The organism is Rheinheimera sp. ATLC3 (genome assembly GCF_059429535.1).
In genome coordinates, this window is sequence record NZ_CM182103.1 from 1,441,787 (window position 1) to 1,499,295 (window position 57,509).

58 protein-coding genes (2 of these 58 running past the window's edge) are annotated in these 57,509 nt (G+C 49.8%); 16 read left to right on the forward strand and 42 right to left on the reverse strand.

The window, feature by feature from the left end; genetic code table 11:
* Window positions 1–360 carry the final stretch of an acetyl-CoA carboxylase biotin carboxylase subunit gene (accC, locus tag AC5SV9_RS06795; protein WP_417707042.1) on the forward strand. 984 nt of this gene lie to the left of the window's left edge, so only the last 360 of its 1,344 coding nucleotides appear in the window; its start codon lies off the left edge, out of view; the stop codon is at window positions 358–360.
* Between the two features lie 77 nt (window positions 361–437).
* Window positions 438–1,322 (forward strand): 50S ribosomal protein L11 methyltransferase, encoded by an 885-nt coding sequence (gene prmA / locus AC5SV9_RS06800; protein ID WP_475147410.1) that lies wholly within the window; start codon window positions 438–440, stop codon window positions 1,320–1,322.
* 15 nt (window positions 1,323–1,337) lie between these two features.
* On the opposite strand, the gene lepB is transcribed toward prmA, so the two are convergent.
* From lepB to AC5SV9_RS06840, 8 genes are all read right to left on the reverse strand, one after another.
* Window positions 1,338–1,988 (reverse strand): signal peptidase I, encoded by a 651-nt coding sequence (gene lepB / locus AC5SV9_RS06805; RefSeq protein ID WP_475147411.1) that lies wholly within the window; start codon window positions 1,986–1,988, stop codon window positions 1,338–1,340.
* Window positions 1,989–2,150: 162 nt separating this feature from the next.
* Window positions 2,151–2,729: an outer membrane beta-barrel protein gene (locus AC5SV9_RS06810; protein WP_475147413.1), complete on the reverse strand. Its 579-nt coding sequence runs from the start codon at window positions 2,727–2,729 to the stop codon at window positions 2,151–2,153.
* 251 nt (window positions 2,730–2,980) lie between these two features.
* Window positions 2,981–4,957, reverse strand: coding sequence for a response regulator (locus AC5SV9_RS06815; RefSeq protein ID WP_475147414.1), 1,977 nt, complete (start codon window positions 4,955–4,957; stop codon window positions 2,981–2,983).
* Window positions 4,950–5,411, reverse strand: coding sequence for a response regulator (locus tag AC5SV9_RS06820; RefSeq protein WP_134057632.1), 462 nt, complete (start codon window positions 5,409–5,411; stop codon window positions 4,950–4,952). The genes AC5SV9_RS06815 and AC5SV9_RS06820 overlap by 8 nt, the downstream gene beginning before the upstream one ends.
* Before the next feature lie 2 nt (window positions 5,412–5,413).
* Window positions 5,414–6,892: a sensor histidine kinase gene (locus AC5SV9_RS06825; protein ID WP_475147417.1), complete on the reverse strand. Its 1,479-nt coding sequence runs from the start codon at window positions 6,890–6,892 to the stop codon at window positions 5,414–5,416.
* Between the two features lie 23 nt (window positions 6,893–6,915).
* Window positions 6,916–7,125, reverse strand: a complete 210-nt coding sequence (locus tag AC5SV9_RS06830; protein WP_475147419.1) for a histidine kinase — start codon at window positions 7,123–7,125, stop codon at window positions 6,916–6,918.
* Between the two features lie 24 nt (window positions 7,126–7,149).
* A complete protein-coding gene (locus tag AC5SV9_RS06835; RefSeq protein WP_475147421.1) occupies window positions 7,150–8,484 on the reverse strand; it encodes a sigma-54-dependent transcriptional regulator in 1,335 nt (444 codons plus the stop codon).
* 188 nt (window positions 8,485–8,672) lie between these two features.
* Window positions 8,673–9,134: an SRPBCC family protein gene (locus AC5SV9_RS06840; protein ID WP_475147423.1), complete on the reverse strand. Its 462-nt coding sequence runs from the start codon at window positions 9,132–9,134 to the stop codon at window positions 8,673–8,675.
* A 107-nt stretch (window positions 9,135–9,241) separates the two neighbouring features.
* Here AC5SV9_RS06840 and AC5SV9_RS06845 point away from each other — a divergent pair, with 107 nt between their 5' ends.
* On the forward strand, window positions 9,242–9,892 hold the full coding sequence (locus tag AC5SV9_RS06845; protein WP_475147426.1) for a hypothetical protein: 651 nt from the start codon (window positions 9,242–9,244) through the stop codon (window positions 9,890–9,892).
* Here AC5SV9_RS06845 and AC5SV9_RS06850 read toward each other — a convergent pair.
* From AC5SV9_RS06850 to guaB, 6 genes are all read right to left on the reverse strand, one after another.
* Entirely contained in the window at window positions 9,889–10,269 is a 381-nt protein-coding gene (locus AC5SV9_RS06850; protein WP_475147427.1) for a VOC family protein, read from the reverse strand. The two genes, AC5SV9_RS06845 and AC5SV9_RS06850, sit on opposite strands and share 4 nt — an antisense overlap.
* Window positions 10,270–10,387: 118 nt before the next feature.
* Complete coding sequence (locus tag AC5SV9_RS06855) at window positions 10,388–10,861, reverse strand: hypothetical protein (RefSeq protein WP_475147428.1); 474 nt, start codon at window positions 10,859–10,861, stop codon at window positions 10,388–10,390.
* A 39-nt stretch (window positions 10,862–10,900) separates the two neighbouring features.
* The gene (locus AC5SV9_RS06860; protein WP_475147431.1) at window positions 10,901–11,347 is read right to left on the reverse strand and encodes a hypothetical protein; all 447 of its coding nucleotides are present in this window, start codon (window positions 11,345–11,347) and stop codon (window positions 10,901–10,903) included.
* A gap of 74 nt (window positions 11,348–11,421) precedes the next feature.
* A complete protein-coding gene (locus AC5SV9_RS06865; protein WP_475147433.1) occupies window positions 11,422–12,039 on the reverse strand; it encodes a hypothetical protein in 618 nt (205 codons plus the stop codon).
* A gap of 112 nt (window positions 12,040–12,151) precedes the next feature.
* Window positions 12,152–13,729 carry a glutamine-hydrolyzing GMP synthase gene (gene guaA / locus AC5SV9_RS06870; protein ID WP_475147435.1) on the reverse strand — a complete coding sequence of 526 codons (1,578 nt, stop codon included), beginning with the start codon at window positions 13,727–13,729 and terminating at the stop codon, window positions 12,152–12,154.
* Window positions 13,730–13,786: 57 nt separating this feature from the next.
* Window positions 13,787–15,256: an IMP dehydrogenase gene (gene guaB / locus AC5SV9_RS06875; RefSeq protein WP_134057646.1), complete on the reverse strand. Its 1,470-nt coding sequence runs from the start codon at window positions 15,254–15,256 to the stop codon at window positions 13,787–13,789.
* 138 nt (window positions 15,257–15,394) lie between these two features.
* Here guaB and xseA point away from each other — a divergent pair, with 138 nt between their 5' ends.
* Both xseA and AC5SV9_RS06885 read left to right on the forward strand, forming a co-directional pair.
* The gene (xseA, locus tag AC5SV9_RS06880; protein ID WP_475147436.1) at window positions 15,395–16,735 is read left to right on the forward strand and encodes an exodeoxyribonuclease VII large subunit; all 1,341 of its coding nucleotides are present in this window, start codon (window positions 15,395–15,397) and stop codon (window positions 16,733–16,735) included.
* A 79-nt stretch (window positions 16,736–16,814) separates the two neighbouring features.
* Window positions 16,815–17,129, forward strand: a complete 315-nt coding sequence (locus AC5SV9_RS06885; protein WP_475147438.1) for a hypothetical protein — start codon at window positions 16,815–16,817, stop codon at window positions 17,127–17,129.
* 82 nt (window positions 17,130–17,211) lie between these two features.
* Here AC5SV9_RS06885 and AC5SV9_RS06890 read toward each other — a convergent pair whose 3' ends face one another.
* Both AC5SV9_RS06890 and AC5SV9_RS06895 read right to left on the reverse strand, forming a co-directional pair.
* On the reverse strand, window positions 17,212–17,655 hold the full coding sequence (locus AC5SV9_RS06890; protein ID WP_475147439.1) for a hypothetical protein: 444 nt from the start codon (window positions 17,653–17,655) through the stop codon (window positions 17,212–17,214).
* Between the two features lie 264 nt (window positions 17,656–17,919).
* A complete protein-coding gene (locus AC5SV9_RS06895) occupies window positions 17,920–18,345 on the reverse strand; it encodes a GFA family protein (RefSeq protein WP_475147440.1) in 426 nt (141 codons plus the stop codon).
* Window positions 18,346–18,543: 198 nt separating this feature from the next.
* Between AC5SV9_RS06895 and AC5SV9_RS06900 the strand changes: the two genes are divergently transcribed.
* Window positions 18,544–19,113, forward strand: a complete 570-nt coding sequence (locus AC5SV9_RS06900) for a gamma-glutamylcyclotransferase (protein ID WP_475147443.1) — start codon at window positions 18,544–18,546, stop codon at window positions 19,111–19,113.
* Window positions 19,114–19,274: 161 nt separating this feature from the next.
* Window positions 19,275–20,063, forward strand: coding sequence for a ferredoxin--NADP reductase (locus tag AC5SV9_RS06905; protein WP_475147445.1), 789 nt, complete (start codon window positions 19,275–19,277; stop codon window positions 20,061–20,063).
* A 71-nt stretch (window positions 20,064–20,134) separates the two neighbouring features.
* Here the strand turns inward: AC5SV9_RS06905 and AC5SV9_RS06910 are convergent, their stop codons facing one another.
* The 21 genes from AC5SV9_RS06910 to trmJ all read right to left on the reverse strand — a co-directional run bounded on the left by AC5SV9_RS06910 (window position 20,135) and on the right by trmJ (window position 41,451).
* Complete coding sequence (locus AC5SV9_RS06910; protein ID WP_475147447.1) at window positions 20,135–22,390, reverse strand: Orn/Lys/Arg family decarboxylase; 2,256 nt, start codon at window positions 22,388–22,390, stop codon at window positions 20,135–20,137.
* Window positions 22,391–22,400: 10 nt separating this feature from the next.
* Window positions 22,401–23,879 (reverse strand): ribosome biogenesis GTPase Der, encoded by a 1,479-nt coding sequence (gene der, locus AC5SV9_RS06915; protein ID WP_134057656.1) that lies wholly within the window; start codon window positions 23,877–23,879, stop codon window positions 22,401–22,403.
* A 72-nt stretch (window positions 23,880–23,951) separates the two neighbouring features.
* On the reverse strand, window positions 23,952–25,133 hold the full coding sequence (gene bamB / locus AC5SV9_RS06920; protein WP_475147450.1) for an outer membrane protein assembly factor BamB: 1,182 nt from the start codon (window positions 25,131–25,133) through the stop codon (window positions 23,952–23,954).
* Window positions 25,134–25,143: 10 nt separating this feature from the next.
* Entirely contained in the window at window positions 25,144–25,779 is a 636-nt protein-coding gene (locus AC5SV9_RS06925; protein WP_475147452.1) for a YfgM family protein, read from the reverse strand.
* Window positions 25,780–25,809: 30 nt separating this feature from the next.
* A complete protein-coding gene (gene hisS, locus AC5SV9_RS06930) occupies window positions 25,810–27,084 on the reverse strand; it encodes a histidine--tRNA ligase (protein WP_475147454.1) in 1,275 nt (424 codons plus the stop codon).
* A gap of 81 nt (window positions 27,085–27,165) precedes the next feature.
* Window positions 27,166–28,269 carry a flavodoxin-dependent (E)-4-hydroxy-3-methylbut-2-enyl-diphosphate synthase gene (ispG, locus tag AC5SV9_RS06935; RefSeq protein ID WP_475147456.1) on the reverse strand — a complete coding sequence of 368 codons (1,104 nt, stop codon included), beginning with the start codon at window positions 28,267–28,269 and terminating at the stop codon, window positions 27,166–27,168.
* A 2-nt stretch (window positions 28,270–28,271) separates the two neighbouring features.
* Window positions 28,272–29,093, reverse strand: a complete 822-nt coding sequence (locus tag AC5SV9_RS06940; protein WP_475147459.1) for a RodZ domain-containing protein — start codon at window positions 29,091–29,093, stop codon at window positions 28,272–28,274.
* Window positions 29,090–31,015, reverse strand: a complete 1,926-nt coding sequence (gene pilW, locus AC5SV9_RS06945; protein WP_475147462.1) for a type IV pilus biogenesis/stability protein PilW — start codon at window positions 31,013–31,015, stop codon at window positions 29,090–29,092. The genes AC5SV9_RS06940 and pilW overlap by 4 nt, the downstream gene beginning before the upstream one ends.
* A 15-nt stretch (window positions 31,016–31,030) precedes the next feature.
* The gene (gene rlmN, locus AC5SV9_RS06950) at window positions 31,031–32,158 is read right to left on the reverse strand and encodes a dual-specificity RNA methyltransferase RlmN (RefSeq protein WP_475147463.1); all 1,128 of its coding nucleotides are present in this window, start codon (window positions 32,156–32,158) and stop codon (window positions 31,031–31,033) included.
* Between the two features lie 106 nt (window positions 32,159–32,264).
* Window positions 32,265–32,696: a nucleoside-diphosphate kinase gene (ndk, locus tag AC5SV9_RS06955; RefSeq protein WP_475147465.1), complete on the reverse strand. Its 432-nt coding sequence runs from the start codon at window positions 32,694–32,696 to the stop codon at window positions 32,265–32,267.
* A gap of 157 nt (window positions 32,697–32,853) precedes the next feature.
* Window positions 32,854–33,267, reverse strand: a complete 414-nt coding sequence (locus AC5SV9_RS06960) for a phosphate ABC transporter substrate-binding protein (RefSeq protein ID WP_475147467.1) — start codon at window positions 33,265–33,267, stop codon at window positions 32,854–32,856.
* 9 nt (window positions 33,268–33,276) lie between these two features.
* The gene (locus tag AC5SV9_RS06965) at window positions 33,277–34,431 is read right to left on the reverse strand and encodes a porin (protein ID WP_475147469.1); all 1,155 of its coding nucleotides are present in this window, start codon (window positions 34,429–34,431) and stop codon (window positions 33,277–33,279) included.
* A gap of 151 nt (window positions 34,432–34,582) precedes the next feature.
* Window positions 34,583–34,921 (reverse strand): ISC system 2Fe-2S type ferredoxin, encoded by a 339-nt coding sequence (fdx, locus tag AC5SV9_RS06970; RefSeq protein WP_134057676.1) that lies wholly within the window; start codon window positions 34,919–34,921, stop codon window positions 34,583–34,585.
* Window positions 34,922–34,924: 3 nt separating this feature from the next.
* On the reverse strand, window positions 34,925–36,775 hold the full coding sequence (gene hscA / locus AC5SV9_RS06975; protein WP_475147472.1) for a Fe-S protein assembly chaperone HscA: 1,851 nt from the start codon (window positions 36,773–36,775) through the stop codon (window positions 34,925–34,927).
* Between the two features lie 7 nt (window positions 36,776–36,782).
* Complete coding sequence (hscB, locus tag AC5SV9_RS06980; protein WP_134057680.1) at window positions 36,783–37,307, reverse strand: co-chaperone HscB; 525 nt, start codon at window positions 37,305–37,307, stop codon at window positions 36,783–36,785.
* A gap of 28 nt (window positions 37,308–37,335) precedes the next feature.
* A complete protein-coding gene (gene iscA / locus AC5SV9_RS06985; protein ID WP_134057682.1) occupies window positions 37,336–37,659 on the reverse strand; it encodes an iron-sulfur cluster assembly protein IscA in 324 nt (107 codons plus the stop codon).
* Window positions 37,660–37,664: 5 nt separating this feature from the next.
* A complete protein-coding gene (iscU, locus tag AC5SV9_RS06990) occupies window positions 37,665–38,048 on the reverse strand; it encodes a Fe-S cluster assembly scaffold IscU (protein WP_134057684.1) in 384 nt (127 codons plus the stop codon).
* Between the two features lie 30 nt (window positions 38,049–38,078).
* On the reverse strand, window positions 38,079–39,293 hold the full coding sequence (locus tag AC5SV9_RS06995) for an IscS subfamily cysteine desulfurase (RefSeq protein ID WP_226767433.1): 1,215 nt from the start codon (window positions 39,291–39,293) through the stop codon (window positions 38,079–38,081).
* 17 nt (window positions 39,294–39,310) lie between these two features.
* The gene (iscR, locus tag AC5SV9_RS07000) at window positions 39,311–39,793 is read right to left on the reverse strand and encodes a Fe-S cluster assembly transcriptional regulator IscR (RefSeq protein WP_475147475.1); all 483 of its coding nucleotides are present in this window, start codon (window positions 39,791–39,793) and stop codon (window positions 39,311–39,313) included.
* Between the two features lie 104 nt (window positions 39,794–39,897).
* Window positions 39,898–40,707, reverse strand: coding sequence for a serine O-acetyltransferase (gene cysE / locus AC5SV9_RS07005; protein ID WP_134057690.1), 810 nt, complete (start codon window positions 40,705–40,707; stop codon window positions 39,898–39,900).
* Between the two features lie 3 nt (window positions 40,708–40,710).
* Complete coding sequence (gene trmJ, locus AC5SV9_RS07010) at window positions 40,711–41,451, reverse strand: tRNA (cytosine(32)/uridine(32)-2'-O)-methyltransferase TrmJ (protein WP_475147476.1); 741 nt, start codon at window positions 41,449–41,451, stop codon at window positions 40,711–40,713.
* Between the two features lie 168 nt (window positions 41,452–41,619).
* On the opposite strand from trmJ, the gene AC5SV9_RS07015 reads away from it, so the two are divergent.
* The 7 genes from AC5SV9_RS07015 to purH all read left to right on the forward strand — a co-directional run bounded on the left by AC5SV9_RS07015 (window position 41,620) and on the right by purH (window position 50,393).
* The gene (locus AC5SV9_RS07015; protein ID WP_475147478.1) at window positions 41,620–42,447 is read left to right on the forward strand and encodes a class I SAM-dependent methyltransferase; all 828 of its coding nucleotides are present in this window, start codon (window positions 41,620–41,622) and stop codon (window positions 42,445–42,447) included.
* Between the two features lie 29 nt (window positions 42,448–42,476).
* Window positions 42,477–43,763, forward strand: coding sequence for a phosphoribosylamine--glycine ligase (gene purD, locus AC5SV9_RS07020; RefSeq protein WP_475147481.1), 1,287 nt, complete (start codon window positions 42,477–42,479; stop codon window positions 43,761–43,763).
* A 133-nt stretch (window positions 43,764–43,896) separates the two neighbouring features.
* Window positions 43,897–45,678: an ExeM/NucH family extracellular endonuclease gene (locus AC5SV9_RS07025; protein ID WP_475147482.1), complete on the forward strand. Its 1,782-nt coding sequence runs from the start codon at window positions 43,897–43,899 to the stop codon at window positions 45,676–45,678.
* Window positions 45,679–45,807: 129 nt separating this feature from the next.
* On the forward strand, window positions 45,808–46,704 hold the full coding sequence (locus AC5SV9_RS07030) for a phosphoribulokinase (RefSeq protein WP_134057700.1): 897 nt from the start codon (window positions 45,808–45,810) through the stop codon (window positions 46,702–46,704).
* 447 nt (window positions 46,705–47,151) lie between these two features.
* Window positions 47,152–48,123: a tRNA dihydrouridine synthase DusB gene (gene dusB / locus AC5SV9_RS07035; RefSeq protein WP_134057702.1), complete on the forward strand. Its 972-nt coding sequence runs from the start codon at window positions 47,152–47,154 to the stop codon at window positions 48,121–48,123.
* A 17-nt stretch (window positions 48,124–48,140) separates the two neighbouring features.
* On the forward strand, window positions 48,141–48,431 hold the full coding sequence (gene fis / locus AC5SV9_RS07040; RefSeq protein WP_092789540.1) for a DNA-binding transcriptional regulator Fis: 291 nt from the start codon (window positions 48,141–48,143) through the stop codon (window positions 48,429–48,431).
* 375 nt (window positions 48,432–48,806) lie between these two features.
* A complete protein-coding gene (gene purH / locus AC5SV9_RS07045) occupies window positions 48,807–50,393 on the forward strand; it encodes a bifunctional phosphoribosylaminoimidazolecarboxamide formyltransferase/IMP cyclohydrolase (RefSeq protein ID WP_475147485.1) in 1,587 nt (528 codons plus the stop codon).
* 60 nt (window positions 50,394–50,453) lie between these two features.
* On the opposite strand, the gene AC5SV9_RS07050 is transcribed toward purH, so the two are convergent.
* Window positions 50,454–50,858: a gamma-glutamylcyclotransferase family protein gene (locus AC5SV9_RS07050; protein WP_475147487.1), complete on the reverse strand. Its 405-nt coding sequence runs from the start codon at window positions 50,856–50,858 to the stop codon at window positions 50,454–50,456.
* 61 nt (window positions 50,859–50,919) lie between these two features.
* Window positions 50,920–51,402 (reverse strand): SixA phosphatase family protein, encoded by a 483-nt coding sequence (locus AC5SV9_RS07055; RefSeq protein WP_475147489.1) that lies wholly within the window; start codon window positions 51,400–51,402, stop codon window positions 50,920–50,922.
* 155 nt (window positions 51,403–51,557) lie between these two features.
* Here AC5SV9_RS07055 and AC5SV9_RS07060 point away from each other — a divergent pair, with 155 nt between their 5' ends.
* Window positions 51,558–52,361: a sulfite exporter TauE/SafE family protein gene (locus tag AC5SV9_RS07060; protein WP_475147490.1), complete on the forward strand. Its 804-nt coding sequence runs from the start codon at window positions 51,558–51,560 to the stop codon at window positions 52,359–52,361.
* 25 nt (window positions 52,362–52,386) lie between these two features.
* Window positions 52,387–53,181, forward strand: a complete 795-nt coding sequence (locus AC5SV9_RS07065; protein ID WP_475147493.1) for an acyl-CoA thioesterase — start codon at window positions 52,387–52,389, stop codon at window positions 53,179–53,181.
* A gap of 12 nt (window positions 53,182–53,193) precedes the next feature.
* Here AC5SV9_RS07065 and AC5SV9_RS07070 read toward each other — a convergent pair whose 3' ends face one another.
* The 3 genes from AC5SV9_RS07070 to AC5SV9_RS07080 all read right to left on the reverse strand — a co-directional run.
* Window positions 53,194–54,168, reverse strand: a complete 975-nt coding sequence (locus AC5SV9_RS07070; protein ID WP_475147494.1) for a GGDEF domain-containing protein — start codon at window positions 54,166–54,168, stop codon at window positions 53,194–53,196.
* A gap of 152 nt (window positions 54,169–54,320) precedes the next feature.
* The gene (locus AC5SV9_RS07075; RefSeq protein ID WP_475147497.1) at window positions 54,321–54,692 is read right to left on the reverse strand and encodes a DP-EP family protein; all 372 of its coding nucleotides are present in this window, start codon (window positions 54,690–54,692) and stop codon (window positions 54,321–54,323) included.
* Between the two features lie 11 nt (window positions 54,693–54,703).
* A protein-coding gene (locus tag AC5SV9_RS07080; RefSeq protein WP_475147499.1) for an nSTAND1 domain-containing NTPase crosses the window boundary here: on the reverse strand, window positions 54,704–57,509 show its 3' portion. The gene runs 455 nt beyond the window's last position; the window shows 2,806 of its 3,261 coding nt (coding positions 456–3,261); its start codon lies beyond the right edge, outside the window; it ends in the stop codon at window positions 54,704–54,706.

Sequence of the window (57,509 nt, forward strand, 5' to 3'; positions counted from 1 at the left end):
GTTATTCGCGGCCATGCCGTTGAGTGCCGTATTAATGCCGAAGATCCGAAGACCTTCATGCCGTCGCCGGGTAAAATTACCCGCTTCCACCCACCAGGTGGTAATGGTATTCGCTGGGACTCGCATATTTATGCCGATTACAGCGTACCGCCAAACTACGATTCAATGGTGGGTAAACTGATCACTTATGGTGAAACACGTGATATCGCCATTGCCCGTATGCGTAATGCACTGGACGAATTATTGGTTGAAGGTATTAAAACTAATATTCCGTTGCACAAAGACATCATGCGTGACGAAGGCTTCTGTAAAGGTGGGACGAATATCCATTATCTGGAAAAGAAACTGGGTATTAAGTAATCCTTCGTGTTTGCAGATTAAGGGCCGCTTTTGCGGCCTTTTTGCTATAATGCGCAAAATTTTGAGCGAGACTGATTATGCCCTGGATCCAACTGCGAGTGACCACTACTGAAGAAAAAGCCGAGCAGGTTAGCGATATGCTGATGGGCTGGGGTGCACAGGCTGTGAGCTTTCTCGACGCGCATGACACCCCTATTTATGAGCCAATGCCAGGTGAAGTAATTTACTGGACTAACACTGTGGTGGTAGGACTGTTTGATGCCGAACATCCAATGGATAAGGTGCTGAATCAGCTGAAGCAGGTATCGTTCTTTAAGGGCGAACCTGACTTCAAGCTGGAGCAGTTAGAAGATAAAGATTGGGAACGCGAGTGGATGGATAACTTCCATCCGATTAAGTTTGGCGAGCGGTTATGGGTTTGCCCAAGCTGGCGCGATATTCCAGACCCGGCAGCGGTAAATGTCATGCTGGACCCTGGCCTGGCGTTTGGTACCGGCACCCACCCGACCACGGCATTATGTATGCAGTGGTTAGATGCCACCATTCAACCGGAGCAAACGGTAGTCGATTTTGGCTGCGGCTCAGGCATTTTAGGTATTGCTGCGCTTAAGCTTGGCGCCAAAAGAGTAATAGGTGTGGATATCGATCCGCAGGCAATTGAAGCAAGCACAGCCAATGCCAAACGTAATAGTGTTGAAGGTCAGATTGAACTTTACCTGCCCAAAGATCAGCCAAAAGATTTCCAGGCCGATGTTGTAGTAGCCAATATTCTTGCCGGGCCGTTAGCTGAGCTGAAAGACGTTATCAGTGCTTATGTTAAACCCGGTGGTCTGTTAGCACTGTCTGGTATTTTAGAAAGTCAGGCACAGTCGGTCATGGCGGCTTACAGCGATGAGTTTAGTTTCGATCCCATCGCAGTGCAGGATGAATGGGTACGTTTAAGCGCGAGAAAGCACGGCTAAGCCGTGCTTTCTCTGTTATAACGCAGCCAGAAAGCGCTCGCTGCGTGGCAAAAAATAGTTGTCGTAATCGAGTGAGAACAACACTGTTCTGGCTCGGCCAACAATTTCACCGCGTGGCACAAAACCAATCACCCGTGAATCGGCGCTGTTATCGCGATTATCACCCAGCACCAGATAGTGGCCTTCTGGTACAGTAACAGCAGCAAAGCTATCGCGGCCGGTTGAAAATGGCGCTAATTTCACCTGATGCTTTATGCTGTCCAGTTGCTCAGTAAGAACTTTGCTATTGTCTACCGCTTCGTCTGCAGCAATATAGCTTAGCGGTTTTCCGTTAATACTCAGGACATTATTCTGCATGGCCACAACGTCTCCAGGCACCCCGACAACCCGCTTTACCAGACGATTATCGGCCACCTCAGAGACAAAAATGACGATATCACCGCGCTTAGGATCTGCGCGTTTAATTAATGAGGTGGTGGTAAATGGCAGCCGGATATCATAAGCCATCTTATTAACCAGTAAGCGATCACCTATCTGAATAGTAGGCTGCATGGAACCCGACGGCACATCGTTCCAGTCAGCAACCGCACTTCGAAAGACAAACATCAGGCTTAAAAATACAATAACACCGCGGTTGTCCCGCCACAATTTCGCTAATTTATTCATTCCGTTTACTCCGATCCGCCCTGGGCTAACAGCCGTAAGACCTGGTTCAGCGGGCAAAGTTCGCCTTTCGGTTCAGAGAATATTCACGCTTTTTTTGATGTATAAAGAGTAGAAACTGCCGGCAACAGGAAGTGCCGGCGTTATCGGGAATGAGACAACAAATCAGAACGTATACTGGATACCTAAGCTGGCGTAGTCGACTTTAGTGTCAAAGTTGTCAATTTCAGCCAGAATGCCTATTTCATCACGGTTAAACTCAACATCGAAACGGGTGTAATCCAGACGCAAATCTAAATTCTCTGTCAGTGCAAACGAAACACCAACGCCGTAGAAAATATCCGAACCGTCAACATCATCATTATCATCGGTTGCATTAATATCAGCTTTCCACCAGATATTACCGCCCTGCGCATACACAGTGAAACGGTCTGACACCGGTAAACCGGCTTTCAGCGCTAAGATGTAGCCGTCTAAATCCGTGTTAAATACGCTGTTACCATAGTTACCAAAATCGATATAGCCACCTTCTAACGAGATAGCCTGATTAAATTGGGCACCGGCAAAAATGCGGGTAGCATTGTCTTCGCGGTCAAAATCTTCATCGTCACCATCAACATTCAGTAAACCATAGCCAGCGCCGACATAAATGCCCATATGGTCAACTTCATCACCCGGAGCAGCATGAGCAGAGGAAAGGAAAAGCGCAGAAACCGTTAATGCAGCCAGATAAGATTTTTTCATTGTAGCCTCCATAAAATGCACAAAATAACTAACAGCCCGTTGGGCCAGAGTCAGTTACCTTATTACAAGCTTTATGCCAGTAAGGAGGATAAAATTAATTTCAATCTTTTCAATAAGTTACAATAAAAGCATGCAAGGTGCAGCTAATCTTAGGGCGTTAAAAAAGTGTAATACCAACATAGCAGTAGGAATTATTTACACTGCCCAAACTGAATGAACAGCTCAGTTCACTTCATTTAACTCACTAAAAATCAACGGCATGTGCTCACAATCTGATTCAGGGTTTGTTTGCTCAACGGCTTAACAATGCTTTGCTGTACTATAGCGCTGGACGATACAGCCGGTTCATAATCATGGCCACTGACAATAATGACAACATTTTCCGGATAACTGTGCTCTATACGTTCAACCAGTTGCAAGCCGTTGCAATCGGGTAGCCCCATATCCAGTAGAATGCGGTCAAAGTGATGATGCAATGCTAACAGCTGCATACACTCTTCCGCACTTTGCGCCAACGTTGCTGTTACCCCCAGGCTTTCGAGCAAAATTTGCATCAGCTGCGCAGCTTCTGCGTCGTCTTCCACCACCAGAAAATGCAGCTTTTTCTCTGCGGGTTGCACGTCAGGCTTTACCACTGTCGGCCCGGTTAAATAGGAGCGCAGTGTGCGATACAGATGATGTTTCGTTATCGGTTTGGACAGTACGTCGTTAAATCCTAGTCCTGCTAACTGCTGCCTGATGTCTTTCGCCATGGCTGCAGTCAGAGCAACAATTGGATACTGATACCCCAGCGAGCGGATCATTGACGTGGCTTCACGACCATCTATATCCGGCATATGCAAATCCATCAGGATCAGGCTGTAACTGCTGCCCGAATCAAGCTTGCGTTTCACCTTCTCAATGGCCTGTGAGCCGTTCTCAGCGAAATCTACACTGGCGCCAGCAGCTTTAACCCAATAACCCGCCAGTTTGCGTAAGTCTGCCAGGTCGTCAACAATCAGCACCTCGCCGCTTAGCATTATTTTATCCTGTCTGTTGTGACCATCATTTAGCCGTTGCTCCGGATTAAAATAGCAGCGTTGGGTATCGCTAATATCCCCCGGGTCAACACAAAAGGTAAAGACGCTGCCTTTTCGCTCTTCAGACACAACATCTATGCTACCGCCCATACGCTGGATCAGCTCTGCTGAAATAGCTAACCCCAGGCCAGCGCCGCCTTTTTTCCTTGTCAGGTAATCCTCAACTTGCATAAAGGGCGCAAAAATATCTTTCAGCTGCCCGGCAGGTATACCGACGCCGGTATCTGTGACGCGAAAATACAGCATTTCTTTACCGTCAGCTTTTTGCACCCACAAATCAACCGTAATACCGCCACTATCTGTAAACTTAATAGCGTTATAGATCAGATTTATCAGTACCTGACGTAAACGGGTGCCATCCACCGTAATGAGCACAGGCAGACTGGTCAACGAATTAACCGTTAACGTCAGACCATTATCAACTGCGGTTACTTTAAGCAGCGTATAGATATCGAGCAAAATATGGCGCAGGCTGGTTGGCTCAGGCCGCAATTCCAGCTTGTTGGCAGTAATTTTAGACAGATCTAATATGTCGTTCAGCAAACTGAGCAGATGCTTGCCGTTATTCAGAATAATATTTAATTCGGGCCGCGCTTCTTCTGCGGTATCCGATTCGAGCAGTAACTCGGTATAGCCCAGTATCGACGACAGCGGCGTTCTGAGCTCATGGCTTAAGTGAGCCAGGAAGCGGTCTTTTGACCTGTTATCAGCTTCAAGCTGCATCCGGTTCAGGCGTTCAAGCTCAAACTCGCGCCGGCTTAATGCATAGCGTATGGCTCTGGCAAAGCGGGCTTCGGTCAGCTCACTCTTCACCAGAAAATCAGCTGCGCCATATTCCAGTGCTTGTAAATCCAGCTGTTTATCCGGTTGCCCCGTTAGCATGATAATGGGTGTAGAAATACCAGCAGCAACGGCCTGCTGCAGTAATGACAAGCCGGTCTCTGCACCGAGCTGATAATCCAGCAGGCACACATCAAAGTAACCTTCGGTCAATTTCTGCAAGCCATCCGTGGAATTGGTAACCCAGGTCAGCTGACTGTCGAGCGATGTTAACTCATCAAGATGACTGCGGGTAATAATGTAGTCATCTTCATCATCCTCAACCAACAGAATTTTGGCCCGAACGACCGGCTTTAATAACTCAGTCATCGTCTTGTTCTGGCAACTCGACAAATTCAACCCAGTATTTGCCCAAAGTACGCATCAGCTCAACCAGGCCATCAAAGTTAACCGGCTTGGTAATGTAAGACGCCGCGCCCAGATTATAACCCCTTACCATATCTTCTTCTTGCTTGGAGGTCGTCAATATAACCACCGGAATACCACGCAAATTCTCATCATCTTTAATCGCACGCAGCGCTTCTCTGCCGTCCATACGCGGCATATTTAAATCAAGCAGAATTAAACTTGGCCGGGGGCATGGTGCGCCGATAGCGTATTTACCCTGCTTACGCAGATACTCCAGCAGTTCAACACCGTCTTCAACACAATACAGTGAGTTCAGCACCCGGCTTTCGCGCAGCGCATCCTGTGTTAACAAACGATCGTCTTCGTCATCATCCGCCATCAGGATAGTAATGGGGCGGGCTTTAGTCAGTGGCATATTTAGTCTCCTTTGCTGCCAAATGGTGTGGCATCGGCAGGCAAAATTAAAGTGAAGGTAGAGCCGGTACCTGGCTCACCTGATGCGTAAATTAACCCGCGATGGCGCTCAACAATGCGCCGGCACACTGCCAGGCCAATTCCGGTCCCCTTGTATTCTGAGCGTCCATGCAAGCGCTGAAACGGCGTAAAAATCTTTTCAGCATATTCCTCTGCAAAGCCAATACCGTTATCTTTGAATTCTATATGATACCAGTTGTCGCAGATGGCTTGTTGCATAATGTTTGGCTCGTGAATGCCCACAGTAATGTTAATAACCGGCGCGGTGTCCGGCTTGCGAAACTTAATCGCATTTGACAGCAAATTAAGAAACAGCTGATGCAGTTGGCTGTTATCCGCCTGAATAACAGGCAAAGTGTTGGTATTTACCTGAGCGCCGCTTTCCTGTATAGCGATTTCAAGATCGTCCAGCGCATCATTAACGACCTCATTCAGGTCCGTGTCGGCGAAGTCTCTGCCGCGGGTATTGATACGGGAGAAATCCAGCAGATCATTGATAAGCAATGACATTCTGTTGGCTGCATTGCGCATCCGTTTCAGATAGTCCAGCCCCTGCTCGCCTAAATCCTGGCTGAAAGACGACTCTAACCTGTCACCAAATGCCTGAATTTTGCGCAGTGGTTCCTGCAGGTCATGCGATGCAACAAAGGCAAAATCTTCAAGCTCTCTGTTACTTCTACTCAACTCCTCGGAATACAAGCGCAGCTCCTGAGTACGTTCCTCAACCTTGATTGCTAAATTCTCATTCTGCATTTCGAGTACGTCCAGGTACTTGCGCTCTTTCCTGACGTTTATAAAAGACAGAAACAGCATCAGCACAACCAGCACGCTACTCATGACACCTGACAATATAAAATTCAGTAATGCATCCTTACGGCCTTTTGACAGCCGTAAAAATAAGTTTTCACGATAGGATTTTTCGGTTTGCCCCACTACATCAAATAAATTTCGCAGCTCCATATAGATATTTTGGCCGCGGTCTGTTCTTAACAATTTCAGCGCAAGCGCTTCTTTATTTTGCCGCGCTAACTCTACCGTTTCTGTAAGCTCGGCTATTTTAGCTTCACTGAGACGGACGATCTCGTTGATGCGCAGCTGCTGCTCCGGCATCTCAGACTGTATAGTCTTAACATCAGCAACCTGTGCTCTTACCTGCAGCAATGCCTCCTGATAAGGCTCAAGATATAATTCGTCGTCTGTTAATAAATACCCCCGCTGACCAGATTCGGCAGACAACACTGACAAATGTAGATTGTTTAGCTTGGTAATAATGTCACCCGTGTTGGTCAGGCTGGTTTGAGTACTACTGAGTTCTTTAATCGAACTGACAGCAAGATAACCATTGAAAGCGATCAGACACATCATGACAGCCCCCAACAAAAACCAGCTGGCACGCGCGCTGTCAAATACACGTTTTGGCATCTATTAATTCCTTAGTTGGGATATCACGGTGAGGTGTCTACCAGGCTTTGCAGTAAAATACTGCAGTCCTGACAGGACTGCAGTATTTTATCCACCGCCTCTATCGCTTTCTCCGGTGGTAAATTATTTTCCAGCACCAGCTTGATGAGCTCAGCCTGCATTGAGATTCGGTTTAGCGGCTTACGGATATCATGGATCTGTTGTGCTATTCTTTCCGGTGTAATGTCAGCCATCCGTCTTACCTCCCGTTTGCAAACTTAGCTAAACTCGCCCAGGCCACCATACGCATTTAAGCGGTTATACAGAGTTTTAACACTAACACCCAGCATATCGGCCGCCAATGTCTTGTTACCATTTACTTTTTTGAGCGTCAGATAAATCAGTTCTTTTTCAACTTCCTCTATCGTTTTACCCGGCGTCAGCCCTGTCTGCTCCTTTTTAACCGCCGAAAAGGGTGATGCAAAAGAGGCTGGCAGCTCAATTTCTTTTTTCGCCGGATCGCTCATGATATAAGCGCGGTGAATGGTGTGGCGTAGCTCCCTGACGTTACCCGGCCAATCAAAGCTGGCCAGGCGCTGCAGCTGTGCGTCAGTTAAGCGATAGTCAGTATTATTTTCTTCATTTAAATTGGCTAAAAACGCTTTTGCCAGCAACGGAATATCTTCAGACCGTTCGCGCAGCGGCGGGATCTCTATCGGAAACACCGCCAAGCGAAAATAAATATCCTCACGCAGAATATTCTGTTCGGCAATGTTCTGCATGCTTCTGTTCGTCGCCGAAACTACCCGGCAATCGACAGCGATTTCTTTGCTACCGCCAACACGGATAATTTTCTTCGTTTCCAGTACCCGTAATAAATTCGGCTGCATATCCAGCGGCATTTCAGTTACTTCGTCCAGAAACAATGTGCCGCCCTGTGCCCGTTCAAACACACCCGCTTTTTGTGCAACAGCACCGGTAAAAGCGCCTTTTTCATGGCCGAACAGCTCACTGCTGATAAGCTCTTTTGACAAGCCACCACAGTTGGTCGCAACCAGTTGGCCTGCAACTTTACTGGCATTATGGATGGCAGACGCGACAACCTCTTTTCCTACGCCACTCTCCCCCATCAGCATCACATTGGCGTTTGACGCTGCGACACGTTCTATCATGGTATACAGCTGCCGCATCGGTTCAGACTCACCGATCAGACAATCAAAGTGCTTTTTAACTTCGCTTGCGGCAGCTTTTTTGACTTTAGCTTTGGCTGGGCTTAGCACCTGCTCCAGCGCTTCACGCTGAATAGGTTTAAGTAAATAATCGACTTTGGGCCCACATAGCTCAGCAATGATTGATTTAACCGATGGGTGGCCGGTAATAAAGGTCACTTTCGGCACCGGAAACAGCTGCTGTACTCTGTCCATCAAGTGGATACCGCTGCCATCAGGCAGCATGAAATCCAGCAGAATATGATCAAAATTGTTGTGTTGCAGCCATTCATTGGCTTCTTCCAGATTGGCCGCAACAGACACGGTATGCCCTAAAAAGTCGATGATGTGACTGGCAACGTCGGTAAATTCGCGGTCATCATCTACAAGTAATATTGATAACAAGGCTCAAATCTCATATCAGTCAATTAACCATCATTAGTATTGTACCAGATCTGGCTACAATATAACGTAATAACAGGCTTATACTAAGTGTTTAGCACGAGGCTGAATAGTGATTTATTAATTATTTGTTGAAATCTGTTTGCTGTCGGGCAGGTGAAAAAGTACAGCGTTATTTACTTCGTAAGACTTCAATTAAGCCTTTCGTTACGCTCGCATAAGGCTTTTAGTTTCTGCAATGCCAGAGGCCAGGTGTCCTGCATATATTGCTCGTACTCCGGTGCAATATCCTGCTCTACCCTAAGCTCTGTAACACCATCGGTGTCATGAAAGTAATAATTTTCAAAAGCTGGCGCCCAGCTGGTGACATTGTCACTACTAAAATCGTCTTTTCCGCTAACAATAAAACCCAGATGCTTTATCGACATAAGCTCCAGCGGTTTATGTTCAGCAATGATAGCCACCATACCATCGCCCGACGGCGATAAAAACCGTATGGTTTCGCCCTGCTGCCAGCTACCTTTAAAATATGATCCCTCACAAAATGCCGAGGTCCAACTGCGATATCCTGCATCCGAAAACATGCGCTGCCAGACGGTTTGTACCGGCGCGTTAATCACAATACTGAAGTTAAGCTGTTTTACATTACGCATAACATAACTGCTCTAAGTTGGGCAATAAACGGCTTAGTTTATGCTCCACCGCTACTGTTGTTTAACTGTGGCTTATACTGTAGCCATAAAAAGTGATGGAGCCAACTATGCTGACTAAACTCAGTTTTATCTGCCTGCTCTGTATCAGTTTTGCGGCCTCGGCAAAAGAACTGGTTTTCAGCCATTCCGGCCATCCGGCCAGTAAAACAGTGCTAATACCGCTGTTGCAGCAGGTTTATGGTGAACTAGGCTATCAGTTGACATTTCAGGAGGCTGAAGGTGCCAGAGCGTTGCAGTTACTTAACGATGGTTTGGTTGATGGCGACGTTGCCAGATTAGCACCCTTGCTGCGCAGTTTAGACAACACGCTGCCTGTCATACTGTTAGACACGGTGCAGGTTGTATTGTATTGCCAGCAAAGCCTGCCTTGTGATGACGCTGTACTGCAAAACCCCAAGCAACGCATTTTAGTACCAACCCAGGATGCAACTTTACAGCTACTTACCAACGACATTCAGGCTAAGCGCTATTTTAATAGCGACTGGAACAACATCATTGTGATGTTTAATGGCGGTAAAGTGGACTATCTGTTGTGGATAGAAAGTGATTTGCTGCAAGCTCCCGCGCTGATTAACGCCAACAAAACAGCAGCCACTATAGGCCCGTTCCAGTTGTATCATTTGTTGCATAAGCAGCATCAACCATTAGCAGAACAAGTCTCACGGGAGCTAAGTAAACGCCTGCAAAACACGAATTAAGTAAGGGCTTTTTCTTCCATCAGCCCCACCAGATTCGCATCCGGGTCACGCAGAAACCCCAGCCATAATTCATGGTCCGCCATTTTTGCCGCTAATTGCGGCGCGCGTTCGGCCGTAGCCCCTTTGGCAACTATTGCCTCGTAGGTTGCACTGATATCCGTAACGCTGAAATACAGTACCGAGTTCGCACCCACTACCCCAGCGCCCTGCGGCGTGCTGAGCATCAGCCGGGTAGCGCCTGCCTGTAAAAACGCCAGTTGCGGTGAGGGCTGAAATAAAAACGGCAAGCCTAAGATATCGCGATAAAAGCCAAGCGCCGTATTAACATCGCTAACTGTCAGTGCAATCTGGCCAATCTGGTTAGTAAAAGCAGTCATAAAAGTTTTCAACAGCGGTTGGTTAGCAGATTATAGAGAGTGCACAGTGGATTTACCCAATGCTAGTTAGTAATTGTTACTTAACTTTAGAAAACCTTTGGCGAAATATAGCCAATCTTCACGGACTTGGGCTTTCGGGAAGAAGAAATTCAGCATAACGTCTGAAACCTTCATCAATTTCATCTTCCCTACCAGGGTGCAGCTGACGAAAAGCAATAAGACTATTTCTAACAGCTAACCAGAAAGTTTGGTTGTTAACTACCGTTTCTCTCTGACTGCTGTTCACATTATCTATCCAGTAGGCTTCTTTTTCACCTGCATTTTTTAAAGCTGACAGGCTTTCTAAACTCTTACCCACAAAAGGAGAATAACTGTATTTATCTTCAAAAGTTAATAAGCTAACCCGGATAATTGACCAACCGGGCTCACCAGAGATATAAGGATGATTGTCATCTTCAAATAATTCATCAAGAAACCTGTAGACTAAGCAGTTAGCTTGATTACAGCCATCTGATAGCCCACAAATTGCAAAACCAACCACATCATATAGTGAATTGAGTTCATCCGCGTAATCTGCAACGCCAGGGATCATTCTGAACTCCTGTTTAGAATTGTTAATGAAGTGGCAGCACTAAAACGAAAGCTGTCTATCAAATCCGACATTCGAGCGAGTATAAATTTTTTCTACCTCACTCATAAAGTCCCGATTAACCTGGCTGTTAACATACTGCCAATCTTTCATCGCATATTTTGACACCAGCCCATCCAGGACATCAGAAGCACAAAAGTAGATGTAGATGGCAAGATCACTCTGATTCGGACCTATCTCCATGCAATGCCCACACAAAGTGTTGATATTTTCGTAATGGAAATCTCCGGGACAGGTGTCAACTTCAATTAAACCTGACTTTAGGTTTCTATATAAAAAGTCTATTGAGGCTGCCCACCATAATTTATTATCTTTGGCATACTGTCCGCCAGCATATCCTCCCATCACGTCCATGACATTGAAATTTTCCAAGCATGAGTAAATTAACTTACTTTGATACGCAATATACAAATCAGCGACTGTGGTCATAAAACCCTTCACAAGCCTCATTAAGTAAAGGCTTCCCTTTAAAAATTCGCAGCAACATTAATCAGCATGAAAATTCAGGCTTTAGGAAAAGCACTACCCTTGTTCGCTTTAGGCACTGTGCCGAAACTCCATTCGTACAACCCATGTGCAGTTTCCGCTTTTATCATTTCTATCAAGCTTTTCGGACCGCAGATTGTAGTGGTACCGTATGCTCCATGCTCTAACAAAATTAAAAAGTCCAACGATGCCGTAAAATAGACATCAGACCGCCAATCAGCCAAGCGTTGTTGTGCAAGAGCAGATAGTTCATCAAACATCCAATCCCCACTTTGCACTGCAATAAATATTTCAGGACTTGGAGAACATAGCTCCATCACCAGCACTTTACTGTTCTCGCCAGCTCTTATTCTGGCAGGGGATGTAACAAATACAGGATCTAAGGATTGCTCTTTGCACCAGTTTATTAGTAAATCAATTTCTGAATCTAAATATCCGTCATTATCTTCGGTATAAATAGATGTCCAGCCAAACTGAGAAAGCGCTGCTTCATCCACATGAACGTCATCTATAACGAGATGATTAATCTTCCTGACAAGATCAGTTTTAAATTCCCTTTCTATAAATGAGTTTCTGATTGCTTTCTCAGCTTCTCTGGCCTTGTTAATTCTTTCAAGCACTGCGGAGTTTTTCATTTGCCTCCAATAATTATTGTCATCACAAAAAGTACAGCATGCTGGCTTAAGTTAAAAATATAACAGCAAAAAAGGCGCCGGAGCGCCTTTTTTAATCAGGTTTGAATACCTGTTATTCCCATTCAATTGTCGCTGGTGGCTTGCCGCTGATATCGTATACCACACGGGATATGCCGTTGATCTCATTGATAATACGGTTAGATACCTTACCCAGCAGCTCGTATGGCAAATGCGCCCAGTGCGCAGTCATAAAGTCGATGGTTTCTACTGCACGCAGTGATACTACCCAGTCGTACTTACGGGCATCACCCATAACCCCTACTGATTTCACCGGCAGGAACACGGCAAACGCCTGACTGACTTTATGGTATAACTCGGCTTTGTGCAGCTCTTCAATGAAGATGGCGTCAGCGCGGCGCAGAATATCGCAGTATTCTTTTTTGATTTCGCCCAGTACCCGCACACCTAAACCTGGCCCCGGGAAGGGGTGACGGTACAGCATGTCGTACGGCAGACCAAGCTCTAAGCCGACTTTGCGTACTTCGTCTTTAAACAGTTCGCGTAGCGGCTCTACCAGGCCCAGTTTCATATGCTCCGGTAAACCACCGACGTTGTGATGCGATTTAATCACATGTGCTTTACCGGTGGCAGAGCCGGCAGACTCAATCACGTCAGGGTAAATGGTGCCCTGCGCCAGCCACTTGGCGTTAGCCAGCTTTTGCGCCTGTTCATCGAACACTTCAACGAACACACGGCCGATGATTTTGCGCTTGGCTTCCGGTTCATTCTCACCGGCAAGTGCTGATAAGAAACGCTCTTCAGCATCGACTTTGATAATGTTCAGGCCGAAATGGTCGCCAAACATATCCATAACCTGCTTGCCTTCGTTCAGGCGCAGCAAGCCGTTATCAACAAACACGCAGGTCAGGTTTTTGCCGATAGCACGGTGCAATAACATCGCGACCACTGAGCTATCCACGCCACCGGATAAGCCTAAAATAACCTGATCGTCACCAATTTGCTGTTTTAAGCGAATAACTGCATCTTCAATAATCGATGCTGGTGTCCACAGCTTGTCGCAACCGCAGATATCCACCACGAAGTGCTCCAGCATACGCAGGCCCTGACGGGTGTGGGTGACTTCCGGGTGGAATTGTACGCCATAGAACTGACGCGCTTCGTCTACCATGCCTGCATGCGGGCAGGTGCTGGTGCTGGCGCAGGTGATAAAGCCTTGCGGAATTTGCACTACTTTGTCGCCGTGGCTCATCCATACATCTAACAGTGCATTGCCGTTGCTGCCGACATGATCTTCAATTTTGGCAAACAGGTCGTTTTCAGCAACCACTTCCACCTGCGCATAACCAAACTCGCGTAGATCCGAGCCCTGCACCTTACCGCCCAGTTGCTCCGCCATCGTCTGCATGCCGTAGCAAATGCCTAATACCGGCACGCCGGCATTAAACACGTACTCTGGTGCGCGCGGTGAGTTATGCTCATGCACGCTTTCCGGGCCACCGGACAAAATGATACCGGTTGGGTTAAATTCACGAATTTGCGCTTCAGTGACATCCCAGGCCCAAAGCTCGCAGTACACGCCGATTTCGCGCACGCGGCGGGCAATCAGCTGGGTATATTGCGAACCAAAGTCGAGAATTAAGATGCGGTGGTGATGAATGTTTTTGTTCATAGCGACCTTTAAAAAGTAAAGCGGCTGGGGTGAGCCAGCCGATGAAACCGAAACTGTTTAGCCTAAACGGTAGTTAGGAGCTTCCTTGGTGATCTGCACGTCGTGCACATGCGACTCGCCCATACCGGCGGAAGTTACCCGCACAAACTCAGGCTTGGTACGTAAATCATCAATGGTCGGGCTACCGGTTAAGCCCATGGCGCTGCGCAGGCCACCCATTTGCTGGTGAATAATGTTTTCCATCGGGCCTTTGTACGCTACGCGGCCTTCAATACCTTCCGGTACCAGCTTCTCGGCATTGTTGCTGCCCTGGAAGTAACGATCTGACGAACCATTACGCTGCGCCATCGCGCCCAGTGACCCCATACCGCGGTAAGATTTATAGTAACGGCCCTGGTACAGCTCAACTTCGCCCGGCGCTTCTTCAGTGCCGGCAAACATTGACCCCACCATTACGCAGTTAGCACCAGCGACTAAGGCTTTGGCGATATCACCAGAGAAGCGGATACCACCGTCGGCAATAATGGTGACATCGGTACCTGCCACGCCCATTACCGCTTCTGAAATGGCAGTAATTTGTGGCACACCACAACCGGTTACGATACGGGTAGTACAGATAGAGCCTGGGCCAATACCCACTTTAACCGCGTTGGCACCGGCTTCAGCTAAGGCTTTGGCACCTTCAGCGGTGGCCACGTTACCGGCCACGATTTGTAAATCCGGGTACTGGGCACGGGTGTGTTTAACGCGGTCAATCACGCCTTGCGAGTGGCCATGCGAGGTGTCAATCAGCAGAATATCTACACCGGCTTCTACCAGTGCTGCAATGCGTTCGTCAGTGCCCGGGCCTACACCCACTGCAGCACCAACGCGCAAGCGGCCTAACTCGTCTTTACAGGCGTTAGGCTTGCTGGCAGCTTTGTAGTAATCACGTACCGTGATTAAGCCTTTCAGTTTAAATTCTTCATCTACTACCAGCACTTTTTCAATGCGGTGCTGGTGCATCTTTTTAAACGCTTCTTCACGCGGCGCAGTTTCCAGCACGGTGACTAAACGCTCACGTGGTGTCATCAGGCTGGAGACTTTTTCATTGTTATTTGCTTCGAAGCTCATATCGCGGCTGGTTAACATACCCACCAGATTATGGCTGGCATCCACCACCGGAAAACCCGAGAAACCATGTTGCTGTGCTAACGCCTGCACTTCGCGGATCGTCATATCCGGGCCAACCGTTACCGGATCAGACACCACACCGCTTTCGTACTTTTTCACTTTGCGAACGTTGGCTGCCTGCTCTTCAATGGTCATATTCTTATGAATAAAACCTAAGCCACCTTCCTGCGCCAGCGCAATGGCTAAGCGGGCTTCGGTTACTGTGTCCATAGACGCAGATACCATAGGAATATTCAGCGTGATGCTTTTAGTCAGTCGGGTGCGTAAATCGGCGGTGTGAGGTAGAACACTAGAGTGCGCCGGTACCAGTAACACGTCGTCAAAGGTAAGGGCTTCTTGTTTGATCCTGAGCATTGCAACAATCTCGCTGTGGCTGAAAAGATAGGGAATGTTGCGGCGCAATTTTAACGGTTTTGCACGCGTATCACAAAGCTTTTTTTGTTTTATGTTACGCTAGGCACAAAAGTAGCAGCAGCCAAAACTATACAACTTATGCAAAACCCTGATATTTACACCGTATCGCGTTTAAACAGTGAAGTGCGTTTAACCCTTGAACTACAGTTTAAAACGCTGTGGTTGCAAGGCGAAATATCTAACTTTGTTGCTGCAGCCAGTGGCCACTGGTACTTCTCATTAAAAGACAGCGCTGCCCAGGTAAAATGCGCCATGTTTAAAATGGCTAACCGTAACAGTACCTTTCGGCCACAAAATGGCCAGCAGGTGCTTATTCGCGCCCGTATCAGCGTGTACGAGCCGCGCGGTGAATATCAGTTACTGGCCGAATTTATCGAAAGTGCTGGTGCTGGCCTGCTAAAACAACAATTTGAGCAGTTAAAAGCCAAATTACAGGCAGAAGGCTTGTTTGATCCGGCGGGTAAAAAGCCGCTGCCTGCTCAGGTAAAGCGCGTTGGTGTGATAACGTCACCCACCGGCGCCGCTGTGCGCGATATTGTTACCGTATTAAAGCGCCGCGCACCGGGTATAGAAGTGATAATTTACCCCAGCCAGGTGCAGGGTGACAGCGCAGCTGCCCAGCTTAGGAATATGCTTAGCACAGCGATACGCCGCAATGAAGTTGATGTGCTGATTATTGGCCGAGGCGGCGGTTCGCTGGAAGACTTATGGTGCTTTAACGATGAACAGCTATGCCGTGCTGTAGCAGCCTGCCCCATTCCGATTGTCAGCGCCGTAGGTCATGAAATCGATTTTGCACTAACCGACTTTGTTGCCGATGTGCGCGCACCAACCCCCTCTGCTGCAGCGGAATTAGTGTCACCCGATCAGTCGCATTTACTGGAGCGTATCAGCCGCCTGCGCAGCGCACTTATTCAGGCGCAGCGTGCCCGTATGCAGCAGGTAGCACCAAAGCTTATAAATCTGAGTCAGCGTTTACTGGCCCTGCACCCGAAACGCCGTTTAGAGCAGCAACAGCAACGGCTTGATGAGCTGCAACTACGCTTAACCGCCAGCATCAAACGCAACGTATTAAGCGCGCAGCAGCAACAGCAGTATCTGGACAAAAGCCTACGCCAGCTCTCCCCTGGCAAGGTGCTTACCCAACAAAAGCAATATATTAGCCAGTTGGAGCAACGGCTGAAACAAGCGCAGCAACAGCAGTTAAAGCAACATAAACAACGCTTAGCTCAATTAGGTAGCCAGCTAAACACTGTAAGCCCGCTGGCCACTCTGGCACGTGGTTACAGTATTACTTTTGATGAGAAACAACAGGTGGTAACCGATAGCAGCCAGTTAAAAACCGGAGATAACGTAGTAGTTAAACTTGCTTCAGGCAGCTTTGATGCTGAAGTAACAAAGCTGAACGGTGCAGAGTAAGCACATCTCTATGTTTACATCTTGTAAAAATTAATGGAAAAACTTATTGTAGCGGCCTTAAATGCAATAGGAATGCAAAATGCCTTTAATACCTCGCAGCTGCCTTCTGGTTTTAGGTTTTACTGCTGTAACTTTTCTCAATGGTTGTACCGTGTTAGGTATCGTCGCTGACAACGCCATTTTTGACCATAAAGAGCGCCACCGGCCGTTAATGGAGCAGAATCAGATACAGGATAAAGATCTGCTGTTCGGTCAACTCGGGCTTGAAGCCGATATCGCTATCGTGAAAAAAGCCGTTGAAGTGATCACAGGCGAGCCAGAACAGCCAAAAATACGCTGCAAAATGAGCAGCGGCATCCGCTTTTGTTATGAAGAAGGTGCGGAAGGCTATTAACCGTAGCTGCGCCAGCACCTAAAAATTGAATAGCGACAGTGTGTTCATCTTCCGAGCTCTATACGTTGCTGCTTTTCATACCTTACTTCCAGTACTCAATAATTCTCGACACTTTATCGGCGCGAAATTCGAACACTGTTAGGTGATGAGATGTCACGCCGGCGTGAACCTCCTGCCGTTCAACCGCAACGGCGTTTAGCCCGACAATCATAGTGACAATTTTATAGCGCGCGTCAGTGCGGCTATACTTACCGTCTTTAATGTGCGCGGCGTAGTTTTTGTATAGATGCTGACGGCTATAGGTGCCGCCGTAAACTTCATGGATATATTCAAAGTCTTCGGTATAGCGGGCAAATAACTTATTCAAATCCGCTATCGTAGAATTTTGCAGTAGCACCTTATTTTGCAGCTCATTAACTTCAACCAGCAACTGTTTTAGCTGCGCTGGCGACAGATCTGCACTTTCATTTGCCCACCCCAGAGCAGGAGCAACAAACAACCAGCATAGCACTAAGTATTTTTTCATTCTGTTTATTCCTGTTAATAAGGTAGATAAGTTCTTGCTGGGACACAGTGTTATGCAACAGGTGAACGCTGCAATAAAAACCTGCCTGATTAGAAGGCAAGTTTTTAGCAAACAACGGGCAATTGGTACAAGTGGGTGGAGATGCGTGATAAGTGTTATTCGCACCTGAGCAGGCTGATTACGATGTACTTATTCTATTGGCTTAAAGCCAGTAAAAAGGCCTGAGATAGCAGCAGCCGACCAGCACTTTATAAGCCCTGACTGCTAAAACTTTGTTGGCAACCCGGAGAACTCCGGGCTTTGGGCAATAGCCTCTACCCAACGACAGCGGTCTTCACAGAAAATACGGTCATCCGGCATAACAGGTAAATCACCGTTCAGGCTTCCTGCCGGTATAACCAAAAATTTACCAGCCCGGTTTACATAAGGCACTGCCGAGCCGCATATACGGCAGAACTGCTTAGCCCAGCTTTTTGCCACAGGTAACTCAAAGCGCTGGATAACGTCCTGACCACTGTGCCAGCGAATAGAATCAGGCGCGGCGAAAAGATTCGCGGCATGCGCTGAACCGGTAGCATGGCGGCATCTGGAACAATAGCAGATATGAAACGATGAAATATCACCATTCACTTCATATGAAACGGCGCCGCATAAACATTGACCCGTTGCTGCTGTTAGTTTCTGTACCATAATTCTGCCTCGCTGGTTTTTGGCTGCTAGCTTTGTGAAAAGATCTGAAATTAACCCGCCCTTCACAGCAATGTATACGGCGTGACATTGCAACTGCTTTTGGGGTAGCTATCAAACTTTTTAGCTTAAGCCAGCAACTTTGTTAGTTTTTATCAGTATATTAGACTGTGCACATTGTAAGTACAGATAACCATCCTAATGTCGCACAACACTATTACCTTGAATAAACAGCGCCAACCGCTGGATCACTTAGAATCTGTCTGGTTATTTGGTTATGGCTCACTGATTTATAAGACCGATTTTCCGTTTTTACAAAGCAAACCCGCCTGCATTTATGGCTGGCAGCGCCGGTTCTGGCAAGGCTCGCATGATCATCGTGGAACGCCTGACGCACCAGGGCGGGTGCTCACGCTGGTTGAAGCACCCGCTGCGCGCTGTGTTGGCATGGCCTACGAAGTGACACCCGATACCTTTGAGCATTTGGACCATCGTGAGAAAAACGGTTACCTGCGTGTATTTACGCCCCTGCATTGGCTGCATGAAGACGGTGAAACAGAAGGCGTGGTGTATTTGGCAGGTGCAGATAACGACGCGTATCTGGGCCCTGCCAGCGATCATGACATTGCCGCCCATATTGCCAGAAGCCATGGCCCAAGCGGGCCGAATAGTGAATATGTACTGAAGCTGGCGCAGGCACTACGTGACATGAGCGAACATGACGAGCATGTGTTTGCTATCGAAAAGCAGTTATTAGCGCTGTTGTCATGACCAAACTGTACGCTGCGTTGCAGCACCAAGTATGAAACAAATGAATAATTGCAGTTCAGCTGCAATTATTGTCAGTAGACCGCACAGATAGGTAATGATAACTATTATCAGTTGACTTGCTGTGGCATAATCGCGCTCAGGCCCATTCAGTAAGGACTGTCATGCGTAATATTGTTAGTGCCACTGTCACCGCTGTTCACCACTGGAATGACACCCTCTTTAGCTTTAAAACAACGCGGGAGCCGTCGTTTCGCTTTGAAAGCGGCCAGTTTGTCATGATTGGGCTGGAAGTTGATGGCCGCCCACTGATGCGAGCCTACAGCATCGCCAGCCCCCACTACGATGAAGAGCTTGAGTTCTTCAGCATTAAAGTGCCTGACGGCGCGCTAACATCCAGACTGCAGAATATCAACGTTGGCGATTCAATTATGCTGACAGTAAGGCCGGCCGGCACCCTGGTACCCGGTTACCTTATCCCTGGTAAACATTTGTATTTATTAAGCACCGGCACCGGGCTTGCGCCCTTTATGAGCATTATTCGTGATCCTTTCATTTACGACAGTTTCGACAAAATTATTCTGGTACATGGTACGCGCTGGCGCTCAGAACTGGCTTATCAGCATGAAATTGAACAGGTGTTACCGGATAACCCTTACTTTGGCGAAGAAGTCCGCGCAAAGCTGATCTATTACCCGACAGTAACAAGAGAAGACTATATAAGAAACGGCGTGCCGCATCAGGGGCGAATTACCGATTTGCTCGACAGCGGCAAGCTATTGCAAGATATCGGTATGCCTGCACTTAACCCAGAGCATGACAGATTTATGCTATGCGGCAACGACGCCATGCTACAACAACTGATGGATATGCTCGACCAGCGCGGCTTTGTAAAAGCCAATTCACGCACTATGGGCCACTATGTGATAGAACAGGCCTTTATCGAAAAATAGACAGCTAAAAAAACCGGGCTGGCATTACACCAACCCGGTTTCTGTTTAACTAAAACGCTATAACGTCAGCGTTACTCTTTTACCACATCAATAAAGTACTTCACTTCGCCGTCTACCAGTTCACGCACTAAGCCGTGCACGTCGGTTTCAAAACCCGGGAAGGCGCTGTTAAAGGCACGGGTAAACTGCAGATAGTTGATGATGGTCTTATTGAAACGCTCGCCCGGCACCATCAAGGGTATACCCGGTGGGTACGGTGTCACCAGCATAGCCGTAACGCGACCTTCGATTTCATCAATCGATACCCGCTCAATCTCGCGGTGTGCCATCTTAGCCCAGGCATCGGCGGGTGTCATCGCTGTTTCAATATTCGACAGGTACATTTCAGTAGTCACTTTCGCCACATCATACTTGCGGTAGATATTGTGTATTTGCTGACACAGATCGCGCAGGCCGACTTTTTCATAACGCGGGTGCTTAGCAGCAAACTCTGGCATGACCCGCCATATTGGCTGGTTCTGGTCATAGTCATCTTTAAACTGCTGCAACTCAGTTACCATTGAGTTCCAGCGGCCTTTGGTAATACCAATGGTAAACATGATAAAGAATGAGTACAGGCCGGTTTTCTCAATAATAATGCCGTGCTCAGCCAGATATTTACTGACAATAGCCGCTGGCATACCGTGGTCATCAAACTGCCCGTGCAGGTTTAAGCCCGGCGTGATGATAGTGGCCTTTATCGGATCCAGAATGTTAAAGCCCGACTCTATTGCACCGAAACCGTGCCAGGTATCAGTTGCATGCAGTGTCCAGTTATCGCGGGTACCCAGTCCTTCTTCCGGTAACTCATCCGGGCCCCACACTTTGAACCACCAATCGTCATCACCGTATTCGGCATCAACTTTGCGCATCGCACGGCGAAATTCTATCGCTTCCAGCAGACTTTCTTCTACCAGCGCTGTACCGCCCGGTGGCTCCATCATCGCTGCAGCTACGTCACAGCTGGCAATAATGGCGTATTGCGGGCTGGTCGAGCTGTGCATCAGATAAGATTCATTAAAGCGATGCGTGTCGAGGCTACGTTTTTCGGCGTTTTGCACCAGAATTTGTGATGCCTGCGACAACCCCGCCAGCAGCTTGTGAGTAGATTGGGTGGCAAACACCACCGTCTCTTCTGAGCGGGGCCGATCCTTACCGATAGCATGCATATTTTTATAAAAATCGTGGAAGCTGGCATGCGGTAACCAGGCTTCGTCAAAATGCAGTGTATCAATAGTTGAGCCAAGCTCTTGTTTAATTTCTTCAACGTTATACAAAATGCCGTCGTAGGTACTTTGCGTAATGGTTAAAATACGCGGCTTTTTGTTTTTGGCATTACGGGCAAAGGGGTTAGCTTCAATCTTTTTCGCAATCGCTTGCGGTGAAAACTCACTTTTCGGGATCGGGCCGATAATGCCGTAATGGTTGCGCGTTGGCATTAAGAACACCGGCACTGCGCCGGTCATAATGATCGAATGCAGTATCGATTTATGGCAGTTACGGTCCACCACCACGATATCGCCCGGCGCGACCACCGAGTGCCACACCATCTTGTTAGAGGTTGAGGTACCGTTGGTAACAAAGAACAAATGGTCGCAGCTGAAAATCCGCGCCGCATTTTGTTCGCTTTGTGCCACCGGGCCGGTGTGATCCAGTAATTGGCCCAATTCATCTACCGCGTTACACACATCAGCACGCAGCATGTTTTCACCAAAGAACTGGTGGAACATTTGCCCTACCGGGCTTTTTAAAAACGCAACTCCACCCGAGTGCCCCGGGCAGTGCCATGAATAAGAGCCGTCGGAGGCATAATCCATCAGGGCGTTAAAAAACGGCGGCGCTAATGCATCCAGGTATTTTTTCGCTTCACGGATAATATGTTTTGCAACAAACTCCGGCGTATCTTCAAACATATGGATAAAGCCGTGCAGCTCACGCAGTACATCATTAGGTACATGACGCGTGGTGCGGGTTTCACCATACAGGAAGATAGGAATATCGGCATTGCGTTTGCGCACTTCTTTGACAAAGGTGCGCAGTTCCATCAGGGCCTTTTCTACTTCTTCCGGCGTGCCGGTACCAAACTCTTCATCGTCAATCGACAAAATAAAACAGGATGCGCGGCTGGCCTGCTGTGCAAAGGCGCTTAAATCGACATAACTGGTATAACCCACAACTTCAAAGCCGTGGCTGCTGATAGCTTCAGCCAAATCACGGATGCCCGACCCGGAGATATTCTCTGAGCGGAAGTCTTCGTCGATAACAATAACCGGGAAACGAAAATTCATGCCTGTATCCTTATTGATCCAGTTTCTTACGCGCTTTCATCAAGCGCTCGCGCTTGTACTTCTGTAGCGGTGTTTCGGTGTTCTTTTTCGTGGGTGCAAACGGGTTCTCGCCCTCGCGGAATTCGACCCGGATAGGTGTCCCCATCATTTGCAATGCTTTACGGAAATAGTTCATCAGGTAGCGCTTGTACGAGTCAGGCAGATCATCCACCTGATTACCATGAATAACGATAAGCGGCGGGTTATACCCACCAGCATGGGCGTACTTCAGTTTCACCCGGCGGCCATGCACCAATGGCGGCTGGTGATCTTCCTGTGCCATTTTCATAATGCGGGTCAAAAGCGCTGTACTGTGACGCTTAGTAGCACTGTCAAAGGCTTCTTCTACCGATTCAAACAGGTTACCGACGCCAGAGCCATGCAATGCAGAAATAAAGTGCAGCCGGGCAAAATCGATAAAACCTAAGCGGCGATCCAACTCGCGTTTAACTTCATCTTTAATGCTATCGTTTAAGCCATCCCATTTATTCACTGCAATAACCAGTGACCGGCCAGCGTTCAGCACGAAGCCCAGAATACTTAAATCCTGATCAGAAATACCTAACCGTGCATCCAGCACCAGAATGACCACATTGGCATCTTCAATCGCCTGCAGCGTTTTGATAACCGAGAACTTCTCAACCATGTCATCAATTTTGCCGCGCCGGCGCACACCGGCAGTGTCAATTAAGGTGTAATCGCGCTCGTTACGCTGCATTGGAATATACACAGAGTCGCGCGTGGTACCGGGCATATCAAACACCACGACCCGCTCTTCACCCAGAATACGGTTGGTGAGCGTTGACTTACCCACATTGGGCCGGCCAACAATGGCCAGTTTAATATGTTCGTTACGCAGGCGCTCAGCTTCAGCCTCTGCCTGTTCGTCAGTCAGCGTCTCCAGCGCCGGGCCTTCTTCTTCGCTCGCGTCGGCAGCTAATGCCTGTTGCTGCTCTTCTGTCAGCAGCGGCACCAAGGCCCGGTTCAGCAGAGCAGAAACGCCACGGCCATGTGCCGCCGCAATAGGGTATACATCGCCAAGGCCCAGGCTGTAAAAATCTGCCACAGCGGTGTCGGCGTCCAGACCGTCTGTTTTATTCGCCACAACAAAGACTTTCTTTTCCACTTTACGGATGTGTGCGGCAATGGCTTCATCGCCTACGGTCGCACCAACCCGGGCGTCGACCATAAACAGCACTACATCTGCTTCGTCGATAGCTTTTAGTGACTGCTCGGCCATTTCAACTTCAATGCCCTGTTCATTACCATCAATACCACCGGTATCGACCACAATGAACTCGAGGCCTTCAAAATTAACCGAACCGTATTTGCGGTCGCGGGTCAGTCCGGGAAAGTCCGCCACCAGTGCATCACGGGTGCGGGTTAAGCGGTTAAACAGCGTCGATTTTCCGACATTGGCTCGCCCTACAAGGGCAACGACAGGCAACATTATGTGAACCTCAAAAATAACAAAACAGGCCCGGTACAGGCCTGTTTAAAAACGTTAACCACTAAACCCGGTTTACGGTGTTTGTAATAAGACTAGCTCACCATTACGGCTTTGTACCAATAGATAGGTACCATCGCTCACCGCATCGGTGTAAAAACCTGAACTGTCCATGCTCTGACGTGCGACAAAATCACCTGTTTCACGGTTAAGCCAATGCAGGTTGCCGGCTTTATCGCCAATTACCAGGTAATCTTTGTATACAGCAGGGCCAGTCAGACTATGCTTATTCAGCCCAAACTGAGACCACTTTTCTGTACCGCTGCGGCTATCAATAGCGTATATCCGCCCTTCGCTGTCGACCAGATACAACGTCTCGCCGTCCATTGCCATATTGTGAAAGCTGGCATAGTCGCGCTTCCACAACTGGCGGCCTGTGCGCAGCTCCATTGCAACCAAAGCGCCATTATAAGCGATGCTGTAAACAGTGCCGCCGCGAACTATTGGTTTGGCATCGACATCTGCCAGACGTGATAAGTCAGTCGTGCCGGTCGGAACCCCTACGGCTTCTTCCCACGCCTGGTAACCACGTTCTGCAATTAATACACCCAGCTGACCACTGCCTGAGCCGTAAATCACGCCACCGCCTTCAATAACCGGCTCGCTGGTACCACGTAATGTTAGCACTGGCTGTTCGTTTTCAAACTGCCAGCGCTCCTCGCCGGTATCCGGGTGCAAAGCAATCAAGGTGCCGGCACCGGTAGCAACAACTACTAAGCCATCACCTACAGCAGGCCTGACCAGCACTTCACCCTTTACTTCAGTGCGCCATACCAGTTCGCCGTCTGTCGTTAGGGCAACAACGTCACCATTTTCGGTGCCAAAATACAGTTTATCGTAGCCAAAACTCAGGCCGCCTGAAATACGGGCATTGTCACCTGACCAGACATCACTAATGCCTTGCCAGAATGAGCTTCCGGCGGGTTTACGTAAATCAAACTGCCATTTACGTTTACCACTTTGCAAATCAAAAGCCGCCACCAAGCCTTCACGACTGGCAGCATAAACGGTGTCTTTGACAATAATTGGCGATAAGCTGGACTCGTAATGTTCAACGCCCGAGCCAACGCTTTTTTCCCACACCACATCCGGATCAATAATGTTATTCACCGGAGGTAATACAAGTTTCTCTTTACTGGAACAGCCTGCCAGCACCAGAGCCGCCAGCAGTATTGCCTGTTTAACCTGTAATTTCACGCTTACCTCTTTACACTGCAGTGACGTGTGCCAGTTCATCCAGCTTGATTTGTAACAGCTGGCTATTCTGACCAGCCTTGGTCAGCGCTTGCTGATAGGCAGCTTTAGCTTCTGCCGGTTTTTCTGCCTGCAGCAGAATATCGCCTTTCAGTTCAGCCTGAGCTGAAGCAAAGCTTTCCGGTACGGCAGTACCAAGTGTTGCCAGTGCCTCATCCAGTTTACCCTGCTCACGCTGCACCCGCGCCAGACGTAATTGCGTTACAGCCAGCACGGCCGGCTCTTTGGCGTGACTCAGCACCCAGCTTAACTGCTCTGCCGCTTTATCATATTGTTGCAGTGTTACTGCATCTTTTGCGGCCAGTAATGCCGCCAGCACCGCATAATTATCGCCTTTAGAGCTGTCGATAAAGCCCTGTGCCTGTGCTAACCAGTCTTCACTGGCCGCTGACGCATCACGCTGTTCAACCAATTGACTGAACTTGGTAGAAGCTTGCTCAGCCGCATCGCGTTGCTCAGCCTGATAAAAGCGGAAACCGTATAACGCTGCCAGCCCCAGCACCACGCCACCGAGAATAGCCTTGCCATATTGTTGCCAAAAGCGCTTTATCGCTTCTACCTGTTGTTCTTCACTGCTGTAAATTTCCACTGCGTTACTCCGTTCTACGTCAAAGGCCGGTTATGCTGTCACGGCCAGCGCTTTTGCCAGTTCAGTTATTAAAATAGTTTGTTGCGGTTTATCTTCACGCAACCATTTCACGGTGACCTCATTACGGCTTAGCTCATCTTCGCCGAGGATCAAGCCAATGGCTGCGCCCGATTTATCTGCCCGCTTAATTTGTTTCTTTAAATTTCCGCCGCCACAATGCACCATAACACGCGTGCCCGGCAAGTCTGACCGCAGCCTTTCGGCAACAGAAAGTGCGGCAAGTTCCGCTTGCTCACCCAACGCCATCAGATAGATATCAGCCGCAGACGGCAATTGTGGTAACAGCTCCAGTGTTTGCAGCAGCAATACCAACCGTTCCAACCCCAGAGCAAAACCAACTGCCGGTGTCGCTTTACCACCAAGCTGTTCAACCAGACCATCGTAGCGGCCCCCGGCACAGACAGTGCCCTGAGCGCCAAGTTCAGTAGTGACCCACTCAAATACGGTTTTATTGTAATAATCTAAACCACGCACCAGACGAGGGTTAACGCTGAACTCAATACCGGCCAGCATTAATAACTGCTTAAGACGGGCAAAATGCGCTGCAGAGTCTTCATCCAGGTAATCAGCCAGCTGAGGTGCTGCGGCGAGTACCTCTGCCAGCGCCGGGTTTTTACTGTCCAGCACCCGAAGTGGATTCGTGTACATCCGCCGTAAGCTGTCTTCATCCAGCACTGCCTTGTGCTGTTCAAGATAAGCAACCAATGCATCACGGTAAGCCGCCCGGGCTTCACTTGAACCCAGAGAGTTAATTTCCAGCTTCACGTAAGGTGTTAAGCCAAGCTGCTGCCACAAACGTGCGCTTAGCATAATCACTTCAGCATCGATATCAGCCGATCCGATACCAAACGCCTCCAGACCAAACTGATGAAACTGCCGGTAGCGGCCCTTTTGCGGGCGCTCATGGCGGAACATAGGGCCGGTATACCACAGCCGTTGTTCCTGATTATATAACAAGCCGTGTTCATTGCCGGCACGCACGCAGCACGCTGTGCCTTCCGGGCGCAACGTCAGGCTGTCGCCATTGCGGTCAGCAAAGGTATACATTTCTTTTTCTACAATATCAGTCACTTCACCAATCGAGCGCTTAAACAGCTCAGTCATTTCCACAATCGGGAAACGGATCTCGCTGTAGCCGTAGCTGGCTACTGTGCGGCGTAGTATCTGCTCAACGTATTGCCATGCCGGCGTGTCCTGCGGCAAACAGTCGTTCATGCCGCGAATGGCCTGGATTTGCTTCGACAAAATTACATTTCCATCGGTTTAATTAAAAAACTGCGGCGATTATAGGCGCAACGCCACCAAACACCAAGTATGTTACCGGGCTTAATCCAGCTGACGCACGGCTATTTTCTGCTGCAAATACTCACGCACTTGCTGTTCCAGCTGTTCAGCAACAGCCTCGTTGTCAAGCCGCAGCTTCTGCCGTTGGCCGTTAATATAAAAACCACTCTTTTTACTTGCACCGGCAACGCCAAGATCTGATACCAGCGCTTCGCCCGGGCCATTTACCACACAACCAATCACAGACACTGTCAGCGGTTCAGTAATATCCTCCAGCCGCTCTTCCAGCTGATTCATTGTTTTGATGACATCGAACTCTTGCCTTGAACAGCTCGGGCAGGCAATAAAGTTGATACCACGTGAGCGGATCCGTAACGATTTAAGGATATCAAAAGCAACTTTTACTTCTTCTACCGGATCTGCTGCCAGCGAAATACGCAACGTGTCGCCAATACCCTCTGACAACAACATACCCAGGCCAATAGCAGATTTTACAGCACCGGCACGTGCGCCACCGGCTTCGGTAATCCCCAGGTGCAGCGGCTGTTTAATTTGTTGAGCCAGCAAACGATAAGCTCCGACAGCCAGAAACACATCAGAGGCTTTAACGCTGACTTTGAACTGGTCAAAGTTCAGCCTGTCCAGAATATCCACATGCCGCATTGCCGACTCAACCAGTGCCTCTGGCGTAGGCTCGCCGTATTTCTCCTGAATATCAGCTTCCAGCGAGCCACCATTTACTCCGATACGGATCGGAATGTTGTGATCGCGTGCGCAGTCAACCACCGCACGGATGCGATCTTCCCGGCCGATATTACCCGGGTTTATACGCAGGCAATCCACGCCGTACTCAGCCACTTTCAGCGCGATGCGGTAATCGAAATGAATATCTGCCACCAACGGAATTGGAGACTGCTGCTTTATCAGTTTAAACGCTTCTGCCGCTTCCATCGTTGGCACAGACACGCGCACCAGATCAGCCCCGGCTTTGGCAATTGCCTGAATTTGTGCAACTGTCGCTGCCACATCAGTGGTACGGGTATTTGTCATAGACTGCACCGCTATAGGTGCATCACCACCAATCAGTACGTTTCCGACACGGATCTGCGTACTTTGACGGCGCTTAATAGGGTTCTCTGCAAACATGCTTACTCAGACTCAGGAATAGTAAATTTTGCCACTCGGCCCGCTGCTAATGCTGACATATCAACAGCTTGCTGATTAAATGTAATAGAAACGACACTGGGGTTGCCCAGCGTAACCACAAAAGGCGCTTTGCCGCTTAGCTGCATAATGTAACCCGCCTGCTTGGTACCATAAGCTACACGGTTGCCTTCCGCGTCTGTCACATCTACCCAACAATTCTCACTAAAGCGCATTTCCAGTTGGTCGGCTTCAGGTACCGGTATTATGTCTTCAGCTGCCGCGGTTTGTTCCGGTTCCGGCGTCAATTGCTCTAATAATTCCGTTATTTGTTCCGGTGTCGGTTGTATTTGCTGCGGAATCAGCTCGGCGCTCGTTGTCACTGCCGGACTCGCCGTAGGCAACGCACCGGATTCGACAGGAGGAAGCTGTTTATCTGTTTGCCACCACCAGACAAATAACAATACCAACAGCAACACTATTATGGCGTATGTCAGCCACATAAAGCGGTTTTCAGTGGCCTGCTTTGCTGTACGGTTAGAAAATGTCCGCATTGGCTTGGGGTTGCTTTGCTGACAACCTGTACTGCTGCCAAACGCAGCCATTAGTTCAGCCTCAGGCAACTTTAATAAACGACCATAGGCCCGCACATAGCCCCGGGCAAACGTTTCCAGGGTACCTTCCAGCTGATCCTGCTCCAGCTTTGCCACTTGTTCCGGCTTTAAGTTCAGCTGCAGTGCAACCTGCTGTAACGTCAGGCCGCGAGCCTCTCTGGCTGCACTCAGTATTTGCCCGGCACTTACCGGTGCAGTGTTATCTGTTGTCATTGCGCCACACTGGCAGGATCGGTGATGTAGACCTGCTGTCCAACTTTTAATGTGCTCTGCTCAGTCAGATTGTTCCAACTCATAAAGCTGCTCAGACGTACATTATAACGAAAGGAAATACCGAACATGGTTTCACCTTCCGCTACCGTATGAAAGGGTTCGGTAGCCTCTACTTGCTCCCTCTCTGGTTGTGAAACGTCGCGCAGAACGGTGTCCGATACAGGACCAAGCCATATTTTTTGCCCGGTTTTAATGACTGAATCAGGCGCGAGCTGGTTCCACTCCATCAACCGCTGTAAACGGATATTATGCTGTACCGAAATAGCATATAACGACTCTGACGCCTGCACCAGATGAAACGCAGGCAGTTGCTCACTGTCGCTTATCGTTGTATCAATGCCCGCCGCAGCGACCTCTTGTACAGTTGCCGCTGCAGTTTGCTCAGCAGTGACCTGCTCCTGCTGAACCTGTGCCAGTGCAGCAGCTTCCTGCTCGGCTTTTAATCTTTCTTCCTCTGCCTGCGCCAGCGTCGCAGCTTCCTGCTCGGCCTTTAATCTTTGTTGCTCAGCCTGTGCCAGTGCCGCAGCTTCTTGCTCGGCTTTTAATCTTTGTTGCTCTGCCTGTGCCAGTGCCGCAGCTTCCTGCTCGGCTTTTAATCTTTCTTCCTCTGCCTGCGCCAGTGCAGCTGCTTCCTGCTCGGCCTTTAATCTTTGTTGCTCAGCCTGTGCCAGTGCCGCAGCTTCCTGTTCAGCTTTTAATCTTTTTTCCTCTGCAGCTTCGGCATCCCGGCTTTTAGCACGCTCATAGCTGTTATCAGCAGTAACGGTTTCCACCGGTAAAGTTGCAGCGCCAGTACTTGCCGCCACGACTGAGGTCCCTGTACCACTGAGGCTATTAGCGATATCAGACGTAACTTGTTTCAATGGCGTTGCAGCAGGTGTAGACGAAGCGTCCGCGTCGGCAGACGAGCTTTCATCACTGTCACCGGTTGCAGTCTTACGCTTTACCACTTTCAGTTTTGGGTTCGCCACTGGCGCTACAGGTTTGTCGGTTTGGCTGGCATTGTCATCAGGCAACACTATATTTGCCATCAGGCTATCTTTATAGCGCTCGCGTAACTGCTCAAACTCACTTTCCTGCAATTTTCCTTGCAGCAGCAGCCTGGTTTCCGGTGTTTCGGTGTACAAGGTTAACAGCAACTGCTCGGCGTTGCGCATGGTTTCCCTGTCACCGTTTTTCTCTGCGATCAAATAACTGAGCAATACGGTGCGGGCCGACACCCGTCCCAGTCGCTGAATACGATCTAACTGTAATTTCGCCTGCTGCATATTGCCCATGGCATAAGTCAGGCCGGCAGCCAGCGTTAGTGAAGTAATACGGGTAGTGTTATGGCTTAGAGACTGCTCAAGATAGCTCATAGCTTTGCTAAAGTTATTCTGCTGCAACTGACATAGCGCCAGGTTTTCGTAGCTTTCAGCGACTCTGATATAACCGGGACGACTGATAGCTTTTAACAATAATTGCTCAGCTTCATCGTACCGATGTAACTGACATAAAAAAGCGCCGTAGTTATTATACGCATCGGCGTAATTGCTATCTTTCTGAATGGCCTGACGGAAATACTCTTCAGCCTGTTTGGTTTCACCAACGCTCTGATAATAGTATGCCAGAGCACTGTATACCTCTGCCGAGTTAGGTGCAAAACTGCGTGCCCGCTCAAGGTTATATTTTGCCTGTGACGTATCGCCACGCCGCAGGTAGTTCAAGCCCAACGAAATACGGGTGCGGGCTGCCTCAATATTATCAAAGGTACGATCTGACACTGGCTTATCGCTGCCAACATAACTTTGCTCCGACACACAGCCAGTTAAAACGAGCAAACTGCAGAGTGAAATACCAAAGATGACTTTTTGCTTCACCACACCCACTTCCTTGATTTATTGCAGCATTTTTACGTCTATTGACTGACCTTTCTGCTGCTTCTTGATCAGCCTTTTTGTTCTGTCGATAACATCGCCCACCAATTGGCCACAGGCGGCGTCAATATCATCGCCACGGGTTTTACGTACAATAACAGTAAAGCCGTATTCTTGTAAGACTTTGTTAAACCTGTCAATCCGTGAATTGCTCGAGCGTTTGTACGGCGAGCCCGGGTAAGGATTAAAGGGTATCAGGTTAATTTTGGAAGGCGTATCTTTCAGCGCATGCGCCAGCTCATGCGCCTGCTCCATACTGTCATTGATCCCATCAAGCATCACGTACTCCACTGTGACCTTATCATTGGCCTTCGAGTTCGCGACATAACGTCTTGAAGCCGCTAAAAACTCTTCCATTGGGTACTTGCGGTTTACCGGCACCAGTTCATTGCGCAGTTCATTGTTGGGTGCATGCAGCGAGATAGCCAATGCCACGTCGATTTTGTCACGCAGCAAGTCCAGCGCAGGCACTACACCTGAGGTACTTAAGGTGACCCGGCGTTTGGATAAACCAAAGCCATAATCCTCCAGCATCAGCTCCATTGCCGGTACCACATTGTTCAGGTTCAGCAACGGCTCACCCATACCCATCATCACCACGTTAGTCACGGGCTTGTCACCGGTGTCACCATAGCTGCCAATAATCTGCGCCACACGCCAAACCTGACCGATAATCTCGGCTACGCTCAGATTACGGTTAAAGCCCTGCTGTGCTGTAGAACAAAACGAACAATCAAGCGCACAACCTACCTGCGAAGATACGCACAAGGTGCGGCGATCTTTTTCCGGGATCCATACCGTTTCCACTTCCTGGCCGCCGCTTAGCCCCATGACAAACTTGATGGTACCGTCTGAGCTGTCCTGCCGGGTAACAACAACAGGCGCTTCTATAACACAGCGCGCTTTTAACTTTTCCCGCAATACTTTATTGATATTGCTCATCTTGTCGAAATCATCGACACAGAAGTGGTAAATCCATTTCATTACCTGATCGGCGCGGAAAGCCTTTTCGCCTAACTCGACAAAAAACGCCTGCATTTGTGCCCGCGTTAAATCAAGTAAATTAATTTTATTAGTCTGCTCAGTCATTTGCAGAGCACTCCTTACCACAATAAACAATAGCCATAAAACACTGTACCAACATGCACTAAGGGGGCTGTTGCCCCCTTAGTCCGTTACCGCAGGCGATGAACGCTTAACGGGTACGGGCACACAGCTCAGCTTCGGTAAAGAAGTAAGCGATTTCACGTGCAGCTGACGCAGCAGCGTCTGAACCGTGAACAGCATTCTCATCGATGCTGGCAGCATAGTCAGCACGTAAAGTACCCGCTGATGCATCTTTCGGGTTAGTCGCACCCATGATTTCACGGTTTTTACGCACGGCATCTTCACCTTCTAATACCTGAACCATAACCGGGCCAGATGTCATGAAAGAAACCAGCGCAGCAAAGAATGGACGCTCTTTGTGCTCAGCGTAGAAACCTTCAGCCTGCTCTTTGCTCAAGTGTAGCATTTTGGCTGCAACGATACGTAAACCTGCAGATTCAAAACGGTTGTAGATAGCGCCGATAACATTTTTTGCTACTGCATCCGGCTTGATAATTGAAAAAGTGCGTTCTAACGCCATAACAGGCTCCCTGTAAGTGAGTAATTAAACTGAGTGATTAAAATTTAAGGCGGCAAATTATACGCCAGTTGTCAGAAAAAACCTATTTTTGCTGACAAAAAAAGCCGCGACTTAAGGTTCCCCCTAAGTATCGCGGCTTTTTATGACAAACAGGTTTTTAGAAGTTAGCCACTACCTTTACGCTACTATCAACGCTACTACTACTGATATAGCCAACTGCAGTTGGATCAGCCGCTACCGCTGCTTTTACCGCAGCATCATCGGCCAGTTCTTTCGGCGGTGTGCCTTTGCCGGTGAACACCAGTTTTGACCAGTAAGCTTTTAGCTGAGATGAAGAACGACTCAGCACTTTACTGTCAAACTCATCCCGGGCGGCAGCCCCTTCTGCCAGATTAAGCGGTGTCGCTTTGCTGCCGTCGGCAAAACTGGACGTACGACCAAGAAACAGCCGGTTCAGGTCATCTGCTGACACCGCATTGGCATTCGATGGATGCACTACCACGGCGATATCAGCAATAACAGAGGCAGACAACAAGGCGCAGGCTAACAGGGAAAGATGTTTAATACGCATAAAGCCTCCTTAAAATACCAGATCTACGCCAAATGCCAGAACATCCTGGCGCAGGTCGGCAATTTCGTTATCTTCAGAGCTGTATTGCACTTTAAATGCAGCTGAAGGGTGGAAGTCGTAGCGTAAACCGACATTATAGGTTGTTGCTTCGCGCGCCTGGCTTTGCACTATGCCAACAACCGGCAGCAACAGTGACGGCGGCAAGCTACCCTGATAAGGCGTGTAAATTTCATCTTTTGCCGGGTTATCTTCTTTTTCGTAGGAGATGTAAGGTGTGATAGTGTCAAACCGGTGTCCCAGCGACACATAGAAGTTTTTCTGATCGGCAATAAAACTGTTATCCACCTTTACCGTGGTGTACTCAGCAACCACTAACCAGTCATTCTTATCTACAGTGAAACCCAGGCCAAAAAATTCGCCATCCTCTTCAACAATGTCTATTTCATTGACCAGTGTAGAGAAACCCGCACCGGCTAACCCGTTGAAGAAGTCGCCGAAAGTAACGCCGGGTTGTAACGATACGGCCTCAGCACCAACACTGACCTTACCGATCAGATAAGCAGCACGCAGGCTATACCAATCCTGACTTAGCTCCCAGGTAACACCCAGAATGTCTTTAATTTCAGCATTCACTTCAGTGCCGCTGATACTCGCCTCGCCGTCATAAGCGCCAGCTATCAGCTGCACACTGGAATCGAAGTTACCCAGCTGCGTAGTATGGTATAGCGATACCCCCTCGATGTTATCAAAACCCAAACCATATACGCTTTGCGGCACCCGCAGCCAGTCGTAGGCGTAACCTACATCTCGATAGTCAGAGTACTTATAAAAAGGGGTACGCAGGCGTCCGGCGTTAATCCGCACCTCGTCTGTCAGCTGATAGCTGATAAAGGCCCATTCAAAGTCGACGTCAAAATCGTCAGCGCCACGTCCCATTAACTGCGCAGTGACTGACAACTTGTCGCCTAAATCTGACATCAGCTGTACAGCAAATAAGCTTTCGTTTTTAAAGTCCAGACTGTCGTCATAGCCATACAGCGTGTCATCACTGTCCAGTGTCATACCCGCTTTGATTGACGCGAAACCATTAATGGTCAGGTCTGCATAGGCCGGCGCAGCCAGCAACGCCGATAAACTCAGGGCAAGAAGCGATTTTTTTATCATAGATACTCCATCCGTTGTCTTTGTCTCTTGTTGTCTTACTGAGACTAGCCCAAGCCCGGCCAATCTCCAGCATTTCGTTGTTATTATTGAGCTATATCAGTTGTCGGGCACAAAAAAACGGCCCGTAGGCCGTTTTTCTTAACACTGTAACTCAGTGCCCTTCACTGACCATATTGACCGTGTATTTGGGTATTTCTACCACCAGGTCTTCGTCAGCTATCCGTGCCTGACAACCTAAGCGGGATTCAGGCTCCAGACCCCAGGCTTTGTCCAGCATGTCATCTTCGAGCTCATCACTTTCATTCAGTGAGTAAAAGCCCTCGCGAACAATGACATGACAAGTCGTGCAGGCACAGGATTTTTCACAGGCATGCTCTATTGCAATGCCGTTACGCAGTGCCACATCCAGCACAGTTTCACCGGCTTTCGCTTCCAGTGCGGCGCCTTCAGGGCACAGTTCTGCATGGGGTAAAAATACAATTTGTGGCATCTGTTATACCTCGTCCACGTTGTGACCAGTCAACGCGCTGCGGATCGACTGATCCATGCGCCGCGCGGCAAAATCATCGGTTAAATGGTTAGTATGTTCAATAGCGGCTTTAATTGCGGCGGTATCTTCGCCCTGCTGCACAGTGGCCAGCTCTGCCAGTGCCTGCTCAATAGCCGAACGCTCGGCATCATTTAACAGGTGCGCATCGGCCTGCAGCGCACGGCTTACTGCTTCCAGTACGCGGGCAGCCTCGACCTGCTGCTCGCGTAATAAGCGCTGCTGCATGTCCTGCCGGGCATGCTGCATCGAGCCTTTTAGCATGGTGGCAACCTGATCATCACTGAGGCCATAAGACGGCTTAACCTGAATATTCGACTGCACGCCGGTAGATTTTTCCTGCGCGGTGACACTGAGCAAACCGTCTGCATCAACCTGAAAAGTCACACGGATATGAGCACCACCGGCTGGCATAGGCGGAATGCCTCGCAATTCAAACCGAGCCAAAGAGCGGCAGTCTTCCACCAGCTCGCGCTCGCCCTGCACTACATGCAGCGCCATCGCTGTCTGACCATCTTTAAAAGTGGTGAACTCTTGTGCCCGCGCGACCGGGATGACCGTATTGCGCGGGATAATTTTCTCTGTCAGGCCGCCCATGGTTTCAAGACCTAAAGACAGCGGAATAACATCCAGTAGCAGTGTATCGCCATCGGCTTTATTGCCCACCAGCACATTGGCCTGAATGGCGGCACCAATAGCGACGACTTTATCTGGATCTATTGAGGTAAGCGGTTCGCTGGCAAAAAACGCGGCCACCTCGCTACGCACCAGTGGTACCCGTGTAGAACCGCCAACCATCACCACTTTGACAATTTCATCAGCAGTTAAACCGGCATCGCGTAGCACCTGCCTACACGAACGAATGGTTTTTTTCACCAGTGGGGCAATCAGCTGTTCAAATTGAGAGCGGCTAAACTGCGCTTGTGTAGAGTCACCCGGCAAGTTAAAACTGACCGATTCCTCGGCGGTTAACTGCTCTTTAATGCTGCGGGCAAGCGTCAGATACTGACGCATTTGCTGATGTGACAACTCTGCCAAACCGCTTTGCTGCTGCAGATAACTGACAATGGCATGGTCAAAATCATCTCCGCCCAGCGCAGAATCACCGCCGGTTGCCAGCACTTCAAACACACCACGGCGCAGTCGTAAGATGGAGATATCAAAGGTGCCGCCGCCTAAATCGTATACGGCCACCACACCTTCCTGACCAGAATCCAGACCGTATGCCAGCGCAGCAGCTGTCGGTTCGTTCAACAGGCGCATTACATTTAAACCGGCCAGCTTAGCAGCATCTTTCGTTGCCTGACGCTGCGCATCATCAAAGTATGCCGGTACAGTAATAACCACACCATTTAATTCGCCGCCCAAGGTTTCACTGGCGGTGTTGGCCAGCGTAGCCAGAATTTCAGCCGATACCTCTACCGGGTTTTTAACGCCCTGCACGGTATTGATGGCAACCAGCCCTTGTTGATCAATCAGCTGATAGGGCACTTTCTCTTTTAGTGCCAGCGTTTCGCTGTAGCCTTTACCCATCAGACGCTTCACCGACACTATGGTGTTATCGGCATCGTGTTGCGCGGCGGCCATCGCAGCGTCACCCACAATGACGCTATCTGACGTGTACCGTACCACTGACGGCACCATATCACGGCCCTGGCTATTAACCAGCGTTTTAGCCTCGCCACTACGTACTGTTGCTACCAGAGAGTTAGTCGTACCCAGGTCAATGCCTGCTGCCAGCTTATGCTGATGCGGCGCAGCGCTTTGTCCTGGCTCTGCGATCTGTAATAACGCCATAATGTTGTTAGTCTTGTAGTTGCTGTTCTATAAGCTCCAGCTCTTGCTGTAACTTATAAAAGAATTTTAGTTTACGGATAAGGTCAGCCGCCAGTTGATCCTGTTCTGCATTTTCTGCATCCAGTGCCACCGATAACTGGTTTAACAACTGTTTTTTTTGTTGCTGTAACTGGCGGTCTATATCGTCGATTACGCTATCAGGGTCATCACTGAGATCGATTTCAGCCAGTTGTTCACGCAGCTCCATTTGCTGCATTAAAAACATCGGGTCGGTAAAGCTGCGCTGCTCATGGCTTATCTTCAAGCCGCGTAAAGCCAGCAAATGCTCTGCCCTAAGCAATGGCTGCTTCAGGCTATGATAAGCATCGTTAATATTAGCTGTCTGTTGTACCGCAAGCAGCCGGTCGCGTTCAGACCCGCTGCTATGCTGATCCGGATGGAACTGCTTTTGCAATTTAAGGTAACGCGAACCGAGCTCAGTTAAATCGAGATCGAACTTCGCCGGCAGATTAAACAGCTGAAAGTAATTCATCCGGCCCCTGGCTAGTTAAAGTACGTGCTTAAACCGTGAAGCTTTCGCCACAGCCACATTCACCGTTAACGTTCGGGTTATTAAATTGAAACCCCTCGTTCAGGCCTTCTTTGACAAAATCGAGCTGAGTACCGTCGATGTAAACCAGGCTCTTGCCGTCAACAATCAACTTCAGATCGTCCTGTTCAAACACCTGGTCATCATCGTTTAACGTATCGACAAACTCCAACACATAGGCCAGACCTGAACAACCAGTGGTTTTTACACCCACCCGCAAGCCAATACCTTTACCACGGTTATGCAAGAAGCTGCGTACCCGATCAGCGGCCGCCGGTGTCATCGAAATCGCCATACTGCTTAGCTCCCGTGCTTTTGCTTATAATCAGCAATAGCGGCTTTAATCGCATCTTCGGCCAGAATAGAACAGTGAATTTTCACCGGTGGCAGAGCCAGTTCCTGCGCGATGTCAGTATTCTTAATTTGCTGAGCTTCATCCAGGCTTTTACCCTTTACCCACTCAGTAACCAGTGAACTGGACGCGATAGCACTGCCGCAGCCATAGGTCTTAAATTTGGCATCTTCAATAATGCCGTCCGCGTTAACTTTGATCTGCAGTTTCATTACGTCACCACAGGCCGGCGCACCGACCATACCGGTCGCGACACCTGCATCGTCTTTATCAAAAGAGCCAACGTTACGCGGGTTTTCGTAGTGATCGATTACTTTATTACTGTAAGCCATAATAGTTACCTCTGTGTGCAGCCAGCGCGCTTAATGCGCAACCCAGGCTACAGTGTTTAAATCGACGCCATCTTTATACATGTCCCACAATGGCGACATAGCACGCAGTTTTTCAATCGCCTGATGCACAATTTTAATCGTATGATCAATCTGCTGCTCCGTGGTGTAACGGCCGATACTGAAACGGATCGAACTGTGCGCCAGTTCATCACTCATACCAAGCGCCCGCAGTACATAAGACGGTTCCAGGCTGGCAGAGGTACAGGCAGAACCCGACGACACGGCGATATCTTTTAACGCCATAATCAGCGACTCGCCTTCAACGTAGTTAAAGCTGATGTTGGTGATCTGAGGTACGCGGTGTTCACGGTTACCGTTTAAAAATACCTGTTCGATATCCTTAACGCCTTCCAGCAAGCGGTCGCGCAGCGCGGTAATGCGTTGGTTTTCTTCCGCCATTTCCAGTTTAGCAATGCGAAACGCTTCCCCCATACCGACAATCTGATGCGTTGGTAACGTACCAGAACGCATACCGCGCTCATGGCCACCACCGTGCATCTGCGCTTCTAAGCGGATACGCGGCTTACGACGCACAAACAAGGCGCCAATACCTTTAGGGCCATACACTTTGTGTGCAGAGAACGACATTAAATCTACTTTCAGCGTTTGCAGGTCGATATCTACCTTGCCGGCCGCTTGTGCAGAGTCAACATGGAACACAATACCTTTGCTGCGGCATAACTCGCCAATAGCAGCAATATCCTGCACGACACCAATTTCGTTATTAACAAACATCACGCTGATCACAGTCGTATCCGGACGAATAGCCGCTTCGAGCATCTCAATGGTGACCATGCCATCGGTTTGCGGCTCCAGATAAGTGACCTCGTAGCCTTCACGCTCCAACTGACGCATAGTGTCCAGCGTAGCTTTATGTTCGGTTTTAACGGTGATCAGGTGCTTACCCTTTTTACGGTAAAAATCAGCCGCACCTTTAATCGCCAGGTTATTTGACTCAGTCGCACCTGATGTAAACACAATTTCGCGCGGGTCAGCATTAATCAGCTCGGCAATCTGGCTGCGGGCAATTTCTACCGCTTCTTCCGCCTGCCAGCCAAAACGATGCGAGCGCGACGCCGGGTTACCAAACTCGCCGTCCATTGTTAAAAACTGCATCATTTTTTCTGCTACCCGCGGGTCGACCGGGGTAGTTGCAGCGTAATCCAGATAAATAGGTAGCTTCATTATTTGCTCCGTGTTGCCTACAGCTGGCAGCTGACTTCAATATCAGTTGCCGGGTTCTTTACAATGCGGCTGTTCTGCCGCTTGGCCAGGGCCTGAACATCTTGCTGGTTCACCAGCTCGCCCAGCGTAATGCCGGTCAGAAAATCTTCGATGCGATGACTCAAATCGCTCCACAGGGTATGGGTTAAACAGCGGGTACCGCTGTGGCAGTCAGACTTGCCCTGACAACGGGTGGCGTCAACTGACTCGTCAACAGCGCTGATCACATCCGATACCGATATCGCTCTTGCGTCACGGCCGAGTTGATAACCGCCACCGGGGCCGCGCACACTACTGACTAAACCCTGTTTACGTAAGCGGGCAAACAATTGTTCAAGATAAGATAACGAAATACCCTGGCGCTCGGAAATATCAGCCAGCGGCACCGGCCCGGTTGCTGTGTGTAAGGCTACATCCAGCATAGCCGTTACCGCATAGCGGCCTTTCGACGTTAATCTCATAGTCTGCTCCCTGAAAACACTGGCACTATTTTACTTTCCTGACTGTTTTAGTCAAGTATTAATAACCTACTGCTTTAGTCAGGTATTCAGGGCTTAGGTTCAGTCTAAATATTCGGATCAAAGGCTTCGACATCACGTTTACGCTGTTGTGCGGCGCGTTGCTCCGCCAGTTTAAAGTCTTCTTCTTCAATATCGACGGCCGGGACCTGCTCGCATACATTGCCGCCGAGCTTGTTGACGCTGTGACACAGCTCACCGACTTTATTATCGAGAAACTGAATATGATCCAGCATCCGGCCTATTGCATTGGCCACCGGATCCGGGTTGTCAGCAGCAACGGCGTAAGCGTCAAAACCGAACTTTTTCGCCAACTGTTTACGGCCATCACTAACTTCTACATCAGCTTTAGCCACAATGCGCCCCGGAATGCCAATCACGGTAGCACCGGCAGGTACGTCTTTTACCACCACGGCGTTGGAGCCGATACGGGCATTCTCACCTACCATTAGCGGCCCCAGCACTTTCGCGCCTGCACCTATGACCACACCGTTTGCCAGTGTCGGGTGGCGCTTGCCCGGGTTCCAGCTGGTGCCGCCTAAGGTAACGCCGTGATATAGGGTGACGTCATCACCAATCTCCGCGGTTTCTCCAATCACCACACCCATGCCATGGTCGATAAAGAAGCGCCGGCCAATTTTCGCGCCGGGGTGAATTTCAACCCCGGTCAGCCAACGTGCGACTGTGCTTAAAAACCGTGCCAGCCATTTCCAGTTTGCGCGCCATAACTTATGGCTAACCCGGTGCCACCAGATAGCGTGTAAACCGGGATAATTGGTTAGCACCTCAAAGCTGCTGCGCGCAGCCGGGTCGCGTTCAAACACACTTTTGATATCTTCTTTGATACCAGCAAACATGCTTTACTCCTTGTCGCCTTTGGCATTTGCGCCATAACGCTGCACGGACGTTAAAATGCCGCGCAGTATATTGTATTCCGCCTCTTCCGGCCGCGCCCGCGTAAACAGACGCTTCAGCTTCGTCATCACCACGCCCGGATGCTGCTTGATGATAAAGCCGGTCTCATTCAGCGTATCTTCCAGATGCTGATAGAAGCTGGCCAGTTGCTCATTAGTCGGATAGGCAATATCATCGCTGCTGACAGCTGTGGTTTGCGTTTGCAAATACGCCATCCGTACTTCATAAGTGACAATTTGCACCGCCATCGCCAGGTTCAGCGAGCTGTACTCAGGATTCGCCGGAATACAAACATGGTAGTTACACAGCTGCAGCTCTTCATTGGTCAGGCCACTGCTTTCACGACCAAACACCAGCGCCACCGGATGTGTCACGGCCTCTTTTACTGCCAGCTCACCACATTCACGCGGCTCCAGCATCGGCCAGCTCAAGGTGCGTGAGCGCGCACTGCTGCCAATCACCAGCGGGCAATCAGTAATTGCTTGCTGTAGCGTATCAAACACTTTGGCATTGGCCAGAATATCGCTTGCTCCGGCCGACAGCGCATAGGCCTGGCCATCAGGCAGCTCTTTCGGGGCAACCAGGTATAACTGCGACAAGCCCATGGTTTTCATCGCGCGCGCGACCGAGCCGATGTTACCGGTGTGAGTTGTGCCGACAAGAATAATACGGATTTGATCTAACATAAGGCATCCCGCATAAAAGGGCGGGCATTCTACCACAGCCTTAGCCAATTGTTGATGAGAAATTAGCAGTCTGGCCATCCACTCAGTGCGGATTAATCTGCAGCGCGCCTGCTTTTTCTGCAGGCTTTTGCTACACTAGCGCCACTTTTACCACAGGGAACCACGAAGATGAAAACCATAAAACTCGTTACTATGCTGTCTGCTCTTCTGTTAAGCCCGTTAACTCTGGCAGATGATGCCGCCGACGCTTTGCAAATGGCTGTGAAACATCATAATCGCAGCGCTGAGAATGCCGCCAGGGATCAATACCGTCATCCGGTCGAAACACTGGCCTTCTTCGACGTAAAACCAGACAGTACTGTGGTAGAAATTTCCCCCGGCGGTGGCTGGTACACTGAAATTCTGGCACCGCTACTGGCGGCGCACGGTACTTACTACGCCGCACACTTCCCGGCAGAGACCGATTCAGATTATTACAAGCGCAACCGCGCAGCCTTTGCTGAAAAACTGGCAAGCGATCCTGTTTATAACCGCGTACAGCTAACCGAATTTGCCCCAGGCAACAGCGGTGCCATAGCGCCTGCCGGCAGTGCCGATGTGGTACTGACTTTCCGTAACCTGCACAACTGGTATAACAGTGGCGGTAATGACGGCATGGTTGCCATTTTTAAAGATTTTTATAAAGCGTTAAAACCGGGCGGCGTGCTGGGCGTGGTGGAACACCGTTTACCTGCCGCCAAAGCAAGCGGTGACTGGGTTAAAACCGGTTATTTCCCGCAGCAGCTGGCGATCGAACTGGCACAGAAGGCCGGTTTTGTACTGGAAGACAGCAGCGAAATTAACGCCAACCCGAAGGATACCGCCGATTACGCGGGTGGTGTCTGGACGTTGCCACCGGTTCTGCGATTAAAAGAGCAAGACAGAACCAAATACCTGGCAATTGGTGAAAGCGATCGCATGACACTTAAGTTCCGCAAACCGGCGAAAACAGAATAATTTTTATTGCATAACAGACGGAAAGTTAAATGAAAGTACTGGTAATTGGCGGCGGTGGCCGCGAACATGCTCTGGCCTGGAAAGCGGCGCAGTCACCACTGGCAAGCAAAGTGTTTGTCGCGCCGGGAAACGCCGGCACAGCGCGCGAAAGCAACCTGACCAATGTTGCTATAGCAGCTGATGATGTCAAGGCGCTGCTGGCATTTGCTAAAGCAGAAGCTATCGGCCTGACTATCGTCGGCCCCGAAGCGCCATTGGCTAAAGGCGTGGTAGATGCATTTCGGGCAGAAGGGCTGGCTATTTTCGGCCCAACTCAGGCAGCTGCTCAGTTAGAAAGCTCTAAAGCCTTTGCCAAAGACTTTCTGGCGCGCCACAAAATCCCAACCGCCGCTTACCAGAACTTTACTGACACCGCACCGGCAAAAGCCTTTGCGCAAACACTGGGCCTGCCTGTTGTTATCAAGGCTGATGGCTTAGCGGCAGGTAAAGGTGTCATTATTGCGCAAACGCAGGCAGAAGCCGCAGCCGCTATTGACGATATGCTGTCGGGTAATAAGTTCGGCGATGCGGGCAGCCGCGTTGTGGTTGAAGAGTTCTTAACCGGCGAAGAAGCCTCATTTATCGTTATGGTGGATGGCAAAACTGCCCTGCCGTTTGCGTCATCGCAGGATCACAAAGCGCGTGATAACGGCGATAAAGGCCCGAATACCGGCGGTATGGGCGCTTACTCACCGGCCCCGGTGGTAACGCCTGCAGTACATGACTGGGTAATGCAAAACGTGATTTACCCAACGGTAAATGGCATGGCAAGCGAAGGCACTTTGTTTACCGGCTTTTTATATGCCGGTCTGATGATTGCAGAAGATGGCAGCGCCAAAGTACTGGAATTTAACTGCCGTTTTGGCGACCCGGAAACCCAGCCCATCATGATGCGGCTTCAATCCGATTTGGTTGAGCTGTGCTTAGCGGCAACGCAAACGCAGCTGGCTGGTAAAGCCATAGATTTCACCTCTGATGCGGCTGTCGGCGTGGTGCTGGCTGCAGGCGGCTACCCGGACAGCTACGCCAAAGGCAAAGTGATATCAGGCCTGGATGGTGCCGACAGCGCCTCTGCCAAAGTGTTTCACGCGGGTACCGAGTTTAACGGTAATGATGTGGTAACTAATGGCGGCCGGGTGCTATGTGCTACGGCCTTGGGCAATAATGTTACTGCTGCGCAAAAAGCGGCTTATCAGCTGGCAGATAAAATCAGCTGGGATGGCATGTTCTGCCGCACCGACATTGGCTATCGCGCCATCGCCCGCGAGAAAAACTAAAACAGCAGGCCGGTTTACTGCCGGCCTGAAGGCTAGTTTGTCGCAGCCCAGACTATGACCGGCGCAAGGCTGTTGTCATAGTCTGTTAATCCTTTCAGCCTACACTGCTTTTTTAATTCGGAATTACGGCTTTATGGTTAATCTATTACGTCTTTCTGTGCCGCTGACGCTACTCAGTGCCGCATTCAGCGTTCAGTTTGCTTATGCACTGCCATGCAATGATAACTTTACCGCTATCGATACTATACAGGGCACAACAGATGCCAGCCCGTTGGCCGGACAACAGGTCAGTACCCGCGGCGTCGTCACGGCCCGGCTTTACCCGGGCACCAAAATGGCCGGCGTTATGCTGCGGGCAACTACGCCGGCAGTTGATGGTGCGTCTTCCAGCCTGTTTATTGCCGATGCCAAGGCAGCAGAGCAATATCAGCCCGGCCAGCAGCTGCAAATAAACGGCACCGTCACCGAACTGAAACACTTTACCAGCTTAACGGATATCAGCAGCATAACCCTGTGTGAGACGACAGCTGATGTCACCCCTCTGACTGTAAAACTGCCGCTGGCACAGCTTAGCGACTGGGAAAAACTCGAAGGTGAGCTGGTACGGTTTGAGCAAACGTTAACCGTAAACGATACCTATGATCTTGGCCGCTACGGCGAAATAACACTGGCAGACGCCCGGCTAATGGTAGCAACAGAAATTATGCGCCCCGGCGCAGAGGCCGCAGCCCTGACTGCACAACAACAGTTACATATGCTGGTGTTGGATGACGGTCTGCTTAAACAAAACCCTGATCCGGTGATGTTTGCCGGTAATACACTCAGTGCAGCCAACACTCTGCGGGTTGGTGATACGTTAAGCCAGGTTGAAGGCATAGTACTGCAGGATGACCGCGGCTACCGTATAGTGCCAAGCCGTCAGCCAGTGTATCAGGCACACAACCCAAGGCCGGACACGCCCGCAGCCAAGCCAGTAAATGCGCTGCGTATTGCCAGCTTTAACGTGCTGAACTTCTTTAATGGTGCAGGCCAAAACCCGGCGTTTCCAACTAAACGCGGCGCCAGCACTGCAGCCGAGTTTGAACGCCAGCGGGCAAAAACGGTCACCGCGTTGGCAGCACTGGATGCCGATGTTATTGGCTTACTTGAAGTGGAAAACAATGGTTATGGCCAGCACAGCGCGTTAGCCAGCCTGACTGCGGCACTGAATAAAGTCAGCGCTAAGCCATACCGTTTTATTATTACCAGTGAACAACCGGGTGATGATGCGATAAAAGTTGCCTTACTGTACCGCCCCGCCACTGTCAGTGTTGAAGGCAAAGCGGCCATGCTCAAAGCTAAACCATTCGACTGGGGCAGCCGGCCACCACTGGCACAGAGTTTCCGCCATCTGGCCAGCGATGAACTGGTGACTGTTAGCATTAACCACTTTAAATCCAAAGGCAGCTGCCCGAAAGACGCCGCTGCTGTTGATGCCGATCAGCAAGATGGCCAGGGCTGCTGGAATGCACTACGCACTGCTTCAGCCAAAGCGCTGAGCGACTGGCTTCGCAGCCAGCCTACCGGCGTTAAAACGGACAAACAGATTATCCTGGGTGATTTGAACGCTTACCGGTTGGAAGATCCATTGCAGATGCTGACCAGCAATGACTGGCAATATCTGAAAGCCGCTGAAGGTAACAGTTACTCCTATGTGTATCGTGGCCGGACCGGCTCGCTTGACCACGCTCTGGCAAGCAAGGCACTGGCAAAACAGCTACAGAGCATGCAACACTGGGCGATAAACGCCGATGAGCCAACACTGCTGGACTACAACACTGAGTATAAAAGTGAACAGCAACAGAAGTCGTTGTACGCGCCAACACCCTACCGCTCGTCTGATCACGACCCGTTAGTCGCCACCTTCCATTTCTGATTTTACGTTAGCCGGCATATAGTTAGCACTATATGCTGGCATTACAGCACCCCGCCTACCAATAAACAGTTGCACCCGCTTTGCCTGTTGCTTTAAGGTTAGGTTCAGTTAAAGCAGCGGATAGCAGCTATGTCACATAAAAACCCTATTATTGCCATTACCGGTTCTTCCGGCGCAGGCACGACGACGACGACGACAGCGTTTCAACATATATTCCGTACGTTGGATATTGATGCCGCCTTTGTCGAAGGCGACTGTTTTCACCGTTTCAGCCGCCCTGAAATGGAAGTCGCCATCCGTAAAGCGAAAGAGCAAGGCCGTCATATCAGCTATTTTGGTGCTGAAGCCAACGACTTCGGTGCACTGGAAAACTTCTTTGCCAGTTACGGCGAAACCGGCAGCGGCAAAATCCGTCATTATTTGCATACGTTCGATGAAGCTGTGCCTTATAACCAACTGCCAGGCACCTTTACCCCCTGGCAAGACCTGCGCGCCAATACCGACTTACTGTTTTACGAAGGCCTGCACGGCGGTGCGGTAACCGATGAGCACGATGTGGCCAAACACGTCGATCTACTTATCGGCATGGTACCAATCGTCAACTTAGAGTGGATCCAGAAGATTATTCGCGACACCTCCGAGCGCGGCCACTCGCGTGAAGCGGTGCAAGCCAGCATAGTACGCAGTATGGACGATTACATTAACCATATTACGCCACAGTTCTCGCGCACCCATATTAACTTTCAGCGCGTCCCAACCGTTGATACGTCAAACCCATTCAGTGCCAAAGACATCCCGTCGCTGGATGAAAGCTTTGTCGTGATCCGTTTTCGCGGTATTAAGCATGTCGATTTCCCTTACTATCTGCAAATGATTAACGGCTCTTTTATGTCGCGCGTTAATACACTGGTGGTGCCAGGCGGTAAAATGGGCCTGGCAATGGAGCTGATTTTAACGCCGCTGGTAGAAGAGCTGATGATTAAGCGGCGCCAGGCGCGCGGCCAGGTAGATTGGTTGGGAACATAAACAACAATATCAGATGGAACTGAAACGATTTGCTCTAAACCAACCGTTGGAGCCCCGGATGGCTGACAAATTCGCATGGAGCGAATTTGAACAGCATCGCTGGTCCCGCAGGGGCAAACTTCACGGATGAAGTTTATAAAACGAGCCTACAGGGATGTATTTACGGCGTGTTGGTGTGAGCAAACCGTTTCAGTGTTACAACATAATTTGATATTTCTGTTGTCTAAATGATTGGTGACAAATTAAACAACCCTACAATTTTCATTTCCGCCACACCGCATTACACCGTTGCGCTTGCTTTACAAAACACCAATTTTCAGCCGTTTAGCGAATGTCAAGACTGCAAACCCCAGTAAATTTACACTTTTGTTTAAATATTAGCCTTTGCTTTGTCGGCAAAAATCCGTAAACTTAGCGCCCCTTACGGGTAGAGCCTTGGATTCAGTGGTGCGCATAGGTCCATATCAGTTAGCGAACAAGGTAATTTGTGCTCCGATGGCCGGAGTAACTGATCACACTTTTCGTGAGCTTTGCCGGCGCTTTGGTGCTGCTTTAGCTGTATCTGAAATGCTGTCGAGCAATCCGCTGGTGTGGCAGAGCGAAAAGTCACAGAATCGTATGGGCCACCGGCAGGAATCCGGTATTCGCTCGGTGCAAATTGCGGGCTCAGATCCGCAGCAAATGGCTGACGCCGCCCAGTACAATGTTGATATCGGCGCCGACATTATCGATATCAATATGGGTTGCCCGGCGAAGAAGGTAAACAAGAAGCTGGCAGGTTCTGCATTACTGCAGTATCCCGAGCTGGTGGAACAAATTGTCCGCGCCGTAGTCGATGCAGTGCAAGTACCGGTTACGTTGAAAATACGTACCGGCTGGGATACTGACAACCGAAACGGCGTCCAGATTGCACGTATAGCCGAAGATAACGGCATACAGGCACTGGCTGTACATGGCAGAACCAAAGCCTGCATGTACAAAGGTGAAGCGGAATATGACACCATCCGCGCGATAAAGCAAAGTGTGTCGATCCCGGTGATTGCCAATGGCGATATTACCGGGCCGGAAAAAGCCCGTTATGTGCTGGATTACACCGGTGCTGATGCCATTATGATTGGCCGTGCAGCGCAGGGCAGACCATGGATTTTCCGCGAAGTGGTGCATTATCTGGCCACTGGCGACAAACTGGCGCCACCTGCAGTAGCAGAGGTGCGCCAGATCATGCTGGAACATGTGCAGGGCTTACACCAGCTTTATGGTGAGCAGGCAGGTTACCGCATTGCCCGCAAACATGTGGGCTGGTATTTAGCCGAGCACGATGCGCTCGGTGTGTTTCGTAGTGAATTCAATGGCATTGAGTGCGCTAAACAGCAGCTTGACGCCTTAAATGACTATTTTCATCAACTAGCAGCAACCTAACGTAAAAGAGAAAAGCAATGTTTAATTCGAACGTTACTTCGCCATTTATTACTAACGCCCACGTACAAACGCAGGAAAAGCCACAAGCTTTGAGCACCGCAGCTCAGAAAGCTGTTGCTAACTACCTGCAGCAATTAAACGGTCAGGACGTTAACGATTTATACGAACTGGTATTATCTGAATTAGAGCGTCCGTTACTGGAAGAAGTGATGAAATACACCCGCGGTAACCAAACCCGCGCGGCTAACCTGATGGGCATCAACCGCGGTACGCTGCGCAAGAAGCTGAAACAGTACGGCATGAGCTAATGCCAACGCGGGGTTCGCCCCGCTACTAAGCACCTTCGGGTGCTTTTTTATTTACTGCACCTGAGGAATTTAACGCATTAAGCCCGCATTTACACCGGCACTCAGGACAGAAACAGAATACTCAATGAATTTAGTGGCAGCTGCCACCTTGCTCACGCCAACACGCCGTAAACCCATCCCTGGGGGCTCGTTTTACAAACTTCATCCGTGAAGTTTGCCCCTGCGGGACCAGCGATGCTGTTCAAATTCGCTCCATGCGAATTTGTCAGCCATCCAAGGCTTCAACGGTTAGCTTAGAGCAAGCTGACATCTGCCCATGCGCTAAACTGGCGTTAAGTTTTAACCCGATTTCTGCAAGCTAAATGAGAGTCTACCATGACGACACTAAGACCCATCCGCCGCGCACTGCTAAGTGTGTCAGACAAAACCGGTATCGTAGAATTTGCCCGCGCCTTAGCTGCGCAGCAAGTGGATATTCTATCAACCGGCGGCACAGCCAAATTACTGGCCGAGCAAGGCATTAAGGTAACTGAAGTCTCTGACTATACCGGCCACCCGGAAATTATGGACGGCCGGGTTAAAACCCTGCACCCTAAAATTCACGGTGGTATTTTGGCCCGCCGTGGCGTTGATGAAGGCGTAATGGCCGACAACAATATCGGCCCCATCGATTTAGTGGTAGTCAACCTGTACCCGTTTGCCAGCACGGTTGCCAAACCGGGCTGTACGCTGGAAGATGCGGTGGAAAACATCGATATCGGCGGCCCGACCATGGTGCGCGCAGCAGCAAAAAACCATAAAGACGTGACCATTATCGTTAATGCCAAAGACTACGATATGGTACTGGCTGAAATGCAGGCCAACGGCGGCGCTACCACTCATGCTACCCGTTTTAGCTTAGCGATCAGCGCGTTTGAGCACACAGCTCAGTACGATGGCATGATTGCCAACTATTTTGGCGCTATGTTGCCAGCGTACGACACACCAACTGAACCAGCCAGCAAATTTCCACGCACTTTCAATGCTCAGTTTGTGAAAAAACAAGACTTACGTTATGGCGAAAACAGCCACCAGAGCGCTGCATTTTATGTGCAGGACGGCGCGACTGAAGCCTCTGTATCTACCGCTAAACAGCTGCAAGGTAAGGCGCTGTCGTACAACAATATCGCTGATACTGACGCGGCACTGGAGTGTGTTAAAGAATTTGCCGAGCCAGCCTGTGTTATTGTAAAGCACGCAAACCCGTGTGGCGTGGCGATTGGCGACAGCATTTTAGACGCTTACAACCGCGCTTATAAAACCGACCCAACCTCAGCTTTTGGCGGCATTATTGCTTTTAACCGCGAGCTGGACGAAACCACGGCCAAAGAAATTGTCAGCCGCCAGTTTGTTGAAGTGATTATTGCACCAAACGCAACCGACGCCGCTGTTGCTGTGGTTGGCACCAAGCCAAACGTACGCTTGCTGGTGTGTGGCGAGTTCAGCAACGCAACTACCGCGCTGGATATCAAACAGGTTAACGGCGGTATGCTGCTGCAGGACAGAGATCAGGCCAAAGTGGCCGCCAGTGACTTAAAAGTCGTTACTAAGCGCCAGCCAACCGAGCAGGAATTAAAAGACTTACTGTTCTGCTGGAAAGTAGCCAAGTTTGTTAAATCAAACGCCATTGTTTATGTAAAAGACAGCATGACCATCGGTGTTGGCGCCGGCCAGATGAGCCGCGTTTACAGCGCAAAAATTGCTGGCATTAAAGCCGCTGATGAAAACCTGGAAGTAAAAGGCTCGGTAATGGCATCTGATGCGTTCTTCCCGTTCCGCGACGGTATCGACGCTGCCGCAGCTGCAGGTATTACAGCGGTAATTCAGCCAGGTGGCTCAATGCGCGATGCTGAAGTTATTGCTGCCGCCGACGAGCACGGTATGGCCATGGTATTTACCGGCGTGCGTCATTTCAGACACTAACAGCAGGCGCCACTAAGCACTGCTTTAATTACTAAAAAGGCCGCATTGCGGCCTTTTTTATTACCAGAGCAAACCATCAAGATAATCGCCGCTGACTATCTGTTTCAAGCCACTAAGCTGAAGGTTATACAGATACACCCAAGCATTGACGCTGTTGCCATTTTCCAGTGTAACCTGCTGCAGTACACGGCGGTATTCGCACGGGACAGGAAAATCTGCACTGCACTCTTCGTAGCGATCCAGCTCAGCCAGCGTTTGCAAAGGTTTAAACAGTTGATACACCTCGCCCACTACCTGCTGCGCCGGATTATCTGAGGGCACTACGCCAGGGTAATGGCTTACACGGTAAAGTTTGCCCTGATAATGCGCGATACCCACATAACGGCTGTCAGCAGCCAGCACGGCATGCATAGGATGAGCACAGGCACGGCGTAGCGTGCCATAAACAAACAGAAAATCGGCCATTGAATAAGTCCCGGCTTCCACCTTAGCCTGCACTATAACGGTTAACGCCGCAGGTAGAAAACTACATAAATTTAGCCGGTATTGACCATTCCAGCTGAAAGCTCTGGCTATCGTGCTGATAACACAGGCAGGTTAGTGAGGCTTTTTTAATTTTAAAGGCACTGCCACCGCTATCGAGCAAGCGGCTGATCAGCGCCGATAAATCCGGCTCGTGGCCCACCAGCAGCGCATGGGCTGGCAAGTTAGGCAGCAATTGCCGAAGCAGCGTAGATGACGTCACAGCGCCCGTCTCCAGTGCCAGCCAGGGCAGCTCCTGTACCTGCGCTAAACCGGCTTCTTTGCGCACTATTGCGGCCGTTTGCACCGCCCTCGGGTAGGGGCTGCTAAATACAGCTTCAGGCGTAATCGCATAGCGCTGCATAAAAGCCGCGACCCTTCGTGCCTGCAGGCGGCCTTTTTCAATCAGGCAACGGTCTATATCCAGCTGATTGGGCCGGATCACTTCTGCCGTTGCATGACGTAAGAAATATAAGTATTTATCCATAGCGGGCGCAGTTATAGCATGGCATTAAGGCAGAATTATGACTGCCAGCAGCGTAACAACCAAACTTCTGCGCTTGCGGTTTTCCTGCCGCAATTTTTTGCCAGTTTTGTTAAATCAGGGTATGTTGCCTGCCAGTTTTTACAAGGAGGCCAAAGATGGCAATTGAGTGGATATTGGCCTTTCTGGCGCTGGGGTGTTTTGCCGGTGTAATGGCAGGTTTATTGGGTATTGGCGGCGGCGGCATCATGGTACCCCTGCTGACCAGTATTTTTCTGGCTCAGGGTATAGCACCCGAGGCAGTAGTGCATCTGGCGCTGGGTACGTCTATGGCCACCATTGTCATGACATCACTGTCGAGCATGCGGGCGCACCATGCCCGCGGTGGTGTAATTTGGCCCGTGGTTAAAGCCATGGCACCGGGTGTTATCGTCGGCACTTTTGCCGCAACCTTTGTTGCCGCCCGTATCAGCTCGCTGTATCTGGCTGGCTTTTTCGCGCTGTTTATGGGCTATGTCGCCTTTACTATGTTGCGGGCGAAAACGCCTACAGCTGGCGGTAAAACTGCTGGCAATGCTGAACTGGCAGCAGCCGGCGCCGGTATCGGTGCGGTATCGGCCCTGGTGTCTATCGGCGGCGGCTCGCTTACTGTGCCTTACCTGAGCTGGCGTAGTGTTGAAATTAAAAAGGCCATCGGCACCTCTGCCGCAGTAGGCTTACCGATTTCTATCTCCGGTACCGCCGGTTATCTGCTTAACAGCCAAAGCGGTGCTGAATTGCCGTTTACCGTGGGTCTGGTATATTTGCCTGCCGTGCTGCTGATGTCGGCGGCCAGTTTTATCTGCGCCCCGCTTGGTGCCAAACTGGCGCACAAACTGCCGGTGGCAACACTCAAGCGGTTATTTGGTATCTTATTGCTGTTACTCAGCCTTAAAATGCTGGCGTCGTTGCTGGCACATTAGTATTACGTTTTTCAGGAGCCCCGCTATGCAGTTTGATCAGGTGATGCAGCAGTTTGCTGCCGGCAAACCAGACATTTTAGATATTACAGTACCCGGGCAGTGGGGCCAGGGCCGCGCGGTGTTTGGTGGTTTGGCAGCTGCGCTGGCAATGGCGCATCTGCTACCCGTTATTCCACAGGGTATGCCACTGCGTTCAGTATCGGTGTCTTTTGTTGCGCCATTAAATGCCGGTGCAGCCGTGGTAAAGCGGCGTATATTGCGTCAGGGCAAGTCAGTCATACAGGCAACAGCAGAAATTGAGCAGGATGGTCAGGTGGCACTGGTGCTGCTGGCCAGTTTTGGCGCTGCACGTGACTCGGCCTATAGCCTGACAGCCGATGTTGCGCCACAATGGCCACAACAAGAGGTACTGAGTTTACCTAAACATGGCCCGGCACCGGAGTTTACCCGCCACTTTGATTACCGCATAGCGCAAGGCACCTTGCCTTTTGCCGGCAGTTCACAGCGCATACTTGGCGGTGATATCCGCATGGCGGGCAATGAAAGCCAGCAAGCTGGTATTCCGGAGTTACTGGCACTGGTCGACGCCTGGCCACCGGTTAGCCTGACATTACTAAACCAACCTGCACCGGCCAGTTCTTTAACCTGGACCATAGAGTTTGTCGCCCACGATTTGCCGTTTACCAATACCGACTGGTGGCGTTATCTGGCCGAAATTGAATACGGCAGCGACGGTTATCATCATATTGCCGCTAAGCTCTGGCAGCCCGATGGTAAACTGGCAGCGATAAGCCGCCAGACCGTTACCGTATTTGCCTGACAGCAGGCTTATTTAGCAACTGGCGTTAATACAGTCACGGCCATCTGATTTTGCCCGGTATAACGCGGTATCAGCCGCACACAACAGCGCCATACTGGTGCGGTACTGGCCGTTAATCTCAGTGGCAATACCCTGGCTTACCGACACACTCAGTGTGGTGGGTAAGCCAGCATCGGTAAACTGTAACTGGCGCACTGCATGCTGCACTTCACGTGCTACCTGTAACGCTCTAACTTCATTATGGTTAGGCAGGATAAGCGCAAACTCTTCACCACCATAACGCGCTGCCAGCTTGGCATCTACCGGCATGGCCTGCAAAATAGCCCCAGCCACTTTACGCAGGCAGGCATCGCCCTGAATATGGCCATAGCGGTCGTTAAACTGTTTAAAAAAGTCGATATCAATAATGACGACACTCAGCGGCCGCTTTGCCTCGGTGCATTGCTGCCAATGACGCTGCAACTGATCATCAAAAGCCCGCCGGTTTGCCAGCCCGGTCAGCGCATCAGTCGCCGCCAGTTCACGCAGTTGGTTGCATTCGGCTTTGTAATGCGTCAAATCACGCATCACCAGCACCAGACGCGGCTCTGGCTCAGGTAAAAACGATACCGACAGCTCAATATCTTTTATTTCACCATCAGCGCAGCGCAGCGCCATTTCAGTTGGCCCGGCCTGCAACGATAAAATGCGTTTTGAAACCAGTTTTACCAAACCATCGTATTGCTGTTGGCAGCGGCTGACTAAAAAATCGGTCCACTGGCGGCCAATCACCGGTTTGGCAACGCAGTTTAACAGCAGCGCAGCCTTGGCATTGGCACACTCAATCACACCATCGGTACTTACCACCAGTACGGCTTCCGCCAGGTACTGAATAAAACCGCCGACATCCAAATCTGCCGACATTGCAGTGTCGGTGTTATCGGGCCATGCACTGTCATCATTTAGCGCAGTGGGTAAAAGTTGGCGTTGGGTCAGCGGCTTATTCATTGGCGTATCTCGCTTGTTATTGGCTTTACTGCTGCTAACTTTAGCGACTTATATACGCGCAAACCTTCCGACAACCTTCTGATTTATCTTATTGAATTTAAAAGACTAAAAAGCCCCTTTCGGGGCTTATCAGAAAAAACAAAGCTTGAACATTACTCCGGATCGTTCTTAATTTGCGGATCAGGGCTCAATACCATTAAGGTGTTTGTAGTATTAGTTAAAACAAACTGAAATTTAGTCTCACCGGGCGTACGGTCCAGATCAAGCATTTGCACATACATGCCATCGGAGCTCACAGTAATTGCATCAATAATGCCGTCAAAAGGCGTGGTAAAACCGACACCGGCAAACTTTAAACCTTTACCGGTATTATCGACCAGCTGATAAGTGATAGTGCCGGCTTCAGTAACAGTCACATCACCTTCACAAGGCTGACCGGCGCTATTCTTGTAACTAAATACCGGCTCGCCGTTTTCCAAATTAACAATAACCTGCATTAGCGCAGATGCTTGAGTGTTAGGCATAACATATTTCCTTATGGTTGGGATAAGAAGTGATAATTTACTAAGCCATTCTGCTGTAGCGTAGCAATAATCTCAGGAGAGTTATTTAACTCGCCGAGGCAGTCCAGCGATTTTGCATATGCAATAACGTACCGAGGTTCTTTATTTTGTGTAACGATTATTGCTAAACGATCTTTCACCTGGCGACACAAGTCTGTCGCAACTTCAGGTTTGTCAGCAGCCTTAGCAGCTCTGGCTTTTAATATTTGGCTATCTGATAACGCAGCAATAAAATTACGGTTTAGCTTAAACTCCTCTGCGAGCTCAGCAAAACTGACATATGCCAAATCAGCGTACTTTTCACTCAGTGAGAATTGACCAATATCCTGTAGCTGGGCTGCGGCAGAGAGCCACAGTCTTGCCAAAATGTCTTTGCGATTGGTGTTTGACAGTACATTTTTCTGCGCATCCAGTGCATCGGTTAATAAGCGAAGCTCATGCTCTATCTCTGGCGCGCTCAAACTTGAATTTACATTAAATTTTTGGAAATACAGAAAATATCTATTCCTTTGCCAACGACTATTTTCAGGGTCTTGCTCTATTGCTTTTGATAGAGCCTGTTCACCTTGTGAAGATGCGGTTTGCGCTTCTGCGATTTTACCCTGATAAATCAGCAATTCCGCCAACTTTTGGTAACTGCTCGATAAAATATCGAGTAGATAAGGTTCAGGCGTACTTTGAGGGTTTAATAACTCCGCCTGTAATTTCTTATGGATATCGATGGCTAAAAGCACATTTCCTTCCGATAAACTCGCACTAGCCAACCATGAAAAAGTATCTGCAATGTCGGTATTCAATTGACTGGAATCTAACTTTTTAGCTTTAGCCAGCATTTTGAGTCGCAAAGACTCTTCAAAATTCTGCCGGGCAATATCGAATTGCTGTTGTTTCATCGCCAAAGAGCCAAGTGAGTTGGTAGCGTAGGACAGTTCCATAATGGCGTCGACATTATCCGGTGCCAGCTCGAACATGCGATCACTGTACTGATAATAGCGTTCAAGCTCTGGCTGGGCCGCCTGCCAGTTACTGGCGTCGTATTGTATCTGCCCCAGCCAAAAAGCATTCACGCCCAGTGTTTTTAACAGCTCCAAATTATCCGGCTGCTGTGCCAATACCGCCTCTAACTGCACCCGGGCTGCCTGCAGTGCAGCGGTTGCTTCATCGGTCTTGCCACGCGAGTAGGCCACTTCGCCCATGGCCTCTAACGTTTGGCCGTGTTGCAGGCGGGCTTCTGTGGTTAAACTGCCATCACTGGGTGTAAAGTCGGTAAAGTATTCCAATGCCTTATTGCTGATACCATCAAGTAAATCCATCCGGCCTATGCTGCGCAGCTTGTCGGCAAACTCGCCTACCATAAAACCGAGCAGGTTTTCGGCTGCCAGCCGCTTTTGCTGCGCCAGCAACTCGGCTTTATAGCTTTTTACGCTCATGGTTATTGCAGTAAAAGTCAGCACACACAGCAAGGCTACTGTGCCCCGCCTTATCCAGCGCTTAAGCCGCACCTTGTGCGCAGATGCCTGTAAAAACTCGCTTTCTTCGGCATCAAGCTGGAACAAACGGTTTTGCTTTAACTGCAAGGCTTCCTGCAGCGGTTTACCCTCAGCCAGCAGGTAAGCGCTGTTGTAGTGCTCGGTATGCCAGCGCCGGGTTAAATGCTGCAGGCGGCTTTTTACACTTAAGCTATCAAAATGCTCTGCTATCCAGGCGGTAGCCCGCGGCCAGCGCCGAAGCAATGCCTCATGCGCTATGCTAAAACACGGCTCGCCATTTTGCAGGTGCGATACAAACAGGCGCTGCTCTACCATGGTTTGCACCAGCGCCCGCTCGGCATCGGTTTGCAGTTGCGCCACCCGGCCACTGCGGCTGGTGATGCTTTTTTCATCTTCACGTAGGGTTACCAGCATCGACAGCACGCGCGGCAGGCTGGCTTTTTCATCTGCTGATAGCTTTGCTATCGCCTGCTCGGCATTTTTGCCAATGGCGCCTTCAATGCCGCCGAGGGTTTTATAGACTGATACCAGCAGTTTATTGTCTTTACTGCGGCGCAAATATAATTCCTGCAGCGTATATTGCAGCATGGGTAAGGCATCAGGGTTACTGGCCGCTTCGCTGCATAGCATTTCATCGAGCGGGGTGGCGCTGTCCGGGTCGGTGTCAAAACTTAAACCTGCCGCCAGTGCGGGTAAACGGATCATCTGCAGCAAATCGGCGCGCCCCGGAGCCGCCAGGTCAAAATGCGCACCTTTGGCTTTACCAGCAATTAAGCTTGGGTAATCGACCAGCAGCGGGTAAAACTCATTGCGGCACGCGCTTAACACCAGCACAGCACCGCTGGTAGCCAGTTGCTCCAGCAGTTGGGTAAATTGTTCGCGCTCATCGTTGCTAAACAGCGGGGATGACAGCAGCACCTCTAGCCGATCGACAAAGAGTGCATAACGGCTTTTTACCTGTGTAGCTTTCGGTAAGTTTGCCACGGCCCGCGCGATTACCTGCTGTGGCTGCAGCCGCAGTGCTTCAGCCAGACTTTGGGCGCTGTCGCCGGCAAACACCGGCTCATCGTTAAGTTCCCAGTCAAGCAAGGCGCTGGCTAAATCGGTCAGTAGCTGCCCCGGAGCAACATCGGCCAAATCCAGGCTTGAAAAAGATAACACCTGCACGCCATTGTAGCCGCCTGGCTGCATCAGGTTTGGCATAACACCGGCGTTAATCAGCGATGATTTACCACTGCCGCTTGGCCCGAGCAGTAAACAAAAGGCGCGGCCAAACTGAATTTGCTGT

Excerpts from the sequence above, each read along its gene's own strand:
- prmA (WP_475147410.1), top strand. The coding sequence starts at position 438 with ATGCCCTGGATCCAACTGCGAGTGACCACTACTGAAGAAAAAGCCGAG.
- lepB (WP_475147411.1), bottom strand. The coding sequence starts at position 1,988 with ATGAATAAATTAGCGAAATTGTGGCGGGACAACCGCGGTGTTATTGTA.
- AC5SV9_RS06810 (WP_475147413.1), bottom strand. The coding sequence starts at position 2,729 with ATGAAAAAATCTTATCTGGCTGCATTAACGGTTTCTGCGCTTTTCCTT.
- AC5SV9_RS06815 (WP_475147414.1), bottom strand. The coding sequence starts at position 4,957 with ATGACTGAGTTATTAAAGCCGGTCGTTCGGGCCAAAATTCTGTTGGTT.
- AC5SV9_RS06820 (WP_134057632.1), bottom strand. The coding sequence starts at position 5,411 with ATGCCACTGACTAAAGCCCGCCCCATTACTATCCTGATGGCGGATGAT.
- AC5SV9_RS06825 (WP_475147417.1), bottom strand. The coding sequence starts at position 6,892 with ATGCCAAAACGTGTATTTGACAGCGCGCGTGCCAGCTGGTTTTTGTTG.
- AC5SV9_RS06830 (WP_475147419.1), bottom strand. The coding sequence starts at position 7,125 with ATGGCTGACATTACACCGGAAAGAATAGCACAACAGATCCATGATATC.
- AC5SV9_RS06840 (WP_475147423.1), bottom strand. The coding sequence starts at position 9,134 with ATGCGTAATGTAAAACAGCTTAACTTCAGTATTGTGATTAACGCGCCG.
- AC5SV9_RS06845 (WP_475147426.1), top strand. The coding sequence starts at position 9,242 with ATGCTGACTAAACTCAGTTTTATCTGCCTGCTCTGTATCAGTTTTGCG.
- AC5SV9_RS06850 (WP_475147427.1), bottom strand. The coding sequence starts at position 10,269 with ATGACTGCTTTTACTAACCAGATTGGCCAGATTGCACTGACAGTTAGC.
- AC5SV9_RS06855 (WP_475147428.1), bottom strand. The coding sequence starts at position 10,861 with ATGATCCCTGGCGTTGCAGATTACGCGGATGAACTCAATTCACTATAT.
- AC5SV9_RS06860 (WP_475147431.1), bottom strand. The coding sequence starts at position 11,347 with ATGACCACAGTCGCTGATTTGTATATTGCGTATCAAAGTAAGTTAATT.
- AC5SV9_RS06865 (WP_475147433.1), bottom strand. The coding sequence starts at position 12,039 with ATGAAAAACTCCGCAGTGCTTGAAAGAATTAACAAGGCCAGAGAAGCT.
- guaA (WP_475147435.1), bottom strand. The coding sequence starts at position 13,729 with ATGAACAAAAACATTCATCACCACCGCATCTTAATTCTCGACTTTGGT.
- guaB (WP_134057646.1), bottom strand. The coding sequence starts at position 15,256 with ATGCTCAGGATCAAACAAGAAGCCCTTACCTTTGACGACGTGTTACTG.
- xseA (WP_475147436.1), top strand. The coding sequence starts at position 15,395 with ATGCAAAACCCTGATATTTACACCGTATCGCGTTTAAACAGTGAAGTG.
- AC5SV9_RS06885 (WP_475147438.1), top strand. The coding sequence starts at position 16,815 with ATGCCTTTAATACCTCGCAGCTGCCTTCTGGTTTTAGGTTTTACTGCT.
- AC5SV9_RS06890 (WP_475147439.1), bottom strand. The coding sequence starts at position 17,655 with ATGAAAAAATACTTAGTGCTATGCTGGTTGTTTGTTGCTCCTGCTCTG.
- AC5SV9_RS06895 (WP_475147440.1), bottom strand. The coding sequence starts at position 18,345 with ATGGTACAGAAACTAACAGCAGCAACGGGTCAATGTTTATGCGGCGCC.
- AC5SV9_RS06900 (WP_475147443.1), top strand. The coding sequence starts at position 18,544 with ATGTCGCACAACACTATTACCTTGAATAAACAGCGCCAACCGCTGGAT.
- AC5SV9_RS06905 (WP_475147445.1), top strand. The coding sequence starts at position 19,275 with ATGCGTAATATTGTTAGTGCCACTGTCACCGCTGTTCACCACTGGAAT.
- AC5SV9_RS06910 (WP_475147447.1), bottom strand. The coding sequence starts at position 22,390 with ATGAATTTTCGTTTCCCGGTTATTGTTATCGACGAAGACTTCCGCTCA.
- der (WP_134057656.1), bottom strand. The coding sequence starts at position 23,879 with ATGTTGCCTGTCGTTGCCCTTGTAGGGCGAGCCAATGTCGGAAAATCG.
- ispG (WP_475147456.1), bottom strand. The coding sequence starts at position 28,269 with ATGTTTGCAGAGAACCCTATTAAGCGCCGTCAAAGTACGCAGATCCGT.
- AC5SV9_RS06940 (WP_475147459.1), bottom strand. The coding sequence starts at position 29,093 with ATGACAACAGATAACACTGCACCGGTAAGTGCCGGGCAAATACTGAGT.
- rlmN (WP_475147463.1), bottom strand. The coding sequence starts at position 32,158 with ATGACTGAGCAGACTAATAAAATTAATTTACTTGATTTAACGCGGGCA.
- ndk (WP_475147465.1), bottom strand. The coding sequence starts at position 32,696 with ATGGCGTTAGAACGCACTTTTTCAATTATCAAGCCGGATGCAGTAGCA.
- AC5SV9_RS06960 (WP_475147467.1), bottom strand. The coding sequence starts at position 33,267 with ATGCGTATTAAACATCTTTCCCTGTTAGCCTGCGCCTTGTTGTCTGCC.
- AC5SV9_RS06965 (WP_475147469.1), bottom strand. The coding sequence starts at position 34,431 with ATGATAAAAAAATCGCTTCTTGCCCTGAGTTTATCGGCGTTGCTGGCT.
- fdx (WP_134057676.1), bottom strand. The coding sequence starts at position 34,921 with ATGCCACAAATTGTATTTTTACCCCATGCAGAACTGTGCCCTGAAGGC.
- hscA (WP_475147472.1), bottom strand. The coding sequence starts at position 36,775 with ATGGCGTTATTACAGATCGCAGAGCCAGGACAAAGCGCTGCGCCGCAT.
- hscB (WP_134057680.1), bottom strand. The coding sequence starts at position 37,307 with ATGAATTACTTTCAGCTGTTTAATCTGCCGGCGAAGTTCGATCTCGAT.
- iscA (WP_134057682.1), bottom strand. The coding sequence starts at position 37,659 with ATGGCGATTTCGATGACACCGGCGGCCGCTGATCGGGTACGCAGCTTC.
- iscU (WP_134057684.1), bottom strand. The coding sequence starts at position 38,048 with ATGGCTTACAGTAATAAAGTAATCGATCACTACGAAAACCCGCGTAAC.
- AC5SV9_RS06995 (WP_226767433.1), bottom strand. The coding sequence starts at position 39,293 with ATGAAGCTACCTATTTATCTGGATTACGCTGCAACTACCCCGGTCGAC.
- iscR (WP_475147475.1), bottom strand. The coding sequence starts at position 39,793 with ATGAGATTAACGTCGAAAGGCCGCTATGCGGTAACGGCTATGCTGGAT.
- cysE (WP_134057690.1), bottom strand. The coding sequence starts at position 40,707 with ATGTTTGCTGGTATCAAAGAAGATATCAAAAGTGTGTTTGAACGCGAC.
- trmJ (WP_475147476.1), bottom strand. The coding sequence starts at position 41,451 with ATGTTAGATCAAATCCGTATTATTCTTGTCGGCACAACTCACACCGGT.
- AC5SV9_RS07015 (WP_475147478.1), top strand. The coding sequence starts at position 41,620 with ATGAAAACCATAAAACTCGTTACTATGCTGTCTGCTCTTCTGTTAAGC.
- purD (WP_475147481.1), top strand. The coding sequence starts at position 42,477 with ATGAAAGTACTGGTAATTGGCGGCGGTGGCCGCGAACATGCTCTGGCC.
- AC5SV9_RS07025 (WP_475147482.1), top strand. The coding sequence starts at position 43,897 with ATGGTTAATCTATTACGTCTTTCTGTGCCGCTGACGCTACTCAGTGCC.
- AC5SV9_RS07030 (WP_134057700.1), top strand. The coding sequence starts at position 45,808 with ATGTCACATAAAAACCCTATTATTGCCATTACCGGTTCTTCCGGCGCA.
- fis (WP_092789540.1), top strand. The coding sequence starts at position 48,141 with ATGTTTAATTCGAACGTTACTTCGCCATTTATTACTAACGCCCACGTA.
- purH (WP_475147485.1), top strand. The coding sequence starts at position 48,807 with ATGACGACACTAAGACCCATCCGCCGCGCACTGCTAAGTGTGTCAGAC.
- AC5SV9_RS07050 (WP_475147487.1), bottom strand. The coding sequence starts at position 50,858 with ATGGCCGATTTTCTGTTTGTTTATGGCACGCTACGCCGTGCCTGTGCT.
- AC5SV9_RS07055 (WP_475147489.1), bottom strand. The coding sequence starts at position 51,402 with ATGGATAAATACTTATATTTCTTACGTCATGCAACGGCAGAAGTGATC.
- AC5SV9_RS07060 (WP_475147490.1), top strand. The coding sequence starts at position 51,558 with ATGGCAATTGAGTGGATATTGGCCTTTCTGGCGCTGGGGTGTTTTGCC.
- AC5SV9_RS07065 (WP_475147493.1), top strand. The coding sequence starts at position 52,387 with ATGCAGTTTGATCAGGTGATGCAGCAGTTTGCTGCCGGCAAACCAGAC.
- AC5SV9_RS07070 (WP_475147494.1), bottom strand. The coding sequence starts at position 54,168 with ATGAATAAGCCGCTGACCCAACGCCAACTTTTACCCACTGCGCTAAAT.
- AC5SV9_RS07075 (WP_475147497.1), bottom strand. The coding sequence starts at position 54,692 with ATGCCTAACACTCAAGCATCTGCGCTAATGCAGGTTATTGTTAATTTG.